At 72.8% G+C, this 56,636-nt stretch carries 51 protein-coding genes and 2 pseudogenes (2 of these 53 cut by a window edge); 36 read left to right on the top strand and 17 right to left on the bottom strand.

Annotation, left to right across the window (positions count from 1 at the left end):
• Positions 1–482: the 5' portion of a M20/M25/M40 family metallo-hydrolase gene (locus tag V1634_RS13230; protein WP_331208073.1), read on the bottom strand. The gene continues 973 nt to the left of window position 1, outside the view; 482 of the gene's 1,455 nt are visible here — the first part of the coding sequence; its start codon is at positions 480–482; its stop codon lies off the left edge, out of view.
• Between the two features lie 162 nt (positions 483–644).
• Between V1634_RS13230 and V1634_RS13225 the strand changes: the two genes are divergently transcribed.
• Positions 645–1,943: an NAD(P)/FAD-dependent oxidoreductase gene (locus V1634_RS13225; protein WP_331208071.1), complete on the top strand. Its 1,299-nt coding sequence runs from the start codon at positions 645–647 to the stop codon at positions 1,941–1,943.
• Positions 1,944–2,019: 76 nt separating this feature from the next.
• Here the strand turns inward: V1634_RS13225 and V1634_RS13220 are convergent, their stop codons facing one another.
• Positions 2,020–3,042: a DUF2267 domain-containing protein gene (locus V1634_RS13220; RefSeq protein ID WP_331208070.1), complete on the bottom strand. Its 1,023-nt coding sequence runs from the start codon at positions 3,040–3,042 to the stop codon at positions 2,020–2,022.
• Between the two features lie 330 nt (positions 3,043–3,372).
• Between V1634_RS13220 and V1634_RS13215 the strand changes: the two genes are divergently transcribed.
• The gene (locus V1634_RS13215; RefSeq protein WP_331208069.1) at positions 3,373–3,684 is read left to right on the top strand and encodes a hypothetical protein; all 312 of its coding nucleotides are present in this window, start codon (positions 3,373–3,375) and stop codon (positions 3,682–3,684) included.
• Positions 3,685–3,695: 11 nt separating this feature from the next.
• Here V1634_RS13215 and V1634_RS13210 read toward each other — a convergent pair whose 3' ends face one another.
• Complete coding sequence (locus V1634_RS13210) at positions 3,696–4,544, bottom strand: aldo/keto reductase (protein WP_331208068.1); 849 nt, start codon at positions 4,542–4,544, stop codon at positions 3,696–3,698.
• Positions 4,545–4,766: 222 nt separating this feature from the next.
• Between V1634_RS13210 and V1634_RS13205 the strand changes: the two genes are divergently transcribed.
• From V1634_RS13205 to V1634_RS13170, 8 genes are all read left to right on the top strand, one after another.
• The gene (locus V1634_RS13205; protein ID WP_331208067.1) at positions 4,767–5,111 is read left to right on the top strand and encodes an STAS domain-containing protein; all 345 of its coding nucleotides are present in this window, start codon (positions 4,767–4,769) and stop codon (positions 5,109–5,111) included.
• Positions 5,112–5,224: 113 nt separating this feature from the next.
• Positions 5,225–5,671, top strand: a complete 447-nt coding sequence (locus V1634_RS13200) for a response regulator (protein WP_331208066.1) — start codon at positions 5,225–5,227, stop codon at positions 5,669–5,671.
• Between the two features lie 276 nt (positions 5,672–5,947).
• Positions 5,948–6,616, top strand: coding sequence for a DUF4178 domain-containing protein (locus V1634_RS13195; protein WP_331208065.1), 669 nt, complete (start codon positions 5,948–5,950; stop codon positions 6,614–6,616).
• Positions 6,617–6,619: 3 nt separating this feature from the next.
• A complete protein-coding gene (locus V1634_RS13190) occupies positions 6,620–7,153 on the top strand; it encodes a DUF2617 family protein (protein ID WP_331208064.1) in 534 nt (177 codons plus the stop codon).
• The gene (locus V1634_RS13185) at positions 7,150–7,575 is read left to right on the top strand and encodes a DUF4247 domain-containing protein (protein WP_331208063.1); all 426 of its coding nucleotides are present in this window, start codon (positions 7,150–7,152) and stop codon (positions 7,573–7,575) included. The genes V1634_RS13190 and V1634_RS13185 overlap by 4 nt, the downstream gene beginning before the upstream one ends.
• An 80-nt stretch (positions 7,576–7,655) precedes the next feature.
• On the top strand, positions 7,656–8,078 hold the full coding sequence (locus V1634_RS13180) for a DUF350 domain-containing protein (protein ID WP_331208062.1): 423 nt from the start codon (positions 7,656–7,658) through the stop codon (positions 8,076–8,078).
• On the top strand, positions 8,078–8,956 hold the full coding sequence (locus V1634_RS13175) for a hypothetical protein (RefSeq protein ID WP_331208061.1): 879 nt from the start codon (positions 8,078–8,080) through the stop codon (positions 8,954–8,956). Before V1634_RS13180 ends, V1634_RS13175 begins: the two co-directional genes overlap by 1 nt.
• Entirely contained in the window at positions 8,953–10,572 is a 1,620-nt protein-coding gene (locus V1634_RS13170) for a polyamine aminopropyltransferase (protein ID WP_331208060.1), read from the top strand. Before V1634_RS13175 ends, V1634_RS13170 begins: the two co-directional genes overlap by 4 nt.
• A gap of 25 nt (positions 10,573–10,597) precedes the next feature.
• Here the strand turns inward: V1634_RS13170 and V1634_RS13165 are convergent, their stop codons facing one another.
• A complete protein-coding gene (locus V1634_RS13165) occupies positions 10,598–11,464 on the bottom strand; it encodes a hypothetical protein (protein ID WP_331208059.1) in 867 nt (288 codons plus the stop codon).
• A gap of 403 nt (positions 11,465–11,867) precedes the next feature.
• On the opposite strand from V1634_RS13165, the gene V1634_RS13160 reads away from it, so the two are divergent.
• Positions 11,868–12,815: an endonuclease/exonuclease/phosphatase family protein gene (locus V1634_RS13160; protein WP_331208058.1), complete on the top strand. Its 948-nt coding sequence runs from the start codon at positions 11,868–11,870 to the stop codon at positions 12,813–12,815.
• Positions 12,816–12,867: 52 nt separating this feature from the next.
• Here the strand turns inward: V1634_RS13160 and V1634_RS13155 are convergent, their stop codons facing one another.
• Positions 12,868–13,290 (bottom strand): OsmC family protein, encoded by a 423-nt coding sequence (locus tag V1634_RS13155; RefSeq protein ID WP_331208057.1) that lies wholly within the window; start codon positions 13,288–13,290, stop codon positions 12,868–12,870.
• A gap of 294 nt (positions 13,291–13,584) precedes the next feature.
• Between V1634_RS13155 and kdpF the strand changes: the two genes are divergently transcribed.
• From kdpF to V1634_RS13125, 6 genes are read left to right on the top strand one after another with little or no spacing between them, the layout of a single operon-like run.
• A complete protein-coding gene (gene kdpF / locus V1634_RS13150) occupies positions 13,585–13,674 on the top strand; it encodes a K(+)-transporting ATPase subunit F (RefSeq protein ID WP_331208056.1) in 90 nt (29 codons plus the stop codon).
• Complete coding sequence (kdpA, locus tag V1634_RS13145; protein WP_331208055.1) at positions 13,675–15,330, top strand: potassium-transporting ATPase subunit KdpA; 1,656 nt, start codon at positions 13,675–13,677, stop codon at positions 15,328–15,330.
• A gap of 41 nt (positions 15,331–15,371) precedes the next feature.
• On the top strand, positions 15,372–17,573 hold the full coding sequence (gene kdpB, locus V1634_RS13140) for a potassium-transporting ATPase subunit KdpB (RefSeq protein WP_331208054.1): 2,202 nt from the start codon (positions 15,372–15,374) through the stop codon (positions 17,571–17,573).
• Complete coding sequence (locus V1634_RS13135) at positions 17,573–18,478, top strand: potassium-transporting ATPase subunit C (RefSeq protein ID WP_331208053.1); 906 nt, start codon at positions 17,573–17,575, stop codon at positions 18,476–18,478. The genes kdpB and V1634_RS13135 overlap by 1 nt, the downstream gene beginning before the upstream one ends.
• A gap of 42 nt (positions 18,479–18,520) precedes the next feature.
• Positions 18,521–21,061, top strand: a complete 2,541-nt coding sequence (locus tag V1634_RS13130) for a sensor histidine kinase (RefSeq protein ID WP_331208052.1) — start codon at positions 18,521–18,523, stop codon at positions 21,059–21,061.
• Complete coding sequence (locus V1634_RS13125; protein ID WP_331208051.1) at positions 21,058–21,738, top strand: response regulator; 681 nt, start codon at positions 21,058–21,060, stop codon at positions 21,736–21,738. Before V1634_RS13130 ends, V1634_RS13125 begins: the two co-directional genes overlap by 4 nt.
• A 22-nt stretch (positions 21,739–21,760) precedes the next feature.
• Here V1634_RS13125 and V1634_RS13120 read toward each other — a convergent pair.
• Positions 21,761–22,570 (bottom strand): annotated as a pseudogene (locus V1634_RS13120) (EamA family transporter); the annotation flags it as partial.
• Positions 22,571–22,660: 90 nt separating this feature from the next.
• Here V1634_RS13120 and V1634_RS13115 point away from each other — a divergent pair.
• Entirely contained in the window at positions 22,661–23,659 is a 999-nt protein-coding gene (locus V1634_RS13115) for a LysR family transcriptional regulator (protein WP_331208050.1), read from the top strand.
• A gap of 100 nt (positions 23,660–23,759) precedes the next feature.
• On the opposite strand, the gene V1634_RS13110 is transcribed toward V1634_RS13115, so the two are convergent.
• Positions 23,760–24,914 (bottom strand): phospholipase D-like domain-containing protein, encoded by a 1,155-nt coding sequence (locus V1634_RS13110; protein WP_331208049.1) that lies wholly within the window; start codon positions 24,912–24,914, stop codon positions 23,760–23,762.
• A 102-nt stretch (positions 24,915–25,016) separates the two neighbouring features.
• Between V1634_RS13110 and V1634_RS13105 the strand changes: the two genes are divergently transcribed.
• Positions 25,017–25,718, top strand: coding sequence for a helix-turn-helix domain-containing protein (locus tag V1634_RS13105; RefSeq protein ID WP_331208048.1), 702 nt, complete (start codon positions 25,017–25,019; stop codon positions 25,716–25,718).
• Here V1634_RS13105 and V1634_RS13100 read toward each other — a convergent pair.
• Entirely contained in the window at positions 25,715–26,116 is a 402-nt protein-coding gene (locus V1634_RS13100; RefSeq protein WP_331208047.1) for a VOC family protein, read from the bottom strand. The two genes, V1634_RS13105 and V1634_RS13100, sit on opposite strands and share 4 nt — an antisense overlap.
• Positions 26,117–26,381: 265 nt before the next feature.
• Here V1634_RS13100 and V1634_RS13095 point away from each other — a divergent pair, with 265 nt between their 5' ends.
• The 7 genes from V1634_RS13095 to V1634_RS13065 all read left to right on the top strand — a co-directional run bounded on the left by V1634_RS13095 (position 26,382) and on the right by V1634_RS13065 (position 34,959).
• Positions 26,382–26,531: a hypothetical protein gene (locus V1634_RS13095; RefSeq protein ID WP_331208046.1), complete on the top strand. Its 150-nt coding sequence runs from the start codon at positions 26,382–26,384 to the stop codon at positions 26,529–26,531.
• Positions 26,532–26,547: 16 nt separating this feature from the next.
• The gene (locus V1634_RS13090) at positions 26,548–28,020 is read left to right on the top strand and encodes a class I SAM-dependent methyltransferase (protein ID WP_331208045.1); all 1,473 of its coding nucleotides are present in this window, start codon (positions 26,548–26,550) and stop codon (positions 28,018–28,020) included.
• Complete coding sequence (locus tag V1634_RS13085) at positions 28,013–30,127, top strand: sulfatase-like hydrolase/transferase (RefSeq protein ID WP_331208044.1); 2,115 nt, start codon at positions 28,013–28,015, stop codon at positions 30,125–30,127. Before V1634_RS13090 ends, V1634_RS13085 begins: the two co-directional genes overlap by 8 nt.
• 228 nt (positions 30,128–30,355) lie before the next feature.
• Entirely contained in the window at positions 30,356–31,639 is a 1,284-nt protein-coding gene (locus V1634_RS13080; protein WP_331208043.1) for a citrate synthase, read from the top strand.
• 196 nt (positions 31,640–31,835) lie between these two features.
• Positions 31,836–32,585, top strand: coding sequence for an acetate uptake transporter family protein (locus V1634_RS13075; protein WP_331208042.1), 750 nt, complete (start codon positions 31,836–31,838; stop codon positions 32,583–32,585).
• A 213-nt stretch (positions 32,586–32,798) separates the two neighbouring features.
• Complete coding sequence (locus V1634_RS13070) at positions 32,799–33,752, top strand: SRPBCC family protein (RefSeq protein WP_331208041.1); 954 nt, start codon at positions 32,799–32,801, stop codon at positions 33,750–33,752.
• A gap of 34 nt (positions 33,753–33,786) precedes the next feature.
• Positions 33,787–34,959, top strand: coding sequence for a zinc-dependent alcohol dehydrogenase (locus V1634_RS13065; RefSeq protein ID WP_331208040.1), 1,173 nt, complete (start codon positions 33,787–33,789; stop codon positions 34,957–34,959).
• On the opposite strand, the gene V1634_RS13060 is transcribed toward V1634_RS13065, so the two are convergent.
• Entirely contained in the window at positions 34,937–35,344 is a 408-nt protein-coding gene (locus tag V1634_RS13060; RefSeq protein ID WP_331208039.1) for a winged helix-turn-helix domain-containing protein, read from the bottom strand. The genes V1634_RS13065 and V1634_RS13060 overlap by 23 nt on opposite strands.
• A complete protein-coding gene (locus V1634_RS13055) occupies positions 35,341–35,838 on the bottom strand; it encodes a hypothetical protein (protein ID WP_331208038.1) in 498 nt (165 codons plus the stop codon). Before V1634_RS13055 ends, V1634_RS13060 begins: the two co-directional genes overlap by 4 nt.
• A 210-nt stretch (positions 35,839–36,048) precedes the next feature.
• On the opposite strand from V1634_RS13055, the gene V1634_RS13050 reads away from it, so the two are divergent.
• Complete coding sequence (locus V1634_RS13050) at positions 36,049–37,002, top strand: PrsW family glutamic-type intramembrane protease (RefSeq protein WP_331208037.1); 954 nt, start codon at positions 36,049–36,051, stop codon at positions 37,000–37,002.
• A gap of 79 nt (positions 37,003–37,081) precedes the next feature.
• On the opposite strand, the pseudogene V1634_RS13045 reads toward V1634_RS13050, so the two are convergent.
• Positions 37,082–37,900 (bottom strand): annotated as a pseudogene (locus tag V1634_RS13045) (DMT family transporter); the annotation flags it as partial.
• Positions 37,901–38,183: 283 nt separating this feature from the next.
• Between V1634_RS13045 and V1634_RS13040 the strand changes: the two are divergent.
• Positions 38,184–38,564, top strand: coding sequence for a DUF3817 domain-containing protein (locus V1634_RS13040; RefSeq protein ID WP_331208036.1), 381 nt, complete (start codon positions 38,184–38,186; stop codon positions 38,562–38,564).
• A gap of 35 nt (positions 38,565–38,599) precedes the next feature.
• Here the strand turns inward: V1634_RS13040 and V1634_RS13035 are convergent, their stop codons facing one another.
• Complete coding sequence (locus tag V1634_RS13035; protein ID WP_331208035.1) at positions 38,600–39,145, bottom strand: hypothetical protein; 546 nt, start codon at positions 39,143–39,145, stop codon at positions 38,600–38,602.
• A 212-nt stretch (positions 39,146–39,357) separates the two neighbouring features.
• Between V1634_RS13035 and V1634_RS13030 the strand changes: the two genes are divergently transcribed.
• Entirely contained in the window at positions 39,358–40,482 is a 1,125-nt protein-coding gene (locus V1634_RS13030) for a baeRF2 domain-containing protein (RefSeq protein ID WP_331208034.1), read from the top strand.
• Complete coding sequence (locus V1634_RS13025) at positions 40,475–42,364, top strand: thiamine pyrophosphate-binding protein (RefSeq protein WP_331208033.1); 1,890 nt, start codon at positions 40,475–40,477, stop codon at positions 42,362–42,364. The genes V1634_RS13030 and V1634_RS13025 overlap by 8 nt, the downstream gene beginning before the upstream one ends.
• A 105-nt stretch (positions 42,365–42,469) precedes the next feature.
• Here the strand turns inward: V1634_RS13025 and V1634_RS13020 are convergent, their stop codons facing one another.
• Positions 42,470–42,925: a hypothetical protein gene (locus V1634_RS13020; RefSeq protein WP_331208032.1), complete on the bottom strand. Its 456-nt coding sequence runs from the start codon at positions 42,923–42,925 to the stop codon at positions 42,470–42,472.
• 191 nt (positions 42,926–43,116) lie between these two features.
• Between V1634_RS13020 and V1634_RS13015 the strand changes: the two genes are divergently transcribed.
• Together V1634_RS13015 and V1634_RS13010 are read left to right on the top strand one after the other, a co-directional pair.
• Positions 43,117–44,529 (top strand): hypothetical protein, encoded by a 1,413-nt coding sequence (locus tag V1634_RS13015; RefSeq protein ID WP_331208031.1) that lies wholly within the window; start codon positions 43,117–43,119, stop codon positions 44,527–44,529.
• Between the two features lie 224 nt (positions 44,530–44,753).
• Entirely contained in the window at positions 44,754–45,890 is a 1,137-nt protein-coding gene (locus tag V1634_RS13010) for a SigB/SigF/SigG family RNA polymerase sigma factor (RefSeq protein ID WP_331208030.1), read from the top strand.
• Positions 45,891–45,926: 36 nt separating this feature from the next.
• Here V1634_RS13010 and ctaD read toward each other — a convergent pair whose 3' ends face one another.
• The 3 genes from ctaD to V1634_RS12995 form a co-directional block, all read right to left on the bottom strand.
• A complete protein-coding gene (gene ctaD / locus V1634_RS13005; protein ID WP_331208029.1) occupies positions 45,927–47,981 on the bottom strand; it encodes an aa3-type cytochrome oxidase subunit I in 2,055 nt (684 codons plus the stop codon).
• Between the two features lie 168 nt (positions 47,982–48,149).
• Positions 48,150–49,322: a glycosyltransferase gene (locus V1634_RS13000; RefSeq protein ID WP_331208028.1), complete on the bottom strand. Its 1,173-nt coding sequence runs from the start codon at positions 49,320–49,322 to the stop codon at positions 48,150–48,152.
• Positions 49,323–49,362: 40 nt separating this feature from the next.
• A complete protein-coding gene (locus V1634_RS12995) occupies positions 49,363–50,370 on the bottom strand; it encodes a glucosyl-3-phosphoglycerate synthase (protein WP_331208027.1) in 1,008 nt (335 codons plus the stop codon).
• A 261-nt stretch (positions 50,371–50,631) separates the two neighbouring features.
• Here V1634_RS12995 and secA2 point away from each other — a divergent pair, with 261 nt between their 5' ends.
• From secA2 to V1634_RS12980, 3 genes are all read left to right on the top strand, one after another.
• A complete protein-coding gene (gene secA2 / locus V1634_RS12990) occupies positions 50,632–52,926 on the top strand; it encodes an accessory Sec system translocase SecA2 (RefSeq protein WP_331208026.1) in 2,295 nt (764 codons plus the stop codon).
• Between the two features lie 245 nt (positions 52,927–53,171).
• Complete coding sequence (locus V1634_RS12985) at positions 53,172–53,909, top strand: GAF and ANTAR domain-containing protein (protein ID WP_331208392.1); 738 nt, start codon at positions 53,172–53,174, stop codon at positions 53,907–53,909.
• A 98-nt stretch (positions 53,910–54,007) separates the two neighbouring features.
• Entirely contained in the window at positions 54,008–54,514 is a 507-nt protein-coding gene (locus tag V1634_RS12980; protein ID WP_331208025.1) for a DUF2231 domain-containing protein, read from the top strand.
• A gap of 22 nt (positions 54,515–54,536) precedes the next feature.
• On the opposite strand, the gene V1634_RS12975 is transcribed toward V1634_RS12980, so the two are convergent.
• Entirely contained in the window at positions 54,537–55,490 is a 954-nt protein-coding gene (locus V1634_RS12975; RefSeq protein ID WP_331208024.1) for a DUF3500 domain-containing protein, read from the bottom strand.
• Positions 55,491–55,839: 349 nt separating this feature from the next.
• Here V1634_RS12975 and V1634_RS12970 point away from each other — a divergent pair, with 349 nt between their 5' ends.
• Positions 55,840–56,636: the 5' portion of an LVIVD repeat-containing protein gene (locus tag V1634_RS12970; RefSeq protein ID WP_407951779.1), read on the top strand. 661 nt of this gene lie beyond the right edge of the window; the window shows 797 of its 1,458 coding nt (coding positions 1–797); its start codon is at positions 55,840–55,842; its stop codon lies beyond the right edge, outside the window.

Below are 56,636 nucleotides of genomic sequence, written 5' to 3'. Positions count from 1 at the left end.
TCCGGCGAGGTCTCGCCGCGCAGCGTGGCGACCACGTTGGTGATCCGGGTCGGCACCGGGATCCGGGAGGCCGGCTCCTGCACGTACGACTGGAGTTCCACCGTCATCCGTCCGCCGGACCGGGCGGCGTAACCCCGCATCTGTTCGTAGATCCAGTCCCGGGCGGCCCCGATACCCCGGGCCGGGTCGTCCTGGCTGGAAAGGGTGTGCCGGGTGCCGAACTCGGCGAGCCGGCGGACGATCGCCTCGATCCGCCGCTGGTCGATCTCCCGGAGCAGCTCCCGCAGCTCCCGGTCGGGTGACTGGGACCGGATCGGCCGGCCGGGCCCGGACGAGCCGCCGCCGGTGGTGGCGGAGGCGGCCGAGCCGGTGGCGAGCGGTGCGGCGACCGTGGCGGCGGCCGCGGTGACGGTGGCGGCGGACAGGAACGTGCGGCGGCTCGGCTTCGTGGGCCCGTCGCCTCGGGAGTCCTGGGATGTCATGCCAGGCATCGTCATCAATGCGAGCCGTGGCTGTCAACGGGCATGATCGTCTTTCTCGCCCGGTTTGCCGCCGTCCCGACCCGTCCCGACCGCTCGGGCCCGGTCCGCCAGGTACGCCCACCGGTGGGTTTGCCCGGCCGATGCCCGGGAACGGGCGTTCTCATGACCACACCGCGCGTTGTGATCGTCGGGGCCGGGTTCGCCGGCTACCACGCGGCGAAGAGCCTGTCCCGGATCGCCAACGGCCGGGCCGAGGTCGTGCTGCTGAACCCGACCGACTTCTTCCTCTACCTGCCGCTGCTGCCCGAGGTGGCGGCCGGGATCCTGGAGCCGAGCCGGGTGTCGGTCTCCCTCGCCGGCACCCTGGACGGGGTTCGGGTGGTGATCGGCGAGGCGCAGCACATCGACCTGGCGGCGAAGCGGGTCGACTACAACGGTGCCGAGGGCGACCCCGGGCAGCTCGACTACGACCGGCTGATCATCTCGGTCGGCAGCGTCAACAAGCTGCTGCCGATCCCCGGGGTCACCGAGCACGCGCACGGGTTCCGGGGCCTGCCGGAGGCGCTCTACCTGCACGATCACGTGGTCAGCCAGGTCGAGCTGGCCGAGGCGACCGACGACGAGGCCGAGCGGGACGCCCGGAGCACCTTCGTGGTGGTCGGCGCCGGCTACACCGGGACCGAGGTGGCGGCGCACGGCCAGCTCTTCACCGACGCGCTGGCCGCCCAGCATCCGCGGCTCGGCGTACGGCCGCGGTGGATGCTGCTCGATCTCGCCGAGCGGGTACTGCCGGAACTCGACCGGCGGATGTCGGAGACCGCCCGCCGGGTCCTCGACGCGCGGGGCGTGGACGTCCGGATGGGTACCACCGTCTCGGAGGCGACGGCCGACGGGGTACGGCTCAGCGACGGCGAGTACGTCCCGACCCGCTCGCTGATCTGGTGTGTCGGCGTCCGCCCCGACCCGCTCGTGGCCGACCTGGGACTGCCGACCGAGAAGGGGCGGCTGGTGGTCGACGAGTTCCTCAACGTGCCCGGCTTCCCCGACGTCTACGCCTGCGGGGACGCCGCCGCCGTACCCGACCTGACCCGGCCGGGCGAGGTGACGGCGATGACCGCCCAGCACGCCCAGCGGCAGGGCAAGCTTGCGGCGCACAACGTCGCCGCCTCGTACGGGCAGGGCAAGCGGCGGCCGTACCGGCACCACGACCTCGGGTTCGTGGTGGATCTCGGCGGCACCGACGCGGCGGCGAACCCGGTGCACGTGCCGCTCTCCGGGCTGCCCGCCAAGGCGGTGACCCGGGGCTATCACCTGATCGCGATGCCGGCGAACCGGGCCCGGGTCAGTGCCGACTGGCTGCTGGACGCGGCCTTCACCCGTCAGGCGATCCAACTCGGGCTGGTGCCGGCACACGCCGTACCGCTCGAGAGCGCCTCCCCGGAGCTGCCGGCCCGCCGCTGACGGCGCCAGCCCAACAGGTGCAAGGAAGGGCCCCCGCATAGCGTTTTTTGTATATGCGGGGGCCCTTCCTTGCACCTCACGGACCGAAGCGGGGGCCCCGGGGCCGTTCCGGCGGCGGTGTGGCCATCCCGGCCCCGACCTCGTCGATGGCGTCGTCGATCTGGTGCGCGAGCGTCACGTCCAGCGCGGTCACCGCGTCGAGCGAACGGGTCCGGACGGTGAGCACCGCCGACTGCGGTGACTCGCGGCCGATCGTCGGCCCCCGCCCGGTCTCCGGCCGGAGCCGGGCCAGCCGGCCCAGCACCCGGTCCAGGTTCTCCGGCGGCAACTCGATGGTGCGGGTCAGCCCGCGCCGGTCCCCGGACCAGTAGGGGAGGGTCGCCAGCGCGTCCCGGAGTTCGTCGTCGGTCAGCGCGGCGGTGGCGCCGACCGGGTCGACCAGTCCGCCGCCCGCCGGTGACGGACCGAGCAGGTCCCGCAGCTCCGGCGGCAGGTTCAACGAGTCGATCAGCCCGCCGTCCTGTGCGGCGAGCGCGTTCAACGTCGCCTGCGCCTGGTACCGGGCCTGTTCCGGGCTGCGATGGGTCAACCGGGCTACCTCGTCGAGGAAGCCGGCCAGGTCGCGGCGCCGGTCGCCGGCAGTCATCGAGCCGTCGTCGTGCAACTGGTTCGGTACGGCGTCGAGCAGCCGCTGCCGGTCGGCGGTGTCCAGCGTCCGGGCCAGCGCCGCCACGGTGGCTCCGGCGGCGGCGCGGGCCTGTTCGAAGTCGACGCCGGCCCGACGCCCGATGTCGGAGACGAGATCCCGGTACGCGATCACCGGCACCTCGGCGGTGGTCGTGCCGACCAGCTCGTCGGGGACCGGCATGGGGCGATCGGCCGGTGCCGGCGGCGCAGTGGTCGGACCGCCGCGCTCGGCGTTCGGCTTGTGTGTACCGGCCGGTGGCGGCCCGTCCCGACGGCCCCGGTCGAGGCTGGTGAGCTGCCTGTCCGCGCCGAAGGTCGCGCCGACCTCGCTCGGTCGCCGGCCCCGCTGGCGGGCCTGCCGGGCCAGGGTCCGGCGCCGCTGGTTGTCGCCCTCCATCTGCTTCCCGCTCATGCCGTCTCCTCGCTGCGCTCGTCGTCGTGCGCCCGACTCGTACCGGACCTGCCGGTCGATCCCGGGCCCACCTCGGCTCGCTCCGCGTCTCGCCACCACCGGGCGGGGCCGGGCCGCCGCGCGCGCCGGCCGACCGTACGCCCCGCGGTGCGACCAACCGCCTTCCCGACCGGGCATCGACGAAACGCGGCCGGATCGGGGCCCCCGGCTTCCGGCAGCTCATCCGGGCAGGGTGAGGGGGACTCACCCGACCGCCGTCGATGATCGGGCTGGCCCGGGACCTTCAGATATTTGGTCCGGGACGACCAGGTACCGCCGGAGGAGGCCACCGTGAAGAGGATCGTCGAGATCGTCCCTGCCCGGCCCGGTTGGTACGCCCGCTGGCGGCTCGCCCCGGACACCACCCGCTGCTACCCGGTGTCGCTCTGGGCACTGCTGGAGGAGACCGACGAGGGCGGCCGGGAGGTGATCGGGGTGGACGCCGTCGGTCAGTGGCCCGGCTCCGAGGAGAACGAGACGAGTGGCGAGTTCGTCCGCTACCTCTTTCAGCCGCCCGACAGCGGTGCGCCGGAGGACGCCGCCCGGCCGGACGAGTTGGGCGTCGAACCGACCCGCCAGCCGGCCCGGCTGAAAGCCGTCTGAACCGCCGTCGGTCAGGACAGTTCGAGCGGTCCGGGTCCGTCGGGTGCCGGGAAGGCCCGGTCGAGTTCGGCGAGGTCCTCCTCGGTGAGGGTCAGCTCCACCGCCGCCCGGTTCTCCCGGACGTGCTGCGGAGTGCTCGCCCTGGTCACGGTGCAGACCCCGTCCTGACCGAGCAGCCAGGCCAGTCCCACCTGTCCGGGGGTGGCGCCGTGCCGCCGCGCCACCCGGGCGAGTACCGGGTGCCCGAGCATCCGCCCCCGCTCCAGCGGCGAGTACGCCATCACCGGCAGGCCGGCGGCGCGGCAGCGGGGGAGGAGATCCCACTCGACGCCCCGACGGACGAGGTTGTACGGGATCTGGTCGGTCTCCACGGCGGTACCGCCCGGGATGGCGGCGAGTTCCACCACGTCCGGTACGTCGAAGTTGCTCACGCCCCAGTGCCGGATCAGCCCCTGGGTGATGAGGCTGGTGAACGCCTCGACGGTCTCCGGCAGCGGCGCGTCGCCGCGCTGGTGCAGCAGGTACAGATCGATCCGGTCGGTGCCGAGCCGCTCCAGGCTGCGGGCGCAGGCGTCGGCGGTTCCGGTGAGGCCCGCGTGCTCGGCGGAGACCTTGCTGACCAGGAAGACTTCCTCGCGCCGGTCGCCGAGCGCCTCCCGGACCAGTTCCTCCGCGCCGCCGTCGGCGTACACCTCGGCGGTGTCGATCAGGGTGAGGCCGGCGTCCACCCCGGTGCGGAGTGCGGCGATCTCGTCGTCCCGCCGCCGTGGGTCCTCCGCCATTCCCCAGGTGCCCTGACCGAACGCCGGAATCGCCTCGCCGGAGGGGAGTGTGACCGTCGGGATGCTCCGATCCGCCATGCCTCCGCCCCTTTCTGACCAGGCCGTATTCGGCTGCCCGCCGGTGCGCGCCTTCCCCCGGCCATGCCCGGCAAACCGCGCTCGCGGGGCGGTGGACGGAGGACGCGACGGCCGGGCCACCACACCGGTAGCCTCTGGCCACACCGGTCCTCGATGTAGATCTAGTCGATGCGTATACTTGCTTGACTGCAAGTATTGGCTGCTGAACGTACGGAGGCGGGTGTGGTTTTCTCCGTCAGGCATGTGGTGCACTCGAAGCTGGTGCGCCTCCACCTGGGGGGCGAACTCGACATAACCACCGCGCCGACGCTCAGCGCGGAGATCGACGAGTTGGTCGACGACGGGCACCGCCGCCTCCTTGTCGACCTCGCGGAACTCACGTTCTGCGACTCCAGTGGTCTGGCCGCGTTCGTCCGGGGAGACGACCGGGCGGCCGCTCGGGGGGGCTGGCTTCGGTTGACCGGTGCCACGGGGCGGGTCGAGCGGGTATTGCGAATCAGTGGGCTGGACGACTTGCTCCGTTATGACCAGGAACAGCATGACCCGGCCGCCTTGCGCGACCGTTGATCGGTTAGAGTTCGCACGCCGCGTCGACGGTCGCCAACTGCCGGAGACCAGACCACAGGCTCGTGGCGCGGGCCACCGCCCCGACAATCCCGACGACCAGAGACAGGTATGCCGTGGACGCAGCCGAGTCGAACCCCGTACGCATCCTGGTCGTCGACGACGACCCGGGCGACGTCTTGATGATCGAGGAGGCATTGGCCACCTCGGAGGTACCCAAGTCGATCGACGTGGTCGGTGACGGCCAGGAGGCGATGGAGTTCCTGTACCAGGAGGGACGGCACCGGGACGCGCCCCGGCCGGACATGATCCTGCTCGACCTGAACATGCCCCGGATGGACGGTCGGCAGGTGCTCAACAAGGTCAAGAGCGACGACAACCTGCGGACCATCCCGATCGTCGTGTTGACCACGTCCAACGCCGACACTGACATCCTCGGCAGCTACAACCTGCGGGCCAACGCATACGTCACCAAGCCGATCGACCTGGACGACTTCAACGACGTCATCCGGCGGATCGACGAGTTCTTCGGGCAGATCGTGGTGCTGCCGAAACACCGCTGACCAGCCCGCAGGCCGAACGACTTACCGGATCGGCACGGCTGCCCTGCCGATCGACCAGGGACAGCGTGAGGCGGCCGGGCCCGGGCCGATCTCGGGGCCGCCCGACCGGATCGCGACACCGGATGGCGCCCTGCCGACCCCCGACCGGCTGAGCGCGGCTCCGCGCCCCGGCGGCGAACCGTACCGCCCCGGTTCCATCTTCGATCATGGACTACCGGCGACGTGCGTCGCCTTGTTACCGTCGGCGCCCAGCGGGGATCGAGAGGAGCACGGGCGTTGGACGGGGCAACGGCGTACCTGGTGGCGGCGGCGGGTCTGCTGATCGCGGCGGCGGGCGTGGTGGTGGCGGTGGTCGCGCTGCGTACCGCCCGGAAGCGGGCCGCCGGACCGGCCGGAACACCGGTACGCGATCCGTTCCGGAGCGTCGACGACGACGCCGACGCGCTGCGCGGCGATCCGCGTACCCTCAAGCCCGGCGACCTGGTCGAGATCCGGCACACCTCCTACGGCGTTCGCGGCACGCTCAGGTTCCGGGAGGGCGCCTGGGGCTGGGCGGAGCACCTGCTCGACGACGCGCACGGCAGCAAGGTCTGGCTCTCGGTCGAGGAGGACCCGGACCTGGAACTGGTGCTCTGGACCGCGCTGCCGGACGTCGACGTCATCCCGGGCCCGGCCGAGTTGGAGGTCGCCGGCCGGCGGTACCGGCGGGACGAGTCGGGGCGGGCCACCTTCACCTCGGCGGGCAGCACCGGACTCGACCCGACCGGTACGGTCCGCTACCACGACTACGTCGCCGACGACGGCTCGCCGCTCTCCTTCGAGGCGTACGGCGACAGCGAGCGCTGGGAGGTCGGCACGGGTGACCGGCTGCACCGGGCCGAGGTGCTGATCTATCCACAGTCGACGGGTGGCGCCGACGACCCGGCGGCGGGGCGGATCGGCTGAGCGATGCTGGTCACCCTGCACACCGCGTACGAGGACACCACCGCCGCCGAGCTGAGCCTCGCGCTGGACACCCCGGAACAGCCCGCGCTCCATCTGCTCGACCTCGGTCTGGCACACCTGGGCCGGCCCGGCACCCGGCTCCAGCTCCGGCTGCTCGGCGCCTCCCACCAGGTGGTGCTGGAAGGTCCCGGTGGTGGCCTGATCGAGACGGTGGCCTGCCTGCCCGGTCGACGACCGGAACTGCCGGCGACGCTGGCCGACCCGGCCACCGGCTACCGGTTCACCGCCCGGGTGCGGCGGCTGGCGGCGACGGAGATGTCGACCCGGGCGGCCCGGCTGCGGCGGGATCTCGCCGACGACCCGTACGCCCTGGTCGGGGTCTTTCCCGGCGGCCCGGACGCGATCACCGCGCTGCGGGTGGCGCGCCGAGCGGACCCGTGCGGTGACGGGACCGGCGGAATCGGTTGGCGCACCTGGCACGCGTACCCGCAGAGCGGTGAACTGGTCGAGACGGAAACGGTGGTGACGGCGGTATGACGTACCGCAGGTGGTTCGTGGTCGGTGGGGCGTTCGCCCTGGTGGGCGCCCTGGTCGCCGGCTTCGCCATCTTCTACGGCAACTTCTCCCCGCGCGGCTACGTGCAGGACCGGTACGCGCGGGCGGCGGCGCAGGACATCGGCCGGGACGCGACCGCGTACCGCTCGGACAAGTCGCCGACCGTCGTCGCCGACGAGATCACCGGGGCGTGGCGTCCGGCCGACCGGTACGTCGACGCCAGCGGCGTCTACCTGCGCTACGACGAGGACTCGGTGGTGATCCTGCCGCTGGCCGGCGGCTCGCTGATCCTGCTGGAACGCCTGGTCACCGCCTATCCCCGCTACTCCAGTACGGTCGGCAACGCCTGGGGCTGGGGGCGCGGCAGTTCGGTCCGGGGCGGCGGTCCCGGGGCCGGCAAGTGACCGGCGACGGCATCCGCCTCCCGCACCGCCATCCGCTTCTCCCACCACCACCCCTCCTCATCCCTCCGGAGCCTGATGTGTTGACGACCCTCGCCACCGACCTGCTGGCCACCCTCGCCTACGGGGTGGTCGGGCTCGTGTTGATGGCCGTCGGCTACCTGGTGGTCGACCTGGCCACCCCGGGCCGGCTGCACGATCTGATCTGGGCGGACCGCAACCGCAACGCCGCACTGCTGCTCGCCTCCAACCTGGCCGGGGTGGGCATCGTCGTCACCACCGCGATCGTGGTCAGCCACGACGACTTCGTCGAGGGGATCGTGAGCACCGCCGCGTACGGGCTGCTCGGTCTGCTGATCATGGGCGGGGCGTTCCTCCTGCTGGACCTGGCCACCCCGGGCCGGCTCGGCGAGATCCTGGTCGACCCGGAGCCGCACCCGGCGGTCTGGGTGTCGGCGGTGGTGCACCTGGCGACCGGTGCCGTCATCGCGGCCGCGATCAGCTGATGGCGGCCGGCGCGAAGGGCGGCGGCGGGCAGAGGCAGAGCGCGAACGCACGCTGGGCCGCCGCCGGGCGGGCGAAGGCGGCGGAGAGGACGGCCAAACGACTCAAGATCACCCTGGTGGTCGCCGTCTGCCTGGTCGTCACGGGAGGTTTCGTGGTCGGGGCGCTGAGTTCCGGCGACGACAGCACGGTGGTGGCGCCGCCCGAGCCCGCCGAGCGGACCGACACCGTCACGCTGCTCCGGCAGGCGCACGCGACGCAGCAGATCTGCTACGGCTGGCGGCTGCGCAGCGGCGGAGCGTCGTACGGCGCCGCACCGGTGAGCGTCGGCTCCAACCTCGGCGACAACGTCGCGGTGGACAGCGATCCGGCCCGCTGTCCCCGCTGGGTGGAGATCGACGCGTCGGTCTGGTACACCTCGGCGAGCAGCGAGTCGAGTGACAGCGCCTCGTACCTGGTGACCAGCTCGTCCGATTTCGCCCACGTCGACTTCGACCGGGGTCTGCGCCGACTCGGTGTCGACCCCGACCAGTTCGTCGACGATCCCGGCCGGGCGGTCTGCCAGGCCGCGGTCTTCCTGCCGCTGCTGGTCTCGGAGGCCGGCGCGGGTTCGGCGGCCCGGGCGACGCCTCCGGCGGCGGCCGGTGCCGCACCCTCGCCGCTGCCCGATTCCGGTAACGACTTCTGGCGCGACCGCTGGGTATTCCTGCTCGGTGCCGCCGGACTCTTCCTACTCACCGCCCTCTTCCTGGCGATCGGCGTCTTCGAGCGCCGGCACCAGAATCCGTCGCCGGTCCAGCCCGCCGCCGGCCGCGGCCTGAGCGCCGACAGTGTGGTCGCACCCGGGAACGGCCGCCGCGGCAGCGGTCGCCGGCGATGAGTTCGACCCGGGCCGACCTGCCCGCTGCGGCCACCTCCGCCGGCACCGACCCGAGCGGCGCGGCGGACCGGCCACGGCGGCGGGCGGCCCGGGCGGCGGTGCTCGGCGCGGTCTTCGTCTGCGCCGCCTGCGGCCTGGTCTACGAACTGGCCCTGGTCGCGCTCGGCAGCTACCTGATCGGGGACACGGTCGGCCAGGCGTCGATCGTGCTCGGCGTGATGGTCTTCGCGATGGGCATCGGGGCGCTGCTCGCCAAGCCGTTCCAGCACCGGGCCGCCGCCGCGTTCGCGGTCGTCGAACTCGCCCTCGCGCTCTTCGGCGGGCTCTCGGTGCTCGGCCTCTACGCCGCCTTCGCCTGGCTCGACCTCTACGCTCCGGCGCTGGTCGGCACCGCCCTGCTGCTCGGGCTGCTGATCGGGGCGGAGATTCCGCTGCTGATGGTGCTGTTGCAGCGGATCCGGGAGCAGTCCGCCGGCAGCGCCGTCGCCGACCTCTTCGCCGCCGACTACGTCGGCGCGCTCCTCGGCGGCCTCGCCTTTCCGTTCCTGCTGATGCCCTTCTTCGGCCAGCTCCGCGGGGTACTGGTGGTCGGGGTGGTGAACGCACTGGCCGGGCTGGCGCTGGTCGGCACCGTGTTCCGGCGCGAGCTGACCGCCCGGGTCCGGCTCGCGCTGACCGCCGGCACCGTCGCGGTCGGCCTGATCCTCGGGTACGCCTACCTGACCGCCGCCGACTTCGAGGTGACCGCCCGCCAGCAGCTCTTCCGGGATCCGGTGGTGCACGCCGAGCGCAGCAGATACCAGGAGATCGTGCTGACCCGCTCGGTGCCGCTGGTCTCGCAGGGCGTTACCGACCTGCGGCTCTATCTCAACGGGGACCTCCAGTTCAGCTCGGTCGACGAGTACCGCTACCACGAGGCACTGGTGCATCCGGTGCTGGCCGGCGGCCGGCGTTCGGTACTGGTCCTCGGCGGCGGCGACGGGCTGGCCGTACGGGAACTGCTGCGCTATCCCGACGTCGGCTCGGTGACCGTGGTGGAGCTGGATCCGGCGGTGGTCCGGTTGGCCCGGACCGAGCCGCAACTGCGGGCGCTGAACGCCGACGCCTTCGCCGATCCCCGGGTCCGGATCGTCAACACCGACGCCTTCGGCTGGCTGCGCGCCCAGCCGGACCGGTTCGACGCGGTGGTGGTGGACCTGCCGGACCCGGACGAGACGGCGACCGCGAAGTTGTACTCGGTGGAGTTCTACTCGCTGGTCCGGGCGGCCGTCGCCGAGCGGGGCCGGGTGGTGGTGCAGGCGGGTTCGCCGTACTTCGCGCCCCGCTCGTACTGGTGCGTGGCGGCGTCGCTGCGGTCGGCCGGGTTCGCCACGGTGCCGTACCACGTCGACGTGCCCTCGTTCGGCGACTGGGGGTTCCTGCTCGCCGCCCCGGGGCCGACGGCTCCGGCGCTGGGGCTGCCGGCCGACGTGCCGCCGTTGCGCTATCTGGACTCCGGGACGCTGCGGGCCGCCATGACCTTCCCGCCGGACCGGCACCGGTTGGAGTTGCCGCCCTCCACCCTGCTGCACCCACGGGTGCTGGAGTACGCCCGCGCGGAGTGGCGACGCTACTGACCGACCGCTGCCCGGCGGGTACCGCTCAGACCAGGGCGCCGACCACCGTGCCGGCCCGCTCCTCGTGCTGGGCGTACGCGTCCGGGAACGCGGAGATCTGTACCGCCTGCGCGGCGGCGGTCACGCTCATCTCCTGCCAGCCGGGGATCTGGAGCAGGGCGGCGTAGAACCGCTCCGCCGCGTACGCCGGGCGCATCAGGTCCGCGACGGTGCCCCAGCCGGAGCTGGGTCGCTGCTGGAACAGCCCGACCGAGTCGTGGTCGTAGCCGACGCCCTGGTTCGGCAGGTTGAGCGACTCCGGGAGTACGCCGCTGGCCAGGTTGTAGAGGTTGCTCTCCTGCATGGCGGTGGCGATCGCGACCACCAGTCCGCGGCGCGGGATGTCCATCTTCACGCCCACCTGGACGATGGTGTGCGCGTTGTCCATCTGCGTCTGGGTGAGCCCGGCGACCGGGCTCGGCCTGGCGGGTTTCTTGCTCGCCCGGGCGACCGTGGTCCGGGCCACGGACGGTCGGGCGGTCGGCGTGGCAGCGGGGGTGCTGCTCGGCGTGGCGGTCGGGGTCGGCGCGGGGGCCCGTTCGGTGGCCCGGGAGGCGGGCTGGCGTTCGGCGCTGGCGGCACGCTCGGCGAGCAGGTTGGCCGGGGCCGGGTCTGCCGGGGTGCTCGCGGTCTGCGACTCGACGAAGACCACGGCGCCGAGGCAGCAGGCCAGCGCGGCGACCGAGCCGACCCGGAACGGGCCCGAGGAGAGCAGCGCCCGGGTCCGGCGCAGCCGGCGCGGCGCTACGGCCCGGTGCCGGCCGGTTGCCTGTTCGGTGGAGGCAGTATCGGCCGAACGGTCAGCCTGCGCTCCGTTGTCCTGTCCACGATCAGTCTGTTCCCTGTGAGGCACCCGCCGAGGTTAGGTAACACCGAGCTGAATGGGGCGGGTCGGATCGGTGGCCTGCGCCACACTTTTCCCTGGTCAACCGGGCACTCGTCGGCAGCCTGGCCCGGGATCGTCGGCACCGGACAGATGCGGCATGTCCGTCTTGCCGTGCTGGCCGTGCCGGCTGGGTACGCTTCGCCCCCGGCACCGGGGCGGACGGCGAAGATCGCCCGGTTCGGTCGTTCGGTCCAGTTCCGCTGGCCCGGTCGGGCCCGCTGCGGGCTGGTCCGAATGGTCGACCCGCCCGCATCCGGCTGAAGTCGACCAGTTCGCGCCAGCCCGCTCCGGCGACCTCGCCGCCGGCCGGACCGGCGACGCGATTCGGTCGCCGGTTCGGGATCGCGCCGGCTTCGATACGATGCTCTCGGTGGCGGAGAGCAAGATCAGGCCGGCGGACGGCGGGCCGGCTGGGCGGGGGCGGCGCCGCGGCACGCTGATCCTGGGCGCGGCCGCCCTGCTGACCGCCCTGATTGCCGGCCACCGGCTGATCCCCAACGTGCGCGGCCTGGGCAGCCTGGTGGACAGCGGCGCACCCTTCCTCGGTCTAGGCGTCCCGCTGCTGGTGCTCGCCGCCGCGCTGCGCCGGTCCCGGATCGCACTGGCCGCCGCGCTGGTGCCGGCCGTGCTCTGGACGGTGCTCTTCGGCACGGCGTGGCTGCCCGGCGGCGGTGGCGGGTCGGTCCGGCTGCGGGTGGCCAGCCAGAACCTGCGGGCCGGCAACCCCGACCCGGTGGGCACGGTGACCCGTCTCGCCGACACCGAGGCCGACCTGATCGGGTTGCAGGAGGTCTCCGGGGACACCCGTACTCCGGTCTCCGAGGCGCTCGCCGAGCGATACCCGTACCGGGCGGCCGTCTCCACGGTCGCGCTCTGGAGCAGATACCCGATCCGCGAGGACGTCGGCGTCGACACCGGACTGGCCTGGACCCGGGCGCTGCGGGCGGTGGTGGCCGCGCCCGGCGGCGACGTGGTCGTCTACGTCGTGCATCTCGGTTCGGCCCGGGCCGGGGACACCGGCACCCGGGACCGTACCGTGACGGCGCTCGCCACCCGGATCCGGCAGGACCCGGCCGAGCGGCTGATCGTGCTCGGCGACCTGAACACCGCCACCACCGACCGCATGATCGAGCCGCTGACCGAACTGCTCAAGGACGCGCAGGCGGACGCCGGCCGGGGACCGGGCTTCACCTGGCCGGCCGCCCTGCCGGTGACCCGACCCGACCACGTGCTCTACCGGGGGCTCACCGCGGCGTACGCCCGGGTCGTCCGTACCCCGGCCAGCGACCACCGGGCGGTGACCGCCGGCTTCCGGTAGCGCCCGAGGTCGTGCGGCGCTTCCCCGCGGTGTCGGTCAGCGTCGGTGCCGGTCAGCGCTGGCCCGGCTCGGCCGGGCTGACGGTGAGGGTGTGCCGGCCGCCGTCGCTGGAGAACGGCCAGAGCCGGTCGGCGTACCGGGCCAGGTCGGTGAGCTGGTCGCGGTTCAGCCCGACCGAGGCGATGCTGGCCCGGACGTCGGCCCGGTAGAGCCCGTCGGCGGTCCGGGCGAGCCGGGCCTGGGCGCGGACCTGCACGGTGTGCGCCTCGTCGGTGATGCCGGTGGCCGCCTCGACCGCCGCGTGGTGCAGGCAGGAGGCGAACGCCGCCGCGAGCAACTGCTCGGGGGCGAGCCCGGTGCAGTGCGGCGCCAACGGCGAGGCCAGGGTGGTGGAGAGTTCACCGTCGTCGGTATGCAGCCGACCCCCCTCGGCCGTCGCGGTGGCCTCGTGCACCCAGGCTTCCGATTCCGGCATCCCGCACCCCCCCGTGTGGCTCCCCGGCCGGGCTACCCGGCAGGGCTGCCGGGAAACCCGCAGCTCAGCCAGGCCCGCCGTCAAGATCACGTCAAGAAGCGAGCCGCCCGCGTAGCCGGACCGTCAGAACCGGCCGACTCTGCCCGGTATCTGCGTTTACCTGGGTCGGGCGGCCGAGAACGGTCGCCTGGACGCGTGCTGGAGAGGACGTTCGGTGATCGACGTCGTGTTCGTGGTGCTGACGCTGGGGCTCTTCGCGGTCCTCGCCCTGCTCACCCGGGCGGTGGAGCGGCTGTGAGCGCCGTCAATCTCGTCGGCCTGGTGCTCTCGGCCGGGCTGGCCGTCTTCCTGTTCTTCGCCCTCCTGTTCCCGGAGCGTTTCTAGATGAGTACGACGACCGCGGGCATCCTCCTCGTCGCCGCGCTCGCCGCGGTGCTGGTGGCGGCCTACAGGCCCTTCGGCGACTACCTCTACCGGGTGGTCACCGGCACCCGGCACTCCCGGGTCGAGCGGGGCATCTACCGGCTGATCGGGGTCGACGCGCAGGCCGAGCAGTCCTGGGGCACGTACGCCCGCAGCGTGCTGGCGTTCTCGCTGCTCTCCCTCCTCTTCCTCTACGCCTTCCTGCGGTTGCAGGACCGGCTCTGGCTCTCGCTCGGCCTCGACGCGGTACCGGACCACGTCGCCTGGAACACCGCGGTCAGCTTCGTGACGAACACGAACTGGCAGGCGTACTCGGGTGAGTCGACCATGGGCCACCTGGTGCAGATGGCCGGCCTGGCGGTGCAGAACTTCGTCTCCGCCGCCGTGGGCGTCGCGGTGGCGGTGGCCCTGGTCCGGGGCTTCGCCCGCAACCGGACCGACCGGCTCGGCAACTTCCTCGTCGACCTGGTCCGGATCACGCTGCGGGTACTGCTGCCGATCGCGGTGCTCGGCGCGATCGTGCTGATGGTCGGCGGCGTGGTGCAGAACCTCTCCGGCGGCACCGACGTGACCACGGTGACCGGCGGCAGCCAGACGATCACCGGCGGCCCGGTCGCCTCGCAAGAGGTGATCAAGGAACTCGGCACCAACGGGGGCGGCTTCTACAACGTCAACAGCGCGCACCCGTTCGAGAACCCGGCGACCTGGACCAACTGGGTCGAGCTGCTGCTGATCCTGCTGATCCCGTTCAGCCTGCCCCGGGTCTTCGGCCGGATGGTCGGGCAGAACCGCCAGGGCTACGCGATCGTCGCGGTGATGGCGATCCTGGCGATCGTCAGCATCACCCTGACCAACGTCTTCGAGCTGACCGGCGACGGTACGGTGCCGCAGGCGGCCGGGGCGGCGATGGAGGGCAAGGAGGCCCGGTTCGGGGTCGCCAACTCGGCGACCTTCGCCGCGGTCACCACCCTCACCTCGACCGGTGCGGTGAACTCGTTCCACGACTCGTTCACCCCGCTCGGCGGGATGATGCCGCTGCTCAACATGATGCTGGGCGAGGTGGCGCCGGGCGGGGTCGGTGCCGGCCTGTACGGCATGCTGATCCTCGCCGTGATCACCGTCTTCGTGGCCGGCCTGATGGTGGGACGCACCCCGGAGTACGTCGGCAAGAAGATCGGCGCCCGGGAGATCAAGTTCGCCTCGCTCTACTTCCTGACCACCCCGACGCTGGTGCTGGTCGGTACGGCATCGGCCTTCGCCACCGGCAACAACGCGACAGCCCTGAACGTCGGCCCGCACGCCCTGACCGAGGTGCTGTACGCCTTCACCTCGGCGAGCAACAACAACGGCTCGGCGTTCGCCGGCATCACCGTCAACACCCAGTGGTGGGACACCGCCCTCGGGCTCTGCATGCTGCTCGGCCGGTTCCTGCCGATCATCTTCGTGCTCGGCCTGGCCGGCGCGCTGGCCCGGCAGAAGCCGGTACCGGCCTCGGCGGGGACGCTGCCGACGCACCGGCCGCTCTTCGTCGGGATGCTCGCCGGCGTGACGGTGGTGCTGGTGGCGCTGACCTTCCTGCCGGCGCTGGCGCTCGGCCCGCTGGCCGAGGGGTTGTGAGCCCGATGAGAGTCCTGAACGACATGGTGAGGAAAGCGAAGATGACCGTCAGCCCGGTGCTGCCCGCCCCCTCCGGCGGGCTGCCCTCCGCCGGTCCCGCAGCTGGCCGGATCGGCGGTGGGCTGTTGGACCCCCGGCAGCTCGTCCGCTCGCTGCCGGACGCCTTCCGCAAGCTCAACCCGGTGACGCTCTGGCGCAACCCGGTGATGTTGATCGTGGAGGTCGGCGCGGTCTTCACCACCGCGCTGGCCATCGCCGAGCCGAGCGGATTCGGCTGGGCGATCACCGTCTGGCTCTGGCTGACCGTGCTCTTCGCCAACCTGGCCGAGGCGGTCGCCGAGGGTCGGGGCAAGGCGCAGGCGGCGACGCTGCGGCAGGCCAAGCGGGACACCGTGGCGACCCGGCTCACCGGCTGGTCGCCGGGGTCCGGGCCGGGTGCCTACCGCGAGGAGGCGGTGGCCGCCACCGAACTGCGGCACGGCGACATCGTGCTGGTCGAGGCCGGCCAGGTCATTCCCGGTGACGGCGACGTGGTCGAGGGGATCGCCAGCGTGGACGAGTCGGCGATCACCGGCGAATCCGCTCCGGTGATCCGGGAGTCCGGCGGCGACCGCAGCGCGGTGACCGGTGGCACGAAGGTGCTCTCCGACCGGATCGTCGTACGCATCACCCAGCAGCCGGGGCAGAGCTTCATCGACCGGATGATCGCCCTGGTGGAGGGGGCGAACCGGCAGAGGACCCCGAACGAGATCGCCCTGAACATCCTGCTCGCGGCGCTCACCGTCATCTTCCTGATGGCGGTGGTGACGCTCCAGCCGTTGGCGATCTTCTCGAAGGGATTCCAGGGGGCGGCGCCGGAGACCGCGGCGATCGGCTCCGACGGGGTCACCGGGATCGTGCTGGTCTCCCTGCTGGTCTGCCTGATTCCGACCACCATCGGCGCGCTGCTCTCCGCGATCGGCATCGCCGGGATGGACCGCCTCGTCCAGCGCAACGTGCTGGCAATGAGCGGCCGGGCGGTCGAGGCCGCCGGTGACGTCGACACGCTGCTGCTGGACAAGACCGGCACCATCACCCTGGGCAACCGGCAGGCGGCCGAGTTCGTCCCGGTCGACGGGGTCAGCGCCGAGCAGGTCGCGGACGCGGCCCAGCTTTCCAGCCTGGCCGACGAGACCCCGGAGGGGCGCTCGGTGGTGGTGTTGGCCAAGAACGCGTACGGGCTGCGCGAGCGGGAGCCGGGGCTGGTCCCGCACGCCACCTTCGTACCCTTCACCGCGCAGACCCGGATGTCCGGTGTCGACCTGACTCCGGACGCCACCGTCGACGGCGGAGCCGCGGGCCCGGCCCGACGGGTCCGCAAGGGCGCGGCGGCGGCGGTGCTGACGTGGGTCCGGGACAACGGCGGGCACCCGACCGACCAGGTCGGGGAGGTCGTCGACGGCATCAGCGGCGGCGGCGGTACCCCGCTGGTGGTGGCCGAGCACGTCGAGGGCGCACCGGCCCGCACCCTCGGGGTGATCCACCTCAAGGACGTGGTCAAGTCCGGCATGCGGGAGCGGTTCGCGCAGATGCGCCGGATGGGCATCCAGACCGTGATGATCACCGGTGACAACCCGCGTACCGCGAAGGCGATCGCGGACGAGGCCGGCGTGGACGACTTCCTCGCCGAGGCCACCCCGGAGGACAAGCTGGCGCTGATCAGGCGGGAGCAGGAGGGTGGCCGGCTGGTCGCGATGACCGGCGACGGCACCAACGACGCGCCGGCACTGGCCCAGGCCGACGTCGGGGTGGCGATGAACACCGGCACCACGGCGGCGAAAGAGGCCGGCAACATGGTCGACCTCGACTCCGACCCGACCAAGCTGATCGAGATCGTCGAGATCGGCAAGCAGTTGCTGATCACCCGGGGTGCCCTGACGACCTTCTCGATCGCCAACGACGTCGCCAAGTACTTCGCCATCATCCCGGCGATGTTCGCCGGGATCTACCCCAGCCTCGACGCGCTGAACATCATGCGGCTGTCCAGCCCGTCCTCGGCGATCCTCGCCGCGGTGGTCTTCAACGCGATCATCATCGTGGTGCTGATCCCGCTCGCCCTGCGCGGCGTCCGCTACCGGCCCAGCAGCGCCAGCAGACTGCTGACCCGCAACCTGTGGGTCTACGGCCTCGGCGGCGTCGTCGCACCGTTCGCCGGCATCAAACTCCTCGACCTTCTCGTCTCGCTCATCCCAGGGATCTCGTGATGCGTCTACCCACCTGGCTCGCCCAACACCTGGCCGCGTTCCGGGCCGTGCTGGTCCTCACCGCGCTGCTCGGCCTGGCCTATCCACTGGTCATGGTCGGGGTCGGCCAGCTACCCGGCCTGCACGACCGGGCCGAGGGCTCGCTGGTCCGCGACGCGGGCGGCACCGTCGTCGGCAGCGCCCTGATCGGCCAGTCCTTCACCGACGCCGACGGCAACCCCGTGCCGCGCTACTTCCAGCCCCGCCCGTCGGCGGCCGGGGACGGCTACGACCCGACCGCCACCGCCGCCAGCAACCTCGGGCCGGAGAGCGTCGAGGACCGCCTCCCGGTGCCCGGCGCGGTCGACTCCGAGGGCAACCCGGACGAGGGTACCCAGAGCCTGCTCACCCAGGTCTGCGCCCGCAGCCGGGCGGTGGGCGAGCTCGACGGCGTCGACGGCCGGCGACCGTTCTGCACCCCGGACGGGGTCGGCGCGGTGCTGCGGGTCTTCCACCGCGACGGGTTGACCGGCCCGGTGACCCGGGCGGTCAGCGTCAACCAGGCCTGCCCGGCCACCCCGTTCGTCGCCACCTTCGGCGGAGTGCCGGTGGAGTGCGCGGTGCCGGGGCAGGACTACTCCGGCGGGCTGATCACCCCGGTCCGGGGCGACGCGCCGGACCGCCCGGCGGTACCGGCGGACGCGGTCACCGCCAGCGGCAGCGGCCTCGACCCCCACATCAGCCCGGCGTACGCGTCGATCCAGGTAGCCCGGGTGGCCCGGGAGCGGCACACCAGCCCGGACCAGGTACGCCGGCTGGTCGACGAGCACACCGACGGGCGAGGGCTCGGCTTCCTCGGCGAGCCCCGGGTCAACGTGCTGGAACTCAACCTCGCCCTGGACCGCGAGCTGTCGGCCGGCGGCTGATCGGCACCGGGCGGCCCCGACGGATAAGGCAGGATCGGCAGCGTGGCACGCGGGCAACTGCGCATCTACCTCGGGGCCGCCCCGGGGGTCGGCAAGACGTACGCGATGTTGGAGGAGGCGCACCGCCGGGCGGCGCGCGGCACGGACGTGGTCGTGGCGCTGGTCGAGACCCACGGCCGCCGGCACACCGCCGCGATGCTCGGCGACCTGCCGACGATTCCGCGCCGGACGGTCCGCTACCGGGACAGCGACTTCACCGAGCTGGACACCGACGCGGTACTGGCCCGCCGCCCCGAGGTGGCGGTGGTGGACGAACTGGCCCACACCAACGTGCCCGGCTCGCGCAACGGCAAGCGCTGGCAGGACATCCAGGAACTGCTGGACGCCGGCATCGACGTGCTCTCCACCGTCAACGTCCAGCACCTGGAGTCCCTCAACGACGTCGTGGAGCAGATCACCGGGGTCGCCCAGCGGGAGACCGTGCCGGACGGCGTGGTACGCGGTGCCGAGCAGGTCGAACTGGTCGACATGACCCCGGAGGCGCTGCGCCGGCGGATGGCGCACGGCAACATCTACCACCCGGACAAGGTCGACGCGGCGCTGGCCAACTACTTCCGGATCGGGAACCTCACCGCGCTGCGCGAGCTCGCCCTGCTCTGGCTGGCCGACAAGGTCGAGGACCAGCTCGACCGGTACCGGGCCGACCAGGGCATCGCCGCCACCTGGGAGACCCGGGAACGGGTGGTCGTCGGGCTCACCGGCGGACCGGAGGGCGACACGCTGATCCGCCGGGCGGCCCGGATCGCGGCCCGGGGCCGGGGCGCCGAGTTGATGGCGATCCACGTCTCCCGCAGCGACGGGCTGCGCGGCGCGGACCCGAGCACCCTGGAGCGGCAGCGGATGCTGGTGGAGCGGCTGGGCGGCAGCTACCACCAGGCGATCGGCGCCGACATCCCGACCGCGCTGCTCGACTTCGCCCGGGGGGTCAACGCCACCCAGATCGTGCTCGGGGCCAGCCGCCGGGGCCGGTTCGCCCAGATCCTGTCCCGGGGTGTCGGGGCCACCACCGCCGCGCTCTCCGGGCCGATCGACGTGCACCTGGTCACGCACGAGCAGGCCGGCCGGGGTCGCCTGGTGACGCCGCCAGCCGCGCTCTCCCGGCGGCGCCGCCTGATCGGCCTCGGCCTGACCGTCGTCGGCGTCCCGCTGCTGACGTACCTGCTCTGGCTGCTCGCCGACGAGCTGTCGCTCACCAGCGACCTGCTGCTCTTCCTCGCCGCCGTGGTCGGGATCGCCCTGGTCGGCGGTTGGTGGCCGGCGTTGCTCGCCGCGCTGCTCAGCTCACTGCTGATCAACTTCTTCTTCACCCCGCCGGTACGGAAGTTCACCATCGCCGAGACCGAGAACCTGCTGGCCCTGGTGGTCTTCCTGCTGGTCGCGGCGGCGGTCAGCGGGGTGGTGGACCTGGCCGCCCGGCGTACCCGGGAGGCGGCCCGGGCCAGCGCGGAGGCGCAGTTGCTTGGCGCGGTCGCCGGCAGCGTGGTCCGGGGCGCCCGGCCGGTGACCGCGCTGCTGGAACGGCTGCGCGAGACCTACGGGCTGGGCTCGGTCACCCTGCTGGAACGCTCCCCGGACGCGCCGGAGAGCCCGGACCGGCAACGGGACCCCCGTGCCTGGCGGGTGGCCGCCAACGTCGGCGCCGAGCCCTGCGGCACCCCCGCCGCCGGGGACGTCGAGGTGGGGGTCGACGACGGCCTGCGGCTGGTGCTGCGCGGCCGGGTACTGCCGGCGGCCGACCGGCGCATCGTCGAGGCGTTCGCCGCGCAGGCCGCCGTGGCGCTTCGGCAGGAGCGGCTGGCCGAGGAGGCGGCGGCGGCCAGGCCGATCGCCGAGGCGGACCGGCTGCGTACCGCACTGCTCGCGGCGGTCAGCCACGACCTGCGTACCCCGCTCGCCTCGGCGAAGGCGGCGGTGACCAGCCTGCGCAGTGCCGACGTCGAGTTCGACGACACCGACCGGGACGAGTTGCTGGCCACCGCGGAGGAGTCGCTGGACCGGCTGACCCGGCTGGTGGCGAACCTGCTGGACATGAGCCGGCTCCAGGCCGGGGCGCTGGGGCTGCGCCCGGCACTGCTCGGCCTGGAGGACGTGGTCCCGTCGGCCCTGGACGAGTTGGGCGAGCCGGCGCGCCGGGTCCGGGTCAGCCTGCCCGCACACCTGCCGGCGGTCCGCTCCGACCCCGGCCTGCTGGAACGGGTACTGGTCAACCTGGTCGCCAACGCGCTGCGGTTCAGCCCGGCGGACCGCCCACCGGCAGTCACCGCCAGCGAGCACGGCGGCTTCGTCGAACTGCGGGTGGTGGACCAGGGCCCGGGACTGCCGCCCGAGCAGTGGGAGCGGGCCTTCCTGCCGTTCCAGCGGCAGGGCGACCGGGACAACCACGGCGGGATCGGGCTCGGACTGGCGCTGTCCCGGGGCCTGGCCGAGGCGATGGGTGGCAGCCTGGAGCCGGAGGAGACCCCGGGCGGCGGGCTGACCATGGTGCTGCGGCTGCCGGTGGCGGACGAGGAGGGGACCGGGTGACCCGGGTACTGGTGGTCGACGACGAGCCGCAGATCCTCCGCGCGCTGCGGATCAACCTGAAGGCCCGGCGGTACGACGTCGAGGTCGCCGGGGACGGCGCCACGGCGCTGCGGCTGGCGGCCAGCCACCGCCCGGACATCGTGGTACTCGACCTCGGCCTGCCCGACATGGACGGGGTGCAGGTGATCCGAGGGCTGCGCGGCTGGACCAACGTGCCGATCATCGTGCTGTCGGGCCGGGCCGGCAGCCAGGACAAGGTGGCGGCGCTGGACGCCGGTGCCGACGACTACGTCACCAAGCCGTTCGGGGTCGACGAGTTGCTGGCCCGGGTCCGCGCGGTGACCCGACGGGCCGCCGGAGCGGGGGAGGAGGTGCCGGCGGTGCAGGTCGGCCGGCATTCCGTGGACCTCACCGCACACGCGGTACGCGCCGTCGACGGTGCCGAGGTCCGGCTCACCCCGACCGAGTGGCACCTGCTGGAGATCCTGGTACGCCACCCGGGCCGGCTGGTCAGCCAGCGTCAACTGCTGCACGACGTCTGGGGTCCGCAGTACCAGTCGGAGACGAACTACCTGCGGCAGTACATGGCGCAGTTGCGCCGGAAGCTGGAGGACGACCCGTCCCGGCCCCGGCACCTGTTGACCGAGCCGGGGATGGGCTACCGCTTCCAGCCGTGACCGGGGCCCGCACCACCAGGGCCAGTCCGACCAGTACCACGACACCCGCCACGATCTCCGCCCAGGTGATCGGCTCACCGAGCAGCAGTGCGGCGGCGGCCAGCCCGAAGATCGGCACCAGCAGGCTGAACGGGGCCACCCGGGCCACCGAGTAGATACCGATGAGCCGGTTCCAGATGCCCCAGCCGACCAGCGTGGAGAGGTACCCGACGTAGCCGACCGCCAGCACGGCGCTCCAGGACATCCCGGTGATCGCGTCGAACACCTCCCGTGGCCCGTCCACCACCCCGGCCAGGCCGAGCAGCGGCAGCGGCGGTACCAGGCTGGACCAGACCAGCAGCGACAGCGGCCGCGTCTCGCCGCTGGCCCGGACCACCACGTTCGCCACCGCCCAACTGCCGGCGGCGGCCAGGGTGAGCGCGAAACCGATCGCGGTGGCGTGCCCGCCCGCGCCGACCGCGAGCAGGGCGATCCCGGCCGAGCCGGTGAGTACCCCGGCGAGCTGGGTACCGCTCGGTCGTTCGCCGAGGAGGGCGGTGGCCAGCATCACCGAGACCAGCGCCTGGGTCTGCAACACCAGCGAGGCGAGCCCGGGCGGCATCCCGGCGTCGATGGCGACGAAGAGGGCGCCGAACTTGAGCACGCCGAGGATCAGCCCGTAACCGAGTACGTAGCGCAGCCGCGCGGTCGGGCGGGGAACCAGGAAGACCAGCGGCAGTGCGGCGGCGACGAACCGCAGCGCGGTCAGCACCAGCGGCGGCAGGTCGCGCAGGCCCACCTCGATGACGACGAAGTTGACCCCCCAGAGGGCGGCGACCAGGACCGCCTGCATGCGGTGCGGAAATCTCATGCCGACCACGCTGCCGGCCAGCATGCTTAAGGTCCAGTTCAAGATTCTTAACCGGCGCTGTAGCGTGGCTACATGGATCTGGACGTCCGGCGCCTGCGGGTACTGCACGAGGTGGCATTGCGCGGCGGGGTGACCGCTGCCGCCGCCGCCCTGCACGTCACCCCGTCGGCGGTCTCCCAGCAGCTCGCCCAGCTCGCCCGCGAGGCCGGCTATCCGCTGGTCGAGCGCTCCGGCCGGGGCGTGGTGCTCACCTCCGCCGGGCAGCTGCTGGCCGGGCACGCCGAGCGGATCCTCGGCGCCGTCGAGCAGGCGGTCACCGGGCTCGCCGTCGCGCACCAGCGGGTCGCCGGGACCGTCCGGGTCGGCTCCTTCCCGTCCGCCGCCGGTGCGCTGGTCGCCCCGGCCGCCGCCCGGGCGATGGCCGCGCACCGGGATCTGGACGTACGGGTGAGCGAGGCGGAGGACGAGCAGAGCCGGCTGGACCTGCGCTCCGCAGCGCTGGACATCGCGGTCCTCCAGGAGTACGACCACGTGCCCGGGATCGCCACCGCCGAGTTGGACCGGCATCCGATCGCCACCGACCCGATGCACCTGATCACTCCGAGCCGCTGGGGCCGGCACACCGGACTGCTCGCCGACCTCGCCGACGTGCCCTGGGTGGCCAGTGCCGCGTACACCCCGTGCGGCAGGTCCACCCTGCACGCCTGCCACCTGGCCGGGTTCGAACCCGACATCCGGCACCGGGCGATCGACTTCGCGCTCACCCTGGACCTGGTGGCGGCCGGGCTCGGCGCCGCGCTGGTGCCGGGGATGGCGTTGCGCAACGTGCCGGCCGGGGTGCACGTCGAGCCGCTGCTCCGGCCGGTCACCGGTCGCCGGATCTTCGCGGTGACCCGCCCGCGCGGCGACGGCCCGCTCCATCCGGCGATCGCCGCCGTGCTGGACGCGCTGGCCCAGGTACGCCCCCCAGCCGACCCGCCCGCCCGACACGATGCCGGCCGGGCCGAGTCCGGGTCTCGCGTCCGCCCGGACAAGGCGGCCACGATGGCGATCGGTGCCGGGCGCCCGTAGCGCGGCACTTCCCTTTGCCGGTGATACCACCGTGTCATCGTGATGACACGGTGGTATCACGCTCGTGGGGCAACCACCGCCCAGGCGGCGGGGTCCGGCGCTAGCGCCGCCCGAGGAACCGCTGGCCGGCGGCTTCGATCCGTTCGATCTCCGCCCGGAAGAAGCCGGCGATCTCGGCGCACCGGTCGAGGTCGCTCGGACCGCCCTCCCGGCGGGGCAGGTCCGGATAGGGGCTGCCGACGACGAAGATGTTCTCGTCGTTGTACTGGTTGGCCGGGGCGGTGTAGTTGAACGAACCGGCGACCACCACCGCCTCGTCGATCACCATCAGCTTGTGGTGCAGCTTGCCGAAGGCCGGTGACCGGACCGGGGCGTAGAGCGCGATGTTGGCCCGGTCGAGGTCGTGGGTCGCGGCCCACTTCTGCACGCCCTGCCCGGGGTCCACCGCCCCGGTCACGGTACGCCCGGCCGCGGCCAGCGCGATCATCGCGTCGTCGATCCCGGACGAGCCGGAGAAGGTGAAGATGGCGAAGTCGACCCGTTCGGTCGCCTTGAGCATCTGCTTCATGATCTCCAGTTCCGGGGTGTGGTCCGGCGCGAACAACACCTTCACCGGCACCCCGCCGACGTGGTACGCGTTCGGCACCCGGCCGTGCTCGCCGCGCCCGAACCGTCCCTGTCGGAGCAGGGCGAACTCGTCGGCGTACTCCCGGCAGATCCGGGCGTCGTGGAAGATCACGACGTGGTTGAGGTTGCGGTGGCAGTCGGTGCCGGTGAAGTTCGCCGAGCCGGAGAGCACGGCCGCCCGCCCGCCGGCCCGCTGCCGGTAGTCGCGGACCGCAAACTTCTGGTGGAAGATCGCCGGGTTGTAGTCGGCCTTGACGTCGACGTCACAACGCAACAGCGCTGCCATGATCCGCCGGTTCGGCTCCAGGCTGCGGCTGCCGGACTCCGGCTCCCACTGTGCCCGGTGCCGGGCGTCCGCCTCGGGCTCGCCGGGCCGGGTGGTGACCCGGGGCAGTTTCGCCGTCCGCAGGTAGTCCTGTTCCAGCACCATCCGGACGCTGACGCCCCGGAACCGGGCGTCGAGGATCGCCTGGGCGATCGGCTCCGAGTCGAGTTCCTGTACGGCGATGTCGAGGCTCTCCCGGGCGCCGGCGATGAAGTCGACCACCACCGCTTCGAGGTCGTCGGCGGCGCCGAGTTCCCGAGGCCCGACGTACGCCTCGATTTTCCTGCCGGCGAAGGTCGCCATGCGGCACAGGCTCGCACCCGGCGGGCCGCCCCGGTGTCGCCTTGGCTACAAACCCGGCCCGGTCCGGGCAGCCGTAGCCGTTCGGGTGGCAGGCTGAGGGCCGTGTATCGGGAGCGGATGTCCGGGCTGGCCGGTGCCGCCGTCTGGACGGTCACCCGGACCGTCGACGCCGGCCCGGGACGGATCCTGCCGGACGGCTGCATGGACCTGATCTGGTCCAGCCGGAGCGGTCTGCTGGTCGCCGGGCCGGACACGGTCGCCAAGGTCGCCGCCAGGGCGGCCGGTGGGCGGTACGTCGGTCTGCGCTTCCCGCCGGGCACCGGCCCGGCGGTCTTCGGGGTGCCGGCACACGCGCTGCGGGACCAACGGGTTCCGCTCGCCGCGCTCTGGTCGGCACCGGAGGTGGCCGAGTTGACCGAGCGGGTGGCGTCACACGACCGGCCCGGCCGGGTGCTGGAGTCGATCGCCGCCGCCCGGCTCGCCGCCGACGGCGGCCCCGACCCGCTCGCCGCGCCGCTGGCCGCCGAACTCGCCGCCGGCCGCGACGTCGCCGACGCGGCGGACGCGCTCGGGCTCGGGGCCCGGCAACTGCACCGGCGCAGCCTGGCGCTCTTCGGGTACGGACCGAAGACGCTGGCCCGGATCCTGCGGCTGCGCCGCGCGCTGGCGCTGGCCCGGTCCGGTACGCCGGCCGCCGAGGTCGCCGCCCGGACCGGGTACGCCGACCAGGCGCACCTGTCCCGCGAGGTCAGGAGCCTGGCCGGCGTACCACTGCGGCAACTCGTCGGCCCGAAGCCCCGCTAGCCGGCCGCCGGTGCGAGTGGGGCGTACAGGTCGACGCCGTTGCCGTCCGGGTCGCGCAGCACCGCGTACCGCTGGCCCCACGGCGCGTCCCACGGCTTGAGATGCCCCTCGTACCCGGCGGCGGTCATCTCGGCGTAGACGCTGTCCACCTCGGCCGGGTCGGCGCACCGGAGGGCGAGGCTCATCTGCGACCCGCCCGGCGGGGACCAGTCCGGCTCCATCGAGCGGACCATCTCGACGGTGTCCCACATCAGGCGCACTCCGCCAGGCAGGGCGTACTCCGCGTGCGGCTCCGTGTCGGCGCTGGCCGGGACGTCCAGTCCCAGCTTCCGGTAGAAGGCGAGAGATCGGGCCATGTCGGCCACGACCAGGCCGAATGCGTCTAGTCTCGGTGTCATTCGACAAGCGTAGGAACCGGTCACGTCCGCGTCTTGAACGAATCGGACCTGCCGGACCGGCGTTCCGGGTGCCGATGCGGTCGACGGATCATCGGCGTACGGTGTGTTTAACGGCATCCGACGTCCTGCTTTCCGCCACCTGACCGGTGGGTTGCGGATGGTCGGCCGCGCTGCCGTGCGCGCGGGTCAGGTCGTCGGGGCAGGCGACCGGACACGGCGCTCTTTTTTCGGTACGGGGGTAGACAGAAAGGGAGGTGGCCGGGCGATGGACCCTCAGGCCTACCTGGATGCGGGATCGGGCAGCCTCATCGTGCAGGCCGTGGTCGGCGGCGTCGCCGGGGTCGCGGTGGCGGCCAAGCTCTACTGGCGCAGGCTGACCAGCCGGTTCCGCAAGCAGCCCTCGAAGCAGGACTGAGGGCGGTCCACACCCGATGGTCGTACCACCTCCCGTCCCGGCAACGTCCACCACCACCTCCGATTCCGTTCCCCGAGCCGATCCCGGCTCCTTCCGCGACCCGGCGAACCGGGTCCTGCACGCCGACGGCCAGGTCTTCCGGGGGCTCGGCCCCGAGGGTGCCGAGGACTGGCGGGCGCTCGCCGAGGCGGAGTTCTTCGGCCGGCTGCTCGCCGACGGCAAGATCTGCGGCACCGAGACCGCGGACCCGGCGACGTTGCCGGCGAACCTCACCGGGCAGTGGGCGACCGTGCTCCGGCACGAGCGCATCCCGTTCGTGTCGTACCCGTACGAGTGGTCGTTCGCCATGTTGCGCGACGCCGCGCTGCTGCACCTGGAGATCCTCCGTACCGCCGTGCCGGCCGGCTTCACCACCAAGGACGGTTCGGCGTACAACCTCCAGTGGCGGGGCGCCGAGCCGGTCTTCATCGACGTCGGCTCGTTCGAGCCGGCCCGCGACGGCGAACCGTGGGCCGGCTACCGGCAGTTCTGCCAGACCCTGCTCTATCCGCTGCTGCTCCAGGCGCATCTGGGGCTGGACTTCCAGCCGTGGCTGCGGTCCCGGATCGACGGGATCGAGGCGGGCGAGCTGCGCAAGCTCTTCGGCGGTACCCGACGGTTCCGGGCCGGGGTGCTCAAGCACGTCCACCTGCACGACGCGATCCAGTCCCGGTACGCCGCCGCCAGCACCGGCGCCGTCCGGGCCGAGTTGAAGGATGCCGGCTTCTCCCGGGACCTGGTCCTGGCCACCCTGCGCGCGCTGGAGAAGCTGGTCGGCCGGCTCGACTGGCAGCCCCCGGCCAGCCACTGGTCCGGCTACCGGGAGACCTGCACCTACTCGGGCGCGGACCGGGAGGCCAAGGAGCGGTTCGTCACCGAGGCCCTGGCCGAGGCGAACCGGTCCCGGCTGGTGCTCGACCTCGGCGCCAACGACGGCACGTACTCGCGGCTGGCCGCCGGGTACGCCGACTACGTGGTCGCGGTGGAGAGCGACCCGGCCGTGGTCGACCAGCTCTACCGCCGGCTGCGGGCCGACGGCGAACGTCGGGTGTTGCCGCTGGTGATGGACCTGGCCGACCCCTCGCCGGGCGGCGGTTGGCGCGGGGTGGAGCGCGGCTCCTTCGCCGAGCGGGCCAGCGCGGACGCGGTGCTCGCGCTGGCCGTGGTGCACCATCTCGCCATCGGGCGCAACGTCCCGCTGCCGGAGATCGTCGACTGGCTGGTCGGGCTGCTGCCGGCGGCCGGCTCCGCTGACCGGCTGGTGGTCGAGTTCGTGCACCCCGACGACCCGATGGCGGCCCGGCTGCTGGCCAACAAGCCGGCCGGGCTCTTCCCGGACTACCGCCGGGACGAGTTCGAGCGGCTGCTCGGGCAGCGGTGCGACATTGTCCGCCGGCTGGAACTCCCGTCCGGCACCCGCACTCTCTATCTCGGGACACCGCGTGGCTGAGCCCGGTACCACCGGGTCGGGCGCGTCGGAGCGGCCGGGAGCGGTGGCCGGGTCGTGGCGCCGGGTCGAGGCGCGGGCCCTGGTGGAGATCGTGGCGCTCTGCGGCCTGGTGATCACCCAGCCGCTGCTGGACGTGACCGGCAAGAGCCCGGACTTCTTCCTCTTCCACGGCGCCGACCGGCGGGACATCCTGCTGCTGGTGGCGGCGTACACGGTGGCGCCGCCGCTGGTGCTCTGGGGGACCGGTGCGCTGTTCGGGCTGCTGGCCCGGCGGGTCGCGGGGCCGGACCGGGGCCGGCTGGTCCGGACGGTACTGCACACGGTGACCCTCGGCCTGCTGCTCGCCGCGCTGGCGATCCAGGTCGGCAAGCACCTCACCCCGGTACGCGGTGTGCCGCTGGTCGGGCTCGCGCTGCTGATCGGCGCCGCCGGGGCGTACGCGTACCGGCGCTGGCAGGTCACCGGCCAGGTGCTCCGGGTCGCCGCGGTCGGTCCGCTCGTCTTCGTGCTGCTCTTCGTCTTCGCCTCGCCCGCCTCGGCCGTGGTGCTGCCGGGGGAGCGGTCCGGGGCCGGTGCGGGGACCAGCCGGGGCGGCACCACCCACCCGCCGGTGGTGATGCTGATCCTGGACGAGTTCCCGCTGACCTCCCTGCTGGACGGCACCGGCGGGATCGACGCCCGCCGCTATCCGAACTTCGCCCGGCTGGCCGGGGAGTCGACCTGGTACCGCAACGCGACCGGGGTGGCCGGCTACACCCCGTACGCGCTGCCGGCGATGCTGACCGGGCGGTATCCGGGGGAGCAGCAGGCGCCGCACCACTCCCGCTATCCGGACAACCTCTTCACGGCGTTCGCCGGGCCGTACCAGATCAGGGCGCAGGAGAGCATCACCCAGCTCTGCCCGCCGCGACTCTGCCCGGACCGGGCCGCCGGTTCCGCCCGGGGCGGCCTGCCGACCCTGCTGCGGGAGAGCGCCACCCTGCTGGAGCAGATCGTCTCGCCCTCGGAGACGGGACAGCGGGACCCCGAGGACTCCTACCGGGAGATCACCCGGCGCGAGGCCGGGAAGGCGGACGGGCCGCCGCCGCCGACCGATCCGCAGTTCCGCTGGGGTGCGCTGGACGAGAACCAGCCGGCCCGGTTCGCCGACTTCCTCGCCACCCTCCGGCCGACGGTCCGGCCCACCCTGCACTTCCTGCACCTGCTGCTGCCGCACTCGCCGTGGAACTACCTGCCCTCCGGGATCCGCTACGAGTCCCCGGACGGGATGCCGAACGACGGGGACGGCTGGGTCGAGCTGGCGCACCGGCGTCACCTGCTGCAACTGGAGTACACCGACCGGCTGCTCGGCGAGACGCTGCGCCGGCTGGACGAGACCGGCCTCTACGACGACGCGCTGGTGGTGCTCACCGCCGACCACGGGGTCAGTTTCACCCCGGGGGTGCAGGGGCGCGGCCTCGGTGCGGTCGAGCGGGCGCCGGGCGAGGTGCTCTGGGTGCCGCTCTTCGTGAAGCGGCCGGGGCAGCGGGCCGGTGCGGTCGACGACCGCAACTGGGAACACGTCGACCTGCTGCCGACCGTCGCCGACCTGGCCGGCGTCGAGGTGCCGTGGCGGACCGACGGCGCCTCGGCGCTGCGTACCACCCGGGCGCCGGGGGACAAGCACTACTACGACCAGCCGGGGCAGCCGCGTACGGTGCCGGCCGGCGTCTTCGCCGACGTGGTCGCCGGGCGGGCCGGTCCGGTACTTCCGGCGCAGCCCCGACCGGAACTGATCGGTCGCTCCGTCGCCGAGCTTCCGCTCGGTCCGGCGGCCGGCTCGGTGACCGTGCGGAACCGGTCCGATTTCGATCGGATCGACCAGGCGGGCGGCCGGCTGCCGGCGCTGGTCTACGGCACCGTGCCCGACTCGGTGCCGAACGGGACCCTGCTGGCGGTGGCGGTCAACGGCCGGATCGGCGCGGTGGTCCCGGTGGTGGCGCCGGACCCGGGCGGGCAGCGGTTCGGCGCCCTGGTGTCGGACGAGTCGCTCTTCCTGCCGGGCCGGAACACCGTGGACGTGTTCCAGGTCACCGAGACCGGCACCCTGCGCCCGCTGCACGGCTGACCGCACCCCCGTCAGATCGCTGGTGCCGACGGCTCCGGCCGGGGTAGACGGGTCGGGGATTTCGCCGCCGTCAGAAACGGCTAGCAGGTTTCGGTCCGGCCGCAAACGTGTGACCAGCGTGATCCATCACTCACCCGTCGACCACGGAAGGTTCTCGGCTACCCTGCACGATTACCGTAAAAAGTGAAGGCAATTCAACGTAGATTCTGCCGGCGAAGCGAGGATCACATGACGGATGTCAAACTCGACCACCCGGGCGGCCAGCTGTCGATACCGGTCAAGCCCGCGGTCGACGGCCCAGCCGGCATCGCCACGGGCAACCTGCTGAAGGAGACGGGGTACGTCACCTACGACCCCGGATTCGTCAACACCGCCGCCTGCTCCTCCGAGATCACCTACATCGACGGCGACGCGGGCATCCTGCGTTACCGGGGCTACCCGATCGAGCAGTTGGCCGAGAAATCCTCCTTCCTGGAGGTGTCGTACCTGCTGATCTACGGCGAGCTGCCCACTACCCAGCAGCTCGCCGAGTTCGACGAGTGGATCCGGCGGCACTCGCTGCTGCACGAGGAGATGCGGCGCTTCTTCGACGGGTTCCCCCGGGACGCGCACCCGATGGCGGTGCTCTCCTCCGCGGTGAGCGCCATCTCCACCTTCTACCAGGACAGCCTCGACCCGTTCGACCGGGAGCACGTGGAGATCTCCACGGTGCGGCTGATGGCGAAGGTCCCGACCATCGCGTCGTACGCCTACAAGAAGTCGATCGGGCAGGCGATGCTCTACCCGGACAACTCGCTCGGGTACGTCGAGAACTTCCTCCGGATGAACTTCGGGGTGCCGGCGGAGCCGTACGAGGTCGACCCGGTCGTGGCCCGGGTGCTGGACATGCTCCTGCTGCTGCACGCCGACCACGAGCAGAACTGCTCCACCTCGACGGTCCGGCTGGTCGGTTCGAGCCAGGCGAACCTCTTCGCCTCGGTCTCGGCCGGGGTGAACGCGCTGTTCGGCCCGCTGCACGGCGGCGCCAACCAGGCGGTGCTGGAGATGCTCGACGAGATCAGGGCCAGCGGCGGTGACGTGCCGGGCTTCGTCCGGCGGGTGAAGGACAAGGAGCCGGGCGTCAAGCTGATGGGCTTCGGGCACCGGGTCTACAAGAACTACGACCCCCGGGCCGCGATCGTGAAGCAGGCCGCCCAGGACGTCCTGGCCCGGATGAACAAGCCGGACCCGCTGCTGGACCTCGCGATGCAGCTCGAGGAGATCGCCCTCGCCGACGACTACTTCGTGTCGCGCCGGCTCTACCCGAACGTCGACTTCTACACCGGTCTGATCTACAAGGCGATGGGCTTCCCGACCAAGATGTTCACCGTGCTCTTCGCGCTCGGCCGGCTGCCCGGCTGGATAGCGCAGTGGCGGGAGATGATCTCGGATCCGGAGACCAAGATCGGTCGCCCCCGGCAGCTCTACACCGGTGCGGCCGAGCGGGACTACGTACCGGTCGAGAAGCGCTGATCCATCCCAGGCCCGCCGGGCCCGGTCGTTCGCCGGCCGTCGACGCGTACCGCGCGTCGGCGGCCGGTTTGTCGTGGGCGGTCCGGCGCCGGACGAACCCACCTCCGTGTAACGGGTCTCGCGCGGGGTAGTCGGCGGTGGCTACGTGCCCGACCGCGTCAAAGCGGTGCGAACCGCTGCGTAGAAGGAGCCTGTGATGACACATATGTCACGTTCGGCCCAGCCCGGCCGTGCTGGTGGCCATGACGGCCACGACGGCGAGTTCGAATTCTGGCGCAACCACGCGCACATCTCGCTCCAGCCGGTGGCGGCGCCATCGATCCTGGGACTCTTCGGTTACGCGGCCGCCACCTTCGTCGTCGCCACGAACCTCGCCGGCTGGTACGGCAACGCCAACACGCAGACGTTCCTCTTCCCGTTCGCCGCGATGCTGGGCGGGCTCGCGCAGTTCCTCGCCGGCATGTGGGCGTACCGGGCACGTGACGGGCTGGCCACGGCCATGCACGGGATCTGGGGGGCCTTCTGGCTCTCCTACGGCATCCTCTACCTGCTGATCGCGATCGGCGTACTGGTCCAGCCGACCCCGTTCGTGGCGCTCGGTTTCTGGTTCGCCGCGCTCGCCGCGATCACCTGGTCCGGTGCGTTCGCCGCGCTGGCCGACAACATCGGCCTGACCCTCGTGCTGGGGACCCTGGCCGCCGGGGCCAGCTGTCTGGCGGTGGGCCAGATCGCCGACATCTCGCCCTGGCGTACCGCCGGTGCCTACATCCTGATCGCCTCCGCGGTGGTCGCCTGGTACACCGCCACGGCGATGATGCTGGAGGGCACGTTCCGCCGGGTCATCCTGCCGATCGGCAAGCTGCGCGGCCCGAACGTCCCCGGCCGGGAGCCGCGCCAGGTCATCCAGTTCATGGCGGGCGAGCCCGGCATCAAAGTCGGCCAGTAGCGGACCGGGTCGGCCAGTAGCCGACCGGCCGGCGGCGGAGCCGGCCCCGACGCCCGGCGCGGGCGGGTTCCGGAGGAGAGACCGGGGCCCGTCCGCTGGCCGGTTTGCGGTTCGCCCTGGCCGGTTTGACGCTTTCCGACGATTGTTCGGGTTCATCCCGATAACGTGGTGGTGCACGGCATCCGACGACCAGCGACGGCGAACGGGGGAACGATGCGCGGAGCACCGCTGGAGCCGCCCGAGGAGACGCTGGAGATGCCCGACGCCGACGGCCACCTCCTGCCACGCGCCCTCGGCCTGCTGAGCCTCGGCCTCGGTGCGGCGGCGCTCGCGGCGCCCGCCCAGGTCGGCAGGCTGATCGGGGTCGACGACGTGCCGGCCGGACCCGCCGTGTTGCGGGCGATCGGTGCCCGGGAACTGGTACCCGTCCCCGGCCTGCTCTTCACCCGCCGGCCGGCGGGCTGGGCCTGGACCCGGGTCGCCGGAGACGTGCTGGACCTGGTCCTGCTCGCCCGGACACTGCCACAGCGGCGCGGGGAACGCCGTCAGCGGGTCGCCGCCACCCTCGGCGTCGTCGCCGGGATCACCGCGGTCGACGTGCTGGCCGCCGTACGTAGCTGGCGCTCCGCCGGTGCTCCGCGCCGGGCCCTACGGGTCAGCGCCACCGTCACCATCAACCGGCCGGCCGACGAGGTCTACCGGTTCTGGCGGGACTTCGAGAACCTGCCCCGGTTCATGTACCACGTGGAGTCGGTCCGGAGCGACGGGGACGGCCGGTCGCACTGGACGGTCCGGGCCCCCGGTGGGCGCCGGGTCGGCTGGGACGCCGAGCTGGTCGAGGACAACCTCAGCGAGTTGATCAGCTGGCGTTCGATGCGCGGTGCCCGGGTGCCGAACGCGGGCCGGGTCCGGTTCGCCCGGGCGGCCGGCGGCCGGGGCACCGAGGTCCGGGTCGACCTGGCGTACGCGCCGCCGGGCGGGGCGGCCGGCCGAACCATCGCGAAGCTCTTCGGCGAGGAACCGGGGCAGCAGATCCGGGACGACCTGCGCCGGTTCAAGCAGGTCATCGAGACCGGTGAGGTGGTCCTGTCGGACGGCAGCCCGGCCGGGCTGGCCACCCCGCAGCAGGTACGGCAGAAGCCGGCGCGTCCACGGACCGGGCGCTGATCCGCTGACCCGACGCCGACACCGGAGGTAGTCCATGAAGGCGAACTGCTGGCAGGGCCGGGAGACCGTCCGGGTGGAGGAGGTGCCCGATCCGCGGATCATGAACTCGCGGGACGCCGTCGTACGGATCACCAGCACCGCGATCTGCGGTTCCGACCTGCACCTCTACCACGGATACATCCCGACGACGAAGCACGGCGACATCCTCGGTCACGAGTTCATGGGCGAGGTGGTCGAGGTCGGGCCGGAGGTGGGGAACCTGCGGATCGGCGACCGGGTGGTGGTGCCGTTCCCGATCGCCTGCGGCAACTGCCTGGCCTGCCAGGCCGGGCGCTACTCGCTCTGCGAGAACTCCAACCCCAACGCCGGGGTCGCGGAGAAGCTGCTCGGGCACTCGCCGGGCGGCCTCTTCGGCTACTCGCACATGCTCGGCGGGTACGCCGGCGGCCAGGCCGAGTACGCCCGGGTGCCGTTCGCCGACATCGGGCCGATCAAGGTCCCCGACGATCTTCCCGACGAGAAGGTGCTGCTGCTCTCCGACATCTTCCCGACCGGCTACATGGGTGCCGAGATGTGCGGGCTGAACGGTGGCGAGGTCGTCGCGGTCTGGGGTGCCGGCGCGGTGGGGCTGCTGGCGATGTGCAGCGCGTACCTGCTCGGCGCCGAGCGGGTGATCGCGATCGACCGTTATCCGTACCGGTTGCGGATGGCGCAGGAGCGGGCCGGCGCGGAGCCGCTGAACTACGACGAGGTCGACGTGGTCGAGGCGCTGCGCGAGCTGACCGGCGGGCGTGGCCCGGACGCCTGCATCGACGCGGTCGGCATGGAGGCGCACCACTCCTCGGCGGTGCTGGCCGGCTACGACCGGGCCAAGCAGTCGGTCCGGCTGGAGACCGACCGGCCGCACGCACTGCGCGAGGCGATCATGAGCTGCCGCAACGGCGGTACGGTCTCGGTGATCGGCGCGTACGCCGGTTTCATCGACAAGTTCCCGATCGGCTCGCTGATGAACCGGTCGCTGACGTTGCGCAGCGGGCAGTGCCACGTGCAGCGCTACACCCGGCTGCTGCTGGACCGGATCCGTCGCGGCGAGCTGGATCCGAGCTTTGTCATCACGCACCGGCTGCGGCTCGACGACGCGCCGATCGGCTACGAGATGTTCCGGCAGAAGGCGGACGACTGCGTCAAGGTCGTGCTGAAGACCTGACCGGGCCTGCTCCGGAGGGTCCCGGGACGGCGTTCCGCCCGCCGTCGGCGCCCGGGGTACCGGCCGGGCGGCCGCTGCCGGGACCGCCCGGCCGGGCCCGGGCGACGATCTCGTCCAGCGCGGCGACGTGCCCGTCGAAGGCGGTCAGCCCGGCGTCGGTGAGCGTCACCCAGGTACGCCGGAGGCCCCGCCCCCGGTTCTCCTTGTGCACGGTGACGTAACCCGCCGCGCCGAGCGCGCTGATGTGCTTGGACAGTGCGGAGTCGCTGAGCCCCAACTGCTCACGCAGATAGCTGAACTCCGCCGCGTCGACCGGGGCGAGCAGGGCGACGAGCGAGAGCCGGGCCGGTGCGTGGATCAGCTCGTCGAACCGGGGCCGGGTCACCGGGCTCCGGTCCGTGGGGGATTCCGTGGGTCGGAGAGCGGCGGGCGCCCGTAGGCGACCCGGTACAGCCAGCGGGTCATGGCCGCCATCACCAGGGCGGACGGGATGGCGCCGAGGACCGAGGTCAATCCTCCCGGTACGAGCGGCTGGAGCAGCAGCCGGGTCAGCGCGTACGTGCCGGCGAGCCCGACCAGCCAGCCGGCGGTGCCCAGCAGGTTGCCGGGGCTCCAGGCGTTCCGGCGGTACCGCACGGTGCCGCCGGCCGACCGTCGCGCCTGCGCGACGTGCCCGGCGACCAGCAGTGCGGCGCCGACGGCCAGGGTGAGCAGCGGCACCGGGAACGGAAAGTCCAGCCCGGCCATCGCCAGGTAGTAGCCGCCGACCGTCAGCAGGATGAACGGTCGGCCGGGATGTTGCCGGGCCAGTTCGGCCCGGACCTGCTGGTCGCGGCTGCGAACCTCGTCGAGCGCGACCCGGGCCTGCTCGGCCTCCATCGATCCTCCTCGGTGCCCCGGCTGCGGTGCCCGGTGCCGGACACCTACTTTCCAATCAAGAAAGTAACACCGACTTTCCGTTCAGGAAAGTACGTCGGTCAGGTGCCGCCTCCTTGAATCGCCGGCACGTTCGACCCCCACCGCAGCGGGTACGCCCCGAACCCAGCCCCGGATCGGCCACCAGGGCGCGACGGACCGTGCGGAGGCGCGATGGACGGCGTCGGCAGGCAGTGGACGGTGTCGATCGCGCCGCGCCGTCAGTGGCTGCGGATCTTCCTGGTCGGCCTGGCGCTCTGGCTCGCCACGGTGGCGGTCATCTTCCTCACCGGCAACCCCACCCTGCTGCCCACCCTGGTGCTGCTCGGCAGCTTCCTGGTGCCGGTGACCTTCGTCGCCTGGGCGTTCCAGCGCCGGGACACCGGCGAGGTCACCGTGAGCGCGGTCTTCGGCACCTTCCTCGCCGGGGGCGTGCTCGGGATCCTCGCCTCGGCCGTGCTGGAGTCGTACCTGCTGCGCCCGTCGGTGCTGCTCTTCCTCGGGGTCGGCCTGATCGAAGAGGCCGCCAAGCTGGCCGCGCTGGCGCTGCTGACCCGGCATCTCGCGGCGAAGACCATCCGGGACGGGATGATCCTCGGCGCCGCGGTCGGCTTCGGCTTCTCCGCACTGGAGTCCGCCGGGTACGCCTTCATCGCGCTCTTCACCGTGCAGGGCCTCTCGGTGGTGCAGGTGGTGCAGACGGAGATCCTGCGCGGCCTGGTGGCGCCGGTCGGGCACGGGCTCTGGACCGCCATCCTCGGCGGTGTGCTCTTCGCGCCGAGCGGGCGGGAGCACTTCGTGATCGGGCTGCGCCTGCTCTACGCCTATCTGGGCGTGGCGATCCTGCACGCGCTCTGGGACGCGATGCACGTGATCGCGTTCTACCTGACCCTGGTCTTCACCGACGCGCGCGGCCTGCTCACCCTGGACGGCTCCCTGGGCCGGTTGACCCCGGTCCAGGCGGTGTTGATGCCGGTGCTGGAAGGGCTTGGGCTGACGCTCGTCGCCGCGATCGGGGTCGTCTGGCTGGTGGTGCTGTGGCGGTCCGCCCGGCACGGACCGGGGCGACCGGGGAGCGGCTGGCGGGTGCCGACCGGTTCGGGCAGGGCAGCGGCACCGCGCCCCTGAGCCGGGCCGGACCCCGACGCCCGGGCCGCGACCGACGCCGACCCGGCGCGGGCTGGTCGGCCGCGGCGAGTCGCAGTACGCCCCAGGCGGCGAGGCCGGCACCGGCCGTCGCGGCGAGGCCGCCCCAGTAGCCGCCCGCCGTCCGCTCCCCGAGCAGCAGGACGGCGATGGCGGCCGAGGCGACCGGGTTGGCCAGGGTGACGGTGGCCAGCGGCGCGCCCAGGCCGACGCCCCGGTAGGCGACCTGGGAGAGCAGCAGCCCGGCGGCGGCCATTCCGGCCACCGCCACCGCTAGGCCGACGGTGGGCAGCGGCGCTCCGCCGTCGGCGACGACGCCGGAGACGAGTTGGGTGAGCGCGGAGGCCACCGCGAAGGCGATTCCGGCCGCGGTCGCGGTGAGCAGGCTGCGCGGCAACGCCGACCGGCTCGCCCGGCCGGCCAGAGCCAGCACGGCCACCAGCGCGCCGGCCACCCCGGTCAGCGCCCAGCCCTGCCCCGGCCGGAGGTCGTGGTCGCCCGCCCCGGGCAGCGTCAGCGCCAGCAGCAGCACCAGGCCGGCCACCGTGGCGGCGGCCCCGGACCACTGCCGGGCCGACGCCCGGCGACCGATGGTGGCCGCCGCGATCGGCAGCGCGAGGACCAGGGTGAGTACGCCCAGCGGCTGCACGACCGAGAGCGGCCCGTACGCCAACGCGGCGACGTGCAGGGCCGCGCCCGCGCCGTTGCCCGCCACCGACAGCCACCAGCCGGACCGGCGCAGGACGGTGCCGAGATAGCCCCGCCCTGCGTCCCCCGTCGGTCCGGCCTGACTGGCGAGCCGTTCCTGTAGGACCGCCGCTCCCGCGTACGCCGCTGCCGAGGCCACCGACAAGACGATCGCCAGTACCAGTGCGATCACGGTCGGCCCCCGAGACCATGAATCGTCATGACCTCATGATCCTCCGTGACCGCTCTCCTGACGTCCCCCCGTGGTGGGCATCACCCGTACGCCGCTGGGTGTAGAACGGCTCCGGCCGGTTCACCCGAGAGGGTGAGGGCCTCCTCCCCACGGCGGGTACCGATCGTGCGCAGGGGCCGGTCCGGCGGGGCGGGGCGGCGACGTCGCCTAAGCTGTCAGCCGGACCGGATCGGAGGCGGTCGGCCGGCGGTGGCGTCGAGCCGACCAGCGGAGGAGGAGCGGGATGCACCGCACGGCGGTGAGGCTGTTCGTGCTGGCGGCGGTCGCCGAGGCGATCTCCTGGCTGGGGCTGCTGGTCGGGATGGCGGTCAAGTACGGCCCGCCGGGCAACGAGATCGCGGTGCAGATCTTCGGCCCGGTGCACGGTGGACTCTTCGTCGCGTACGTCGGTCTGGTCCTGCTGGTGGCCCGGCTGGGCCGGTGGCGCTGGCTGACCGCCGTCGTCGCGCTGGCCTGCGCGGTGCCGCCGTTCGCCACCATCGTCTTCGAGCGGTGGGCCCGCCGTCGTGGCCTGCTCAGCGTCGCTTCCGGTGACCAGGCTGGCGGTGCGGTGGAGCCGACGACCGGCCTGGACCGGCCGCTGGAGGACGCGGCCCGACCGTGACCCCGGCCGGGCGGCGTGACCCCGGCCGGGCGGGGTCAGCGCCCCAGCACCAGCCAGGCGACGAGCGCGCCGATCAGCAGCAGGCCGATCGCGGCCTGGAGCAGCAGCGCCGGGCCGAGGTGTGACCAGAGGGTCGGAGTACGCGGCGTGAGCAGCTGACCGGTGGTCAGGTTGACGATCCGCTCGACCCGGGGTGCGAGCCCGGCGTCCTTCTGCGAACGTACGGTCACCTGGATGTGGTCCGCCGGTTCCAGCGCGCTCTGCGGCAGGTGTCCGTGGATCTCCATCTCGCAGAGCACACCGCTGCCGTCGCGCACCCGCAGCGGCGTCACCAGGAACTCCGGCCCCTTGCGCAGGTCCTTCCACTTCCGTCTCGCGCCCGCGCCGGCACCGGCCCGGAGCACCGAGGCGATCAGCAGCAGCACCACCTTGACCACCGCCGCCGTGCCGAGTACGGCGACCAGGACGGGCTGCCCGATCCGGACCTCCCGGGAGTAGCCCTCCATCAGCCGTACGACGTGACCGGTGATGACCGGTCCGGGGCGCCAGGCGACCCGTTCGGGAAACAGTTCACCGTCCATGCGTTCACCACCGAGAGTCCGCTCCCGAGCACGAATTGTATCGATCATGACGAATGAACCGGCAGTGAGTGAATGTGTTTCACGTAATGTGACGATCCGCTCACTCCTGGCTGCTCAGTGCGTTTCGGGCACCGGCCGGGGCCGGGAGGAGGCCGCCGAGGTGACAAGCCGACCGGCGTGGGTAACCCCGGCGCGAGGAGAGGGGACGACCCATGCAGCTGTCCTTCCTACGTCCGATCTGTGCCCATCCCGGCCCGTGGACGTCGGTCTACCTGGACGCCTCCCGGGACACCCACGACGCCCATCCCGCGCTCGACCTGCGCTGGCGGGCCCTCCAGGAACGGCTGGCGGAGCAGCGGACCGACCCGCGCGACGTCGCGGCCCTCGACGCCGTGGTCCGGGGGCACGACCCGATTCCCGGCGACTACGGACTCGCCGCGTTCGCCACCGGCGGCGAGGTGGTACTCACCGAGTACCTCTCCGCCCCGCCGCTGAAGGACATCGCCGCGCACGGCCCGGTCGCGCACACCATGCCGCTGGTCGCCCAGCGCCGCGAACAGATCCCCTGGGTCCGGGTGCTCGCCAACCGCACCGGCGCCGGCCTGGACGCGGTGAGCGCCGGCGGCGTACCCCGGCACGCCCGGGTCGAGGGCGGCAACCGGTGGCCGCTGCGCAAGGTGCACCCGGGCGGCTGGTCGCAACCGCACTACCAGCACGCGGCGGAGCTGGCCTGGCAGCGCAACGCCGGCGACGCCGCCTCGGCCACCGCCGCACTGGCCGAACGGGTCGGCGCCGAGGTGATCGTGGTCGCCGGGGAGACCCGGGCCCGGCAGTTGCTCGCCGCCCAACTCCCGGACTTCTGGCAGGACCGGGTGGTGCAGACCGACGCCGGGTTCCCGGCCGCCGGCGCGGACCAGACCGCCCTCGACGACGTCACCGTGCAGGCCATCGCCGAGGTCGCCGCCGCGCACGCCGACGTGGCCCTGGACAGGTTCGGCATGCAGCGCGACGTCGGCGCCGGCCTGGACGCGGTGGTGACCGCGCTGCAACGCGGCCAGGTGGACACCATGCTGATCGTGGACGACCCCTCCTCGACCGACGAACTCTGGATCGGTCCGGAGCCGACCGACATCGCCACCGGTCCCGACGAACTCCTGGCCATCTCCGTCGAGCAGCCGCAGCGGGTACGCGCCGACGCCGCCCTGGTCCGCGCGCTGGTCGGCACCGACGCCGGAGTCACGGTGCTCGGCCCCGAGCAGGCACCCGACCTCACCGACGGGGTCGGCGCGGTGCTGCGCTACGTCGACGCCAGCACCCCGGCGGACCGCAATGGCTGACCCCGGACGGTCGGCGGTGCGGACGAGCACGGTGACGGCGGACCGGACCATCGCCGACCTGCTGGTCGAACGGCTGCGCGCCTGGCGGGTGCCCCGGGTGTTCGGGGAACCGGGCGAGGGGGTGGCGCTGATCGTCGACGCGCTGCGCCGGGCCGGCGGCGACCCCGGGTTCGTACCGTCCCGGCAGCCGGAGGCGGCCGGATTCATGGCGGCCGGGCACGCCAAGTACACCGGTACGGTCGGGGTGTGCCTGGCCACCCAGGGACCGGGCGCGCTGCACCTGCTCGGCGGCCTCTACGACGCCAAGCTGGACAGCAAGCCGATGGTGGCGATCGTCGGGCAGCAGACGTACAGCGCGCTGGGCAGCGCCTACCAGGAGATCGAGCTGCCCCGGCTCTTCGGTGACGCCTGCGCCCAGTTCCTGCGTACCGCCGCCGTGCCGGAACAGGTGCCGTACCTGGTCGACCAGGCCATCCGTACCGCCGTGTCGACCCGGAGCCCGACCTGCCTGGTGGTGCCGCACGACCTGCTCGGGTACTCCGTACCCGACGGGATGCCGCACCCCGACGGCGGCGGAGTGCTCGCCTCGGCGCCCGGCCTTCCTCCGGCCCGGGTGGTCCCGCACGAGGAGGACCTCAACGCCGCCGCCCAACTGCTCAGCGCGGGACAGCGGGTCGCGATCCTGGTCGGCCAGGGTGCCTACGGCGCCGCCGACGAGATCGTCGAACTCGCCGACCGGCTCGACGCCGGGGTGGCGACCTCGCTGCTCGGCAAGCCGGTGCTGGACGAACGGCTGCCCTACCACACGGGCGTGCTCGGCCAGGTCGGCACGGCGGCGAGCGCGCAGCTGATGGCCGGCTGCGACACCCTGCTGATGGTCGGCACGAACGACCCGTGGACCGGCTACTACCCGGTGCCGGGGCAGGCCACGGCGGTGCAGATCGACATCGACGGCAGCCGGCTGGCCAGCCGGTATCCGATCGACGTCCCGCTGGTCGGCGACGCCCGGGAGACGCTGCGGGCGCTGCTGTCCCGGGTGCCGCAGCGGCGCAACCGGGACTGGCGCGACATGATCGAGGGGGCCGTCGACCGGGCCCGGGTCGAGTGCGACGCCCGGGCCGAGGAGCGGACCGGGGGGTTGAACCCGAGGCTGGTGCTCCGGGAACTCTCGGCCCGGCTGCCGGTCGACGCGTCGGTCGCGGTGGACGTCGGGTCCGTGACCTACTGGTACGCCCGGCACCTGCAACTGTCGCCCGGAGTACGGGCACATCTCTGCGGCACGCTCGCCTCGGTCGGTTCGGCGGTGCCGTACGCCATCGCGGCGAAGTTCGCCCAGCCCGACCGGCCGGTCGTGGTCCTGCTCGGCGACGGCGCCATGCAGTCCGGCGGGCTCGCCGAGCTGATCACCGTGGCGCAGCACTGGCCGGAGTGGCCGGATCCCCGGATGGTGGTGCTGGTGCTCAACAACTCCGACCGGACCGGCCGGGGCGGCGAGCCGGAGCGCGGGCCGGACGCCGAACCCGTCCGGGCGCCCTGGCCGGATCTGGACCGGCCGGCCGCACCCGGGTTGCCGACACCGGAGGCGATACGCGCCGGAGACATCCCGTACGCCGGCTGGGCCCGGCTGCTCGGGTTGCACGGCATCGGGGTCGACCGGCCGGACCAGATCGGGCCGGCCTGGGAGGAGGCGCTCGCCGCCGACCGACCCACCCTGATCGAGGCGGTGGTCGACCCGTCGATCCCGCTGGACGCGCCGGAACAGCCCTTCGCCGACCTGCGCGGCCTGCTGGCCGGCCGGGGCGAGGAGGGCGCCGGCACGGCGGTCCGCGGCCGGGCAGAGGCCCTGGCGCATCGCGCCGCCAACGGCGCCGACCTCGTCTGACGTCGGTCCGGGATCCCGTCTGACGGCCGTGCCGGATCTCGTCCGACGCCCGTTCGGGATCTCGTCTGACGGCCGTGTGCGACCTCGGCTGACGGTCGTGTGGGATCAGGCGCGTTCGACCTGGCGGCCGGACCACTGCTCGACCAGCCGGATCGCCTCGTCGGCCGGGACGTCGGCCCCGTCGACCGAACCGAGCCAGATCGGCGTACGCGCCCCGGCCGGCCAGGCCGCCAGCAGTCGCTGGTCGCCGGTCCCGGGGTGCAGGCTCAGCCTGGTGACCCGGGCCCAGGCCAGCACGCCCTGCCGCCCGGTACGGATCCCGTCCGGGCCCGCCGACCGGCCGGCCCGGCCGCGCCGTTCCGCCAGTACCAGACCGACCGCCACCAGCAGGCCGGCCAGGCTGGTCACCAGGGTCGCCACCGCGATCGGGCGCAGCCCGTCGCCGGAGGCCGTCTGCCAGCCGGCCACCCCCGCCACCACCAGGGCGAACGGGACGACCGCGACGGCGAAATAGCTGGCGTACCGGGGGCCGCCGGCCGGTCCGAAGCTCAACTGGGTCACAACCGACGATCATCCGGATTCGGCCCGCCCGGAGCAAACCAGACCGACACCCGGGCGTGGCGGGCCGGGAGCACCGGGGGCCGGACATAACGGCCCGTCCTCCGAATTGCGCCCGGCAGGTTGCTGACCGCCCGTTTGAACCCGATCGGGACGGGAAGGCCCGGGCAGCGCTGACGAGGGAGGTGGGCCCGGTGCGGGAGACACAGGAGTGGCTGGCCGCGGGCGGGTCCGGGCTCCCCGGACCGGACCGCATCGTGTCGGCGGAGAGCACCGGACGGGTGCTGCTGGCCGTGGCGTCCCGCGCGGTCCGTGGCCAGGACTGCGCCGATCTCGGGTACCACCCGCTGCTGTCGCGCTTCCGGGGCGCGCCGGAGGCGGTACGCCGCTCCGCGCTGGCCCGGGCGGCCACCCGCACGGCGCTCACCGCCGACCAGGCCGGGGCGCTCGACGCCGAGCGGGTGGCCCGGTGGATGGTCGAGCACTACCCGCCGCGCTGGTACCCCGGTGTCGTGATCGGCTCTCCGCACGGCGGGGCGGTGCACCTGGCCACCGCGATGGGCGTGCCCTGGCTGCCGGCCGGCTTCGAGGTGTCGGTGCAGTGGCCGGAGGGCCGGGTCGACAAACCGGTCGAGGCGTCGGCGTACGGCGCCCGGGTCGCGGCCCGGGTGATCGGGGGCAACTCGGGGGTGCGGGTACGGCAGGTGCACGATCCGGCCGGTCGGGGCGTACTGGCCGGCTCGACGGTCTCCCTGGTGGTCCGCTGGGACCGGCTGTCGGAGGCGTACCGGGAGTTCCTCGGCAGCCGGCTGGCGCCGGGTGCTCCGGTACTGCTGCTGCGGGACGTGCGCACCTGGCCGGTGGTCGACGCCGGTGACGGGCACAGCTTCCAGCTCGGCGGGCCGGCCAGCGGGCTGGAGCCGACCGACTACCGGGCCGGCAGCGATCTGCTCGGGCAGGTGCTGCGCGGGGCCGGCGGTGACGGGGCGAGTTGGGACGCTCCGGAGGGCGGCCGAACCGGATACGCCGAACAGGGCGTCGAGCCCGGTTTCGAGACGAGCCTGCTGGACTGGGTACGTGGCGCCGGCAGCCCGCTGCACCGGGTGCTCTTCCCCGGCCCGGACGCGCTCAGTGCCGCCGCCGCGGACGTGTACCGGAGCTGGCTGCGCGGGGCCGGCAAGAGCGGGGACCGCTGCGTGGTGGAGTGCGGGCGGCTGATCGACCCGTGGCAGGTGGTCCGGGCCGGCCTGGTGCCGTACTGGTGCGAGAACGCCACCGCGCGCAGTGTGGCCGGGGCGGAGTGGTGGCTCGCCGGCAGTGCCCCGTTCAGCTCGCTGGACGTACTCCCGGAGCCGCCCGGGCTGCGCTCGCCGGCCCTGGCCGGACTGCCGCAGTGGCTCGCGGTGGCCTCCTTCGGGCGCCGCCGTCGGGCCGTGGACCGGGTCGCCGCCCGGGGCTACCCGGTGACCTCGGTAGCCACCCGGCACGCCACCGAGGTACTCCGGAACCAGCCGTACGACCTGCCGGCGCCCGCACCGCTGCGGGTGGTGGAGGCGCTGGCCGGGCTGCGGGCCAGCGGTGCCCCGCAGGGTCTGCTGATCTGCTGATCCGCCTGATCGCAAAACTCCTCGCGACAGTCACGTGGCGTGATTGAGTACCTACAGGGCGGGAAGAACGCTGACTGCTGCTGGTCAACCGCGCTGCGCAACGCAGTGTGCGGTGTTCGCTCGTCAGTTTCGGTACATGTTCGCTTCCGGCACGGTGACGTTCCGTACGGCACCGATGACCGGATTCGCATCCCGGGCGGGGGACCTTCCTGAGGGAGGCGCGGATGTTCGGACAGATCACCACGACACCACCGGCCGAGCGGGGGCTGGAGGACCTGGACGCGGCCGCGCTGGCATACGCGGCGCGGATCGCCGGCCTGCCGCCGGAACGCCGGCAGGAGGCCCGGGACGACCTCGTCCGGTTCGCCCTGCCGTTCGCCGGCAGGTTGGCCCGGCGCTACCGCGGCCGGGGTGAACCACTGGAGGACCTGGAACAGGTGGCCCGGTTGGGCCTGGTGAACGCGGTCGACCGGTATGACCCGGAACGGGGTTCGTTCACCGCGTACGCCGCGATCACCATCGTCGGCGAGATCAAACGGCACTTCCGGGACCGGACCTGGGGTGTGCACGTACCGCGGCGGCTGCGCGACCTGATCCTGGAGGTCGGCCAGGCGACGGCGGCGTTGACCAGCGAGTTGTCCCGGGCGCCGAGCGTGGCCGAGCTGGCCGCCCGGCTGGAGACGCCGGAGGAGGAGATCCTCGCGGCACTGGAGTCGGCGGCCGGCTACAGCCCGGCCTCGCTGAACGCCCCGGTCGGCGGGGAGAGTTCGGCGGAGTTCGGCGACCTCGTCGGCGAGTCCGACTCCGACCTCGAGTCGGTCGACGACCGGGTGACGGTCAGCGGGCTGCTCGGCCGGCTGCCCTGGCGGGAGCGGCGGATCCTGGCCATGCGCTTCTACGGCAACCAGACCCAGGCCGAGATCGCCGCCCGGTTCGGCATCTCGCAGATGCACGTCTCCCGGCTGCTTTCCCGGGCGCTCACCTGGCTGCGGCAGGCGATGCTCGCCGACTCGCCGGCTCCGTGGCAGGTCGGCGGGGCCGAGGCGGGCGGAGCGCCGGCCCGGCTCGAGGTGCGCCAGGCAGGGGAGCGGGTGGTGGTCGAGGTGACCGGGGAGATCGACCGGGACACCGCGGAGCAGTTGCGCCAAGCGGTGGTCGAGGCGGTCGCCGACCGGCATCCGACGGAAGTGGCGATCGACCTGACCGACGTGGCGAAGTTGGACGGACCGGCCCTGGCTGCCCTGGTCGCCGGCCGGGATGCCGCACACCGGGCCGGGGTCCGGTGGCGGCTGGCTCGGGCACAACCGGCGGTGCAGCATTCGCTCAGCGCCGCCGGCCTGGTCGCGTTGCCGGCGGACTGACCGGCATTCCGGTACCTGCCGGTGCGCCGCTCGTCGTCATCGGCCGTCCTCCTCCTCTTCCGGCTGCTCGTCGCCGAGCGCCCGTCCGGTCCGCCACCGCGGGCTGTCCGGGCCGCCCCGGGCGGTGTCGTCGACGGTTTCGTCGGGCCTGCTCGGCTCGAACGCCGGCCGGCGTACCTCGTGTGGCTCCGGCACCTCGATGGGGCGGGCACCGGAGTCGGCCGGCGGGTGGTGCGCGACGGCGGCCTCGGCGCCGTGCGCCCCCTCGGGGGCCGGGACCTCGCCCTCGGGGTGACGCGTCTCGGGCCGCAGTTCGTCGCGGACCACCTGGGGCGGTCGGGTGGACCGCTGCGGCATGTCCCGGCCGAGGTCGGCGACGAGCGGGCCGTACTTGGCGTCGAAGGCGGGCCGCTCCGACCGGATCCGGGGCATCCGGTCGAAGTTCCGCAGCGGCGGCGGGCAGCTGGTCGCCCACTCCAGGCTGTTGCCGAAGCCCCAGGGGTCGTCGACCGCCACCATCCGGCCGAACCGCCAGGACTTCCAGACGTTGTAGATGAAGAAGAGCGTGGAGAAGCCGAGCACGAAAGAGCTGATCGTGGAAAAGGTGTTCAGCGCGGTGAAGCCGTCGGTCGGCAGGTAGTCGGCGTACCGGCGGGGCATCCCCTCGTTGCCGAGCCAGTGGTGCACCAGGAAGGTGCCGTGGAAGCCGAGGAACATGGTCCAGAAGTGCACCCGGCCGAGTCGTTCGTCGAGGAGCCGGCCGGTCATCTTCGGGAACCAGAAGTACACCCCGGCGAAGGCGGCGAAGACGATCGTGCCGAAGAGCACGTAGTGGAAGTGGCCGACCACGAAGTAGGTGTCGGTGGTGTGGAAGTCCGCCGGCGGGCTGGCCAGCAGCACCCCGGTCAACCCGCCGAAGAGGAAGGTGACCAGGAACCCGATCGAGAAGAGCATCGGCGTCTCGAAGGTCAACTGCCCCTTCCACATCGTCCCGATCCAGTTGAAGAACTTCACTCCGGTCGGTACGGCGATCAGATAGCTCAGCCAGCTGAAGAACGGCAGCAGCACCTGGCCGGTGCCGAACATGTGGTGCGCCCAGACCGTCATCGACAGGATCGTGATCGCGATCGTCGCGGCGACCAGGCCCTTGTAGCCGAAGATCGGCTTGCGGCTGAAGACCGGGATGACCTCGGTGATGATGCCGAAGAACGGCAGCGCCACGATGTAGACCTCGGGATGGCCGAAGAACCAGAACAGGTGCTGCCAGAGCAGCGGGCCGCCGTTGACCGGGTCGTAGACGTGCGCGCCGATCCTGCGGTCGGCGTAGAGCGCGAGCAGCGCGGCGGCGAGCAGTGGGAAGACCAGTACCACCAGCAGGGCGGTGAAGAGCATGTTCCAGGTGAAGATCGGCATCCGGAACATGGTCATCCCGGGCGCCCGCAGGGTCAGGATGGTGGTGATCAGGTTGACCGCGCCGAGGATGGTGCCGAGGCCGGAGAGGACCAGTCCGATCACCCACATGTCCGGGCCGATCCCCGGCGAGTGCTGGTCCCGACTCAGCGGCGCGTACGCGGTCCAGCCGAAGTCCGCCGAGCCGTTCGGGGTGAGGAAGCCGGCCAGCACCAGCGAACCGCCGAGCAGGTAGAGCCAGTACGCCAGCGCGTTGAGCCGCGGGAACGACACGTCCGGCGCACCGATCTGCAACGGTACGACGTAGTTGCCGAAGGCGAGCGCCAGCGGGGTGGCGAAGAGCAGCAGCATGATCGTGCCGTGCGCGGTGAAGAGCTGGTTGTACTGCTCCGGCGAGAGGAACTGCAGTCCCGGCCGGCCCAGCTCGGCGCGCATCAGCATCGCCATCGCGCCGGCGATGACGAAGAAGCCGAACGACGTGGTGAGGTAGAGCAGGCCGATCTGCTTGGCGTCGGTGGTGCCGAGTAGCCGGATCAGCGTGCTGCCCCGGATCGCCCTGCGTATCGGGCCCGGATGGGCGCCGGACCGGGAGGGCGCCAGGACCAACGGCCCGCGCTCCGGTCCGTGCTCCCGCTCCGGTCCGTGCTCCTGCCCGGGTTCGGTGACCGCCCGCTTCGGCATCCCCGGCTCACCTCGTAGCTGTCACGGCTAGGACGAGGGGCGGCTACCCGGTAATCCGACGGCGAAACCCGGCACACCGCCTATTTCGCTCGCCCTGCCTCTAACGGGTGAAAACCGACGAGACGGATCGGGTCGGCCGCCCGTCGGCCGTAGGCGGTACCGGACCCGTCAGGCCCGGACCGGGCTCGGCTCGACCGGGACCGGGCCGGCGGCGGCCCGGCGAACCTGGTCGTACAGCTCGACGTAGCGTTGCGCCATCGTCGCCGGGGTGAACCTCCGGCTCGCCTCCCGGCGGCAGTCCCGCTCGTCCAGCCGGCCGGCCTCCCGCACCAGGTCGGCCAGGCCCTCCTCGTCCTCGGCGAGCAGTCCGGTCCGACCGTGCTCGATCAGCTCCGGCAGGCAGCCCCGGCCGATCGCCAACACGGGGGTACCGAGGGCCAACGACTCGATCACCGCCGTGCCGCCGGGCTCCTCCCAGCACAGCGGGAAGAGGCTGGCCCGGGCCGCCGCGACCAGGTCGTCCCGGGCGCTGCCGGCCACCATCCCCACCCAGCGGACCCGGTCGCCGTCCACCAGCGGGGCGACCTGTTCGCGCCAGTACCGTACGTCCGGGTTCTGTCCCGCCTCCGGCCCGGCGCCGGCCAGCTCCTCCGGTCGCAGGTACGGCCCGACCGGTCCGGCCAGCACCAGGTCGAACCCGGCCTGGTGGGCGAGCCGGGCCCCCACGTGCTGCCCCTTGCCCGGGGTGATCCGCCCGAGGATCACCAGGTGGTCGGACTTCTCGGCCGGTGGCCGACGGTCGGCCGCCACCGCCAGCGGGGTGGCCAGGTGCACGTGCCCCACCGCGTGGTCCCGCAACGCCTGCGGGGCCCGGGCGAGCTGCGCGGCCGAGACCCCGTTGACCCGTACCCGGTCGCCGCCGTCCAGGTATCCGTAGAGGTCCGGATGCTTGCCGAGGTCCCAGTGCAGGGTGTGCAGCGCCGGCCCGCTTCCCGGACCCATCGCGGTCAGCACGGCCAGCCCGACCGCCTCCACGTGGTCGTGCACCAGGTCGATGTCGTCCCGCTCGCGAAGTGCCCGGACCACCCCGTTCAGGTGCGCCTGCGAGATCCCGCAGACCTGGTTGTACGGCCGTTGCAGCGCCCCGAACTGGCCGTCCGGAAAGACCGACAGCAGTTCGTCGACCGGCAGCGTGGCGTCGGCGGTCGAGGCGAGCACCACCCGCACGCCCAGCCGGCGCAGCTCCGGGACCAGCGTGGCGACGACGTTCTCGATCCCGCCGTACCCGGGCGGCGGCACCGGGAGCCACGGGCCGGCGTTCATCAGCACGGTCAGACCCATCCGTCCTCCCCGGCCCGCCCGGCGGCACCGCCGCGCCCGGTCATACCGCCGCTCCCCGGGACGACGGCCGGAGTTCCACCAGCGGCGGGCGTTCCCGGACGGAGACGTCACTGATCACGATCTCCCGATCCAGGTTGGGTAGCGCGCTGCTGCCGTCCCGGCGGAACTGCACCAGCAGGTTCCCCGGCGGCGCGCTCTCCTCGACCAGGCCCCGCCGGCAGAGCCGCTGCCACACGGTGTGCATGATCTGTCCGGACATCCGGCCGAGCGCCTCGGTGTCCTGGTGCCGGTGCAGGCGTTCGCCGAGGTCGACCTGGGCCAGCGCGTCCAGACCGCACATCTCCAGCAGGTCGATCAGCATCGCCGTCTCGACGCCGTAGCCGGAGACGAAGGGCACCCGTTCGAGTACGTCCCGGCGACCGGCGTACTCCCCGGCGAGCGGCTGGACGAACCCGGCCAGTTCCGGCCAGAAGAGGTTGAACAGCGGTCGGGCCACCAGCTCGGTCACCCGGCCACCGCCCTCCGCCTCGACGCCACTGGTGCCGACCAGCGGGCGGTGGTAGAAGCCCTTCACGAACGCGACCGACGGGTCGGTGAGCAGCGGGCCGAGCAGGCCGGTGACGAAGTGCGGCTGGAACTCCCGCAGGTCGGCGTCGACGAAGGCGACCAGGTCCCCGCTCGACGCGGCCAGCCCGGCCCAGAGCGCGTCCCCCTTGCCGTCCAGCCGGGGCAGCCCCCGGGTCATCTCGTCCTGGCTGACCACCCGGGCCCCGGCCGCCGCCGCCACGACGGCGGTCCGGTCGTTGGATCGGGAGTCGACCACGACCACCTCGTCGACGAGTTCGACCTGCTCGACCAGGCAGGCCCGGATCGCCGCCACGATCGCGCCGACGGTGGCCTCCTCGTCCCGGGCCGGGATCACCACACTGACCGTGCGGGTCCCCTTCAGGTGTGCCAGTTGTCGCGGCGTCCACTGGTCGGCCACCCCGGTACGGTGGGTGGACCACGCCTCCAGCGCCGGTGACACGGGTGTACGCGAGCGCCGCATGGCGACCTCCCCCGCTGCCTCGACCGGCGCCCGCCCGGGCCCCGGTGCAGCCCTCCAGCCTTCCCCGCCGGCCCCGGATCAACCGTCCCGGCACCCGGACGACAGCACCCGGCGGACGGGTCACCGGACGCCGCTCACATTCCGCCCATCCGGGCACACCCGGGCGGTACGGACATCCGGCCACCGAGCCGGCCGGGAGTGGACCCGGCACCGGCCGGGCGGGCCGCACTTTGCCGGAGAGTTCGCGTACCGTTGCCCGTCATGGGTGTGTCGCAACGGTTGAAGACCAGGGTCCGGCGTTTCCTCCAACGTCCGGGCACCACAGTTGATCTGGCGCCGCTGGAGAAGCTGCTGCCCACGATCGAGGCACGCGAGGAGGAACTCACCGAACTCGACGACGCCGCGCTGACCGAGGCGGCCGGCAAGGCCGAGGACTTCGTCGAGATCTGCGCGGTGGGCCGCGAGGCCGCCCGGCGCGGGCTCGACCAGCGGCCCTACGACGTCCAGCTACTCGGCGCCATGTCGCTGCTGGCCGGCAAGGTCGCCGAGATGGCCACCGGTGAGGGCAAGACGCTGACCGCGACGATCGCCGCGTACGGGCACGTGCGGCGGGGCAACGGGCCGGTGCACGTGCTCACCGTCAACGACTACCTGGCCCGCCGGGACGCCGAGTGGATGGAGCCGGTCTACCGGCTGCTCGGGCTGACCGTCGGCTGGGTGACCGAGGCGTCCACCCGGGAAGAGCGCCAGGCGGCGTACGCCTGCGACGTCACCTACGTCTCGGTCAGCGAGGCCGGCTTCGACTTCCTCCGCGACCAGCTCGTCACCGACATCGACGACCGGGTGCAGCCGCCGCTGACCACCGCGATCGTGGACGAGGCCGACTCCATCCTGATCGACGAGGCCCGGGTGCCGATGGTGCTGGCCGGCGCCGTGCCGGGCGAGCAGGACCCGGTGCACCAGGCCGCGGCGGTGGTCCGTGGGCTGCGTTCCGGGCGGCACTACACGGTGGCCGACGACGGCCGCAGCGTCGCCTTCACCGACGCCGGGCTGGCCGAGGTCGAGTCCCGGCTCGGCGGCGTCGACCTCTACGACGACGAGCACGTCGAGCAGCTCTCCGCGGTCAACGTCGCCCTGCACGCGCACGCGCTGCTGCACCGCGACGTCGACTACATCGTCCGCAACGACGGGGTCGAGCTGATCGACGAGATGCGCGGCCGGGTCGCCCAGCGCCGCCGCTGGCCGGACGGGCTCCAGGCCGCCGTCGAGGCGAAGGAGGGACTCGACGCCACCGCCGAGGGTGAGGTGCTCGGCACCATCACCGTGCAGGCGTACGTCGCGCTCTACAAGACCGTCTGCGGGATGACCGCCACGGCGGTGCTGGTCGGCGACCAGTTGCGGGAGTTCTTCTCGCTGGAGGTCGCGGTGATCCCGCCGAACACCCCCTGCGTCCGGATCGACGACCCGGACCGGATCTACGCCACCCGGGGTGAGAAGGAAGAGGCGCTGATCCAGGAGATCCAGGAGCAGCACGAGACCGGCCGCCCGGTGCTGATCGGCACCCTGGACGTGCAGGAGTCGGAGCGGCTCGCCGAGGCGCTGCGCGAGGCCGGGGTGCCGTGCACGGTGCTGAACGCCAAGAACGACGCCGAGGAGGCGGCGATCATCGCCGAGGCCGGCAAGTACGGCGCGGTGACCGTCTCCACCCAGATGGCCGGCCGGGGTGTCGACATCCGGCTCGGCGGCAGCGACCAGGCCGACCGGGACCGGGTCGCCGAACTCGGCGGGCTCTTCGTGATCGGCAGCGGCCGGCACGACAGCCGGCGGGTCGACGACCAGCTCCGGGGCCGGGCCGGCCGGCAGGGCGACCCCGGCCGCTCGGTCTTCTTCGTCAGCCTTGAGGACAACCTCGTCGTCCGGCACGCCCCGGACGCGATCCCGCCGTCGCCCCGGATGAACGCCGACGGTCTCGTCACCGACGAGCAGGTCGACTTCGCCGTCGAGCACGCCCAGCGGATCGCCGAGGGCGTCAACCACGAGATCCACCGCAACACCTGGCGCTACAGCGTGGTGATCGAGCAGCAGCGCAAGGCGCTGGCCGAGCGCCGGGAGCGGCTGCTCACCACCGAGGTGGCGGCGCAGATGCTGACCGAGCGCTTCCCGGACCGGGCCAAGGAGATGGACGAGGAACTCCTCTCCCGGGTCGGCCGGTCGATCGCGCTCTACCACCTCGACCGGCTCTGGGCACAGCACCTGGCCGAACTCTCCGAGGTGCGCGAGGGCGTACACCTGCGGGCGCTCGGCCGGCTCGACCCGCTCGACGAGTTCCACCGGTCCGCGGTGCCGGCGTTCAACGCGCTCGTACCGGAGATCGAGACCCGCACGGTGGAGACCTTCGAGGAGAACGAGTTCGACGACGACTGGCAGCCGGGTGAGGGTGAGCTGGCGCGACCCAGCGCCACCTGGACCTACCTGGTGCACGACAACCCGTTCGGCTCGGAACTCGACCGGCTGATCGCCGCCGTCGGACGCCGGCTCAGCTCCAGCCCGCGCTGACCCGTACCGCATCCGGAACCCCGGGGTTGATCGTCGGAAGCCTGACGGCAACCCCGGGGCGGGTGGGATCGTTCTCTTCCTGGAACGGGTGGTTTGTCCACCCGGCGCTCGGGTAGTAGCGCAGGTCCGTACCGGCGCGGGGTCGGTGACGGCGGGGGAGAGGCGACCATGAGACAGGCGACGGTGCGAGCCGGACGTACCGCGGGGGGCGCGGTGGTGGCGGGGGTTCCGGAGCGGTGCTGAGGCTGAGGACGACGACGGAGCCGTCGACCGAAGCCCCGGGCGTGCTGGAGACCGCCGCCCTGCTCCGCGAAGTGACTGCCGGACTGATCGCGAGCGACGACTTCGACGCCGCTCTGGACCGGCTGGTACGTACCGTCCGGGACGCCATCCCGGCGGTGACCTGGTGCGGCGTCACCGTGCTGCGGGCCGGGGCGCCCGCCTCGGTCGCGGCCTCGGAGTCCCGCCTCGGCGACCTCGACGACGTCCGGCACGGCCCGGACGGCCCGGCGATGACGGCGATCCGTTCCCGGGAGATGGTCTGGTCGGCAGACCTGCGTACCGAGACCCGGTGGCGGCCGTGGACCGGCCGGGCGCTGGCACTCGGCGTACGCGGGGTGCTCGCCGTACCGGTGGACGTCGACGAGCACGTGGTCGGGTCGATCAACCTGTACGCCCGCGAGCCCGGCGTGCTGACCGCCAGTCAACAGCTCACCGCGATGCTGCTGGCCGAACACGTCGGATTGCTGCTCGGCGCGGTCCGGGACCGGTCCCGGCAGACCGAACTGGCCGACGCGGCCGACGACACGCTCTCGGCTGGTCAGGTCATCGACCAGGCGGTCGGGGTTATCATGACCCAACGTGGCTGTCCGGCCACGGAGGCGCTACGGGTGTTGCGGTCCGCCTCGGCGGCGCTGGCCATTCCGTTGCGGGACGTGGCCGAGCGGCTGGTCACCTCGGTGGCTCGTCGTCGCGACAACTGACCCTCCGCCGTGGTCCGCGCGATGCGGCGTCGTTTCGGCGGGGTGGCCCGGGGGTAGCACGCTGGGGCTGGTCGACGAACGAGCCGGGAGGCGCCACCATGCAGAGCCGCCTACGCGTGCACGGTCATCCGATCCAGCCGATGCTGGTGACCTTTCCGTACGGCCTGTTCGTCTGCGCCACGGTCTTCGACCTGGCCGACGTGGTCGGCGGCCCGGCGATCCTCGGGCTGGTCGGCTACTGGACGGCGGTGGCGGCGCTGGTCGCGGGCGGCCTCGCGACGGCGGCCGGCATGATCGACCTGTGGGACGTGCCCGGCGATCCGACCCGGCGCACCGCAGTCACCTTCAACCTGGTGAACGCCGCCGTGGCGGTGCTCTTCGTCTTCGCCTGCCTGATCAGGTCCGGTGTGCCGGAGCACGGGGCGAGCGCCGGCATGGTCGCGGTCGAGCTGCTCGGCCTGCTGGTGGGCGCGGTCGGGGTACGGCTCGGCGGCAGCCTGGTGCGGCAGTTCGACCAGGGGCGTGCCGAGCCGACGAGCTTCGACGGGTTCGGCCCGCCGGCCAGCTCGGTCGCCGGGGGCTTCGGCCGACGTCGCGGCGGCTGACCGCGACCGGCGCTCGGCGTCGTCAGGGGTGTGCGGTGGCCCGGTGCTCGGCGAGCAGGTCGGCACCGAAGTCGCCGCGCGGGCGGCGCAGCACGCTGTGCGCGTGGTTGCCGTCCTCGCTGGTGTTGTCGTACTCGATGAGCAGGTCCTCGCCCTGGACGCGGTAGTAGTGCCGCCCGCCCGGCCTGGTCGGACCCTCCCAGGCGAAGTAGACGTCACCCCGGCCGACCCGGGCCGCCTCCTGGCGGGCCAGCTCGGGCGGGAGCCGGTCGAGATAGAGCGCGACGAGCTGGTCGAGCAGCGCCCGGCCGCTCGGTCCGAGTGCGCCGGCCCGAAGCCCGACCGGTTCGATCCGGCTGTCGAAGCGTGCCCGGGTGCCGCTGCGGATGTCGGCCGGTGCCTGGTCGGCGACGATCGCGGCGCCGCGCCCGTCCGGGCCGACCGCGTCGAGCAGGGCGCGGGCGAGATCCTCCTCCGGCCCGAGTGGCCGGCTGACCGGTCGGCCGGCGTAGCTCACCGTCGCCGGGTTGGCGCCGAGGAAGAGCGGGGCGGGGGAGACCCGGTCTCCGGCGACGGTCATCGTCACCGACAGGTGGTGCCCCTCGAACCGCCATGACCACTGGTCCTCCCGGGCCGGGTCGCCGAAGACCACGATCCGGTAGTCGTCGCTGTGCCGCCCCCGGCGCCACTCCTCCTGCCGGTCGAGTACCTCCTCCAGGGCCATCACGGCGGTCGCCTGCGCGTACGCGTGTGGGCTCAGCGCGGTGGCCAGCAGCCGGTGGGTCGCCTTGCGGCCGGTCCGGTCGAGGTCGGCGAGGCAGGCGCCCGGTCGGGGCAGCGGCCGGTACTCGATCCAGCGGCGGCCGGCCTCGTCGCCGAACGGACGGCTGGCCAGCGCCCGGGCCGGCCCCGGTAGCGCGTCCAGCAGTGCGGTGGCCGCCGTCCGCATCTGCCCGGCCAGGTTGGTGTTGCGCATTCCCCCTGTATACCGGCTGTCCCGGCGGTCCTGGCGACCAGGCTCTCGGCCGTGCGGCGGGCCGTGCGGTCGGCCGGCTCGGGCGGCCGGCTCCGGCGGCACCTGCCGGCGTGCGGCGGCGGCCGGTCTGCGCGCCCAGCCCGCCGGTTGTCCGTCCGGGTTGGACGGTCTTACCGGGCTTGCCCGGCTTCCCGGCGGAACCGGTTGATGCCTTGTGGAGAGTGCCTGGTCGGAGGATGATCGGAAGAAGTTCCTTGATCGTCAATAATGTGACTGGGATCACATCGACGTCCACCATCTCCAGGTAAGGTCTGCTCAATCGTTAACCCCTTTCGAAGGGTGCCGCCAGATGTTCAGACTCTCCCCACAAGGGCCGCGGCGACTCCGGATCGTCGGGCTCGCCGCTCTCTCCTTCCTGGTGGTGACCGTTGCCGTCGCTCCGGCAGGCAATGCCCAACCAATGGCCGCGACCGACCGGACCACATCGGACGTCGCCGCCCCGCCGGGCGTGGACGAGATCTCCAGCAGCCCCAACCTCCGCCAGATAGCCAACGTCCCGAAGCAGGGCACCTTCGCCACCGAAGGCGCTCTCGACTCGGACCTCGCCTTCCAGGACCGGTACGTCTTCGCCGGCAACTACGAGGGCTTCGTCATCTACGACGTCAAGAACCCCGCCCGACCCACCATCGTCTCCCAGGTGCAGTGCTCGGGCTCGCAGAACGACATCTCGGTCTACGGCGATCTGCTCTTCCTCTCCACCGACGACCCGCGCAGTGACGACTCGTGCAACAGCACGAGCGTGCCGCGCACCGAGACGGTCTGGGAGGGCATCAAGGTCTTCGACATCAAGGACAAGCGCAACCCGCGCTACGTCAAGTCCGTGAAGACCGCCTGCGGCTCGCACACCCACACCCTGGTGCCGAGCAAGGACAAGAAGTCGGTCTACCTCTACGTGGCCTCGTACGGACCGTCGGACACGTACGCCGGCTGCGCGACGCCGCACGACTCGATCTCGATCGTCAAGGTACCGGTGAAGAAGCCGACCCAGGCCGCCGTGGTGGCGGTGCCGAACCTCTTCCCGGACGGCGGCAACCCCGGTGGCAACGGCAGCTCGACCACGAGCGGCTGCCACGACATCACCGTCTA

Source organism: Plantactinospora veratri (assembly GCF_036421995.1).
GTDB classification, from domain to species: Bacteria; Actinomycetota; Actinomycetes; order Mycobacteriales; family Micromonosporaceae; genus Plantactinospora; species Plantactinospora veratri.
The sequence above is the reverse complement of the archived record's forward strand: the minus strand, read 5'-3'. Positions and strand labels throughout refer to the sequence as shown.

Bases quoted from the DNA above. Each gene is read 5' to 3' on its own strand.
- V1634_RS13030 (WP_331208034.1), top strand. From the start codon at position 39,358: ATGCAGCTGTCCTTCCTACGTCCGATCTGTGCCCATCCCGGCCCGTGG.
- kdpB (WP_331208054.1), top strand. From the start codon at position 15,372: ATGACCGTCAGCCCGGTGCTGCCCGCCCCCTCCGGCGGGCTGCCCTCC.
- V1634_RS13110 (WP_331208049.1), bottom strand. From the start codon at position 24,914: ATGGCGACCTTCGCCGGCAGGAAAATCGAGGCGTACGTCGGGCCTCGG.
- V1634_RS13135 (WP_331208053.1), top strand. From the start codon at position 17,573: ATGCGTCTACCCACCTGGCTCGCCCAACACCTGGCCGCGTTCCGGGCC.
- V1634_RS13080 (WP_331208043.1), top strand. From the start codon at position 30,356: ATGACGGATGTCAAACTCGACCACCCGGGCGGCCAGCTGTCGATACCG.
- V1634_RS13220 (WP_331208070.1), bottom strand. From the start codon at position 3,042: ATGAGCGGGAAGCAGATGGAGGGCGACAACCAGCGGCGCCGGACCCTG.
- V1634_RS13010 (WP_331208030.1), top strand. From the start codon at position 44,754: ATGTTCGGACAGATCACCACGACACCACCGGCCGAGCGGGGGCTGGAG.
- V1634_RS12980 (WP_331208025.1), top strand. From the start codon at position 54,008: ATGCAGAGCCGCCTACGCGTGCACGGTCATCCGATCCAGCCGATGCTG.
- V1634_RS13000 (WP_331208028.1), bottom strand. From the start codon at position 49,322: ATGGGTCTGACCGTGCTGATGAACGCCGGCCCGTGGCTCCCGGTGCCG.
- V1634_RS12995 (WP_331208027.1), bottom strand. From the start codon at position 50,370: ATGCGGCGCTCGCGTACACCCGTGTCACCGGCGCTGGAGGCGTGGTCC.
- V1634_RS13100 (WP_331208047.1), bottom strand. From the start codon at position 26,116: ATGACACCGAGACTAGACGCATTCGGCCTGGTCGTGGCCGACATGGCC.
- secA2 (WP_331208026.1), top strand. From the start codon at position 50,632: ATGGGTGTGTCGCAACGGTTGAAGACCAGGGTCCGGCGTTTCCTCCAA.
- ctaD (WP_331208029.1), bottom strand. From the start codon at position 47,981: ATGCCGAAGCGGGCGGTCACCGAACCCGGGCAGGAGCACGGACCGGAG.
- V1634_RS13225 (WP_331208071.1), top strand. From the start codon at position 645: ATGACCACACCGCGCGTTGTGATCGTCGGGGCCGGGTTCGCCGGCTAC.
- V1634_RS13065 (WP_331208040.1), top strand. From the start codon at position 33,787: ATGAAGGCGAACTGCTGGCAGGGCCGGGAGACCGTCCGGGTGGAGGAG.
- V1634_RS13190 (WP_331208064.1), top strand. From the start codon at position 6,620: ATGCTGGTCACCCTGCACACCGCGTACGAGGACACCACCGCCGCCGAG.
- V1634_RS13210 (WP_331208068.1), bottom strand. From the start codon at position 4,544: ATGGCGGATCGGAGCATCCCGACGGTCACACTCCCCTCCGGCGAGGCG.
- V1634_RS13025 (WP_331208033.1), top strand. From the start codon at position 40,475: ATGGCTGACCCCGGACGGTCGGCGGTGCGGACGAGCACGGTGACGGCG.
- V1634_RS13185 (WP_331208063.1), top strand. From the start codon at position 7,150: ATGACGTACCGCAGGTGGTTCGTGGTCGGTGGGGCGTTCGCCCTGGTG.
- V1634_RS13035 (WP_331208035.1), bottom strand. From the start codon at position 39,145: ATGGACGGTGAACTGTTTCCCGAACGGGTCGCCTGGCGCCCCGGACCG.
- V1634_RS13175 (WP_331208061.1), top strand. From the start codon at position 8,078: ATGGCGGCCGGCGCGAAGGGCGGCGGCGGGCAGAGGCAGAGCGCGAAC.
- V1634_RS13070 (WP_331208041.1), top strand. From the start codon at position 32,799: ATGCGCGGAGCACCGCTGGAGCCGCCCGAGGAGACGCTGGAGATGCCC.
- V1634_RS13050 (WP_331208037.1), top strand. From the start codon at position 36,049: ATGGACGGCGTCGGCAGGCAGTGGACGGTGTCGATCGCGCCGCGCCGT.
- kdpA (WP_331208055.1), top strand. From the start codon at position 13,675: ATGAGTACGACGACCGCGGGCATCCTCCTCGTCGCCGCGCTCGCCGCG.
- V1634_RS12975 (WP_331208024.1), bottom strand. From the start codon at position 55,490: ATGCGCAACACCAACCTGGCCGGGCAGATGCGGACGGCGGCCACCGCA.
- V1634_RS13055 (WP_331208038.1), bottom strand. From the start codon at position 35,838: ATGGAGGCCGAGCAGGCCCGGGTCGCGCTCGACGAGGTTCGCAGCCGC.
- V1634_RS13040 (WP_331208036.1), top strand. From the start codon at position 38,184: ATGCACCGCACGGCGGTGAGGCTGTTCGTGCTGGCGGCGGTCGCCGAG.
- V1634_RS13115 (WP_331208050.1), top strand. From the start codon at position 22,661: ATGGATCTGGACGTCCGGCGCCTGCGGGTACTGCACGAGGTGGCATTG.
- V1634_RS13095 (WP_331208046.1), top strand. From the start codon at position 26,382: ATGGACCCTCAGGCCTACCTGGATGCGGGATCGGGCAGCCTCATCGTG.
- V1634_RS13075 (WP_331208042.1), top strand. From the start codon at position 31,836: ATGACACATATGTCACGTTCGGCCCAGCCCGGCCGTGCTGGTGGCCAT.
- V1634_RS13090 (WP_331208045.1), top strand. From the start codon at position 26,548: ATGGTCGTACCACCTCCCGTCCCGGCAACGTCCACCACCACCTCCGAT.
- V1634_RS13155 (WP_331208057.1), bottom strand. From the start codon at position 13,290: ATGCCGGAATCGGAAGCCTGGGTGCACGAGGCCACCGCGACGGCCGAG.
- V1634_RS13170 (WP_331208060.1), top strand. From the start codon at position 8,953: ATGAGTTCGACCCGGGCCGACCTGCCCGCTGCGGCCACCTCCGCCGGC.